The organism is Microbacterium sp. NPDC089987 (genome assembly GCF_044748505.1).
Lineage (GTDB): Bacteria > Actinomycetota > Actinomycetes > Actinomycetales > Microbacteriaceae > Microbacterium.
The window spans coordinates 169,174-224,730 of the sequence record NZ_JBIVGE010000001.1 but is presented as its reverse complement, the minus strand read 5'-3'; the positions used below and the strand labels follow the sequence as shown (position 1 = coordinate 224,730).

The following is a 55,557-nucleotide window of genomic DNA, read 5'->3' as shown; positions in this document are numbered from 1 at the left end:
GACGGGAACGGGCGGCCCCGGCTACTCGTTCGCCGACGAGCTCGACGGGTCGGAGACCTACGAGGCCGGCACGCTCGCGATGGCGAACGCCGGACCCGACACGAACGGCTCGCAGTTCTTCATCGTCTACGCCGACAGCCAGCTTCCGCCGAACTACGCCGTGTTCGGCCACCTCGATGAAGCCTCCACCGCGGTCGTGGCCGACGTCGCCGCGGCCGGCACCGACAACGGCGGCTCCGACGGAGCCCCGAAGACGCCCGTGATGATCGAGAGCGTCACGAAGGGCTGATCCCGGGCGTCTGTCTAGCGCTCCTAGCCCGGCGGTTAGCGGGCGTTGCGAGCGCGGGAGGCCTTGCGCCAGCCGTCGATCGCATCCCAGAGAGTGATGCCGACGATGGCGATGCCGCTGAGCACCGCGAGAACGATCACCGCGTCGTCGCCCACTCCGTTGCTCAAGAACACCTCGTCGACGAAGCGCGGGTTGTACAGAGTCCCTTGAGCGAGGGCCGTGAGCGCGAGCACCATGACGACCGCCGCCAGAGCCGCGTTGAGCCACGCGAAGGTCGGCGTCCAATGACCGCGGCCGAAGATGGCGACCGCCAGCGCCGCCTCGGCGACGAGGACTGCGAGCAGCGCTCCGATGCCCCAGGGCCACAGCTCGGGATTCAGGATCGAGAGTGGGGCCCCGCCGGAGGGCGTCCAGCCCCGCAATTGATCCCAGAGGAGGGCTCCAGCGAACAGTGCGAGCATGATGAGCGAGCCGATGAGGTCGGCGCGACCGGGGCCGTCGTGCGGGTCTTCAGGCAGCTGGTCGAGGCTCCACGTCGTACCGGTATCGGCGCCGGTGCGCTCGAGCACGAAGAAGACCAGCGTGGCCCAGAACGACACGTGCACGATGACCGACAGGGCGACGACGATCGCCTCGCCGATGATCTCGCCGATGCCTGCCCCCGTCAGCGCCTGGGCGATCGCCACGCCGCCGAAGGCGCAGGCGGGAACGATCGCCAGCAGGATCTTGAGCAGCCGCCACCAGGTCAGGTAGTACTTCGGGCCGATGAGGTGCAGTGGCCGGTCGGCGTAGCCGGCTGCGAGCGCCGCCGGGTCGCCCAGTTCGGTGAGCACCGCGCGCTCGGCGTGCTCGATCGGCTCGCCGCTCTCGATGCGCGCGTCGACGGCATCCCCGACCGAGGCGCGCAGCTCGTCGGCCACCTCGGTCTGCAGGTCGGCGGGAAGGCTCCGCACGGTGGCGGCGATGTAGCGGTCGGTCAGCGTGGCGGTCATGTCAGTTCTCCTCGTCGCGGAGGGCGGCGGTCGCGGCGGCTATGGCCGCGACCTCCTGAGTCAGTGTCGTCGCGAGGCGGACACCCGCCTTCGAGGTGCGGTAGAACTTCCGGGGCCTGGCCTCGTCGGTGTTCCACTCGCTGTCGAGATATCCCTGCTTCTCGAGTCGGCGCAGCAGTGGGTAGAGCGTGTTGGCATCGGTGGGGAATCCGGCGGATGCCAGTTGTTCCAGCAACCCGTAGCCGTAGCCGGGCGTCCGCAGCAGCCGGAGGCTGGCGAGCACGATCGTGCCGCGCCGCAGCTCCTGCAGGTGTCCGTCGAATTCACTCTCGCTCACGTCTCACACGTTACTGTGCTTCGCACACCATTGTCAACGACACATATTCGAACGCCAACGCGTCCGTATTCTGAGGCGATGACGTCTCCCCTGCAGATCCGTCGCGTCGATCCTTTCGACACCGCCGAGCACAACCTCTGGTGGCGGACCTACGCTGAGGCGAATCGCGCTGACATGGGCGAGAACGCGCTGATCTGGACTCTCGAGGAAAGCCGCACCGAGATGCAGCAGCGGTCGGCGACCACGGCGCGCCGCACTTATGTCGCCCTCCGCGACGGCGCAGTCCTTGGCGGTGGATCACTCGCATTGAGCCTGAAAGACAATGTGCACTCCGCCACCGTCGGCGTTACGGTGCCGCCCGCCCATCGCCGCCAGGGCATCGGATCGGCACTGCTCGCTCACGTCGAGGCGGAGGCTGCCGCCGCCGGTCGTTCGACTCTGCGCGCGGAGACGGCATGGCCGGCATCCGCTCCCGCTGATGGCAACGGCGAGCCGGGAATCGAATTCGCGCGACGCCACGGCTACGCGCTCGCTCTCGGCGATCTGCAGAACCGCCTCGAGCTGCCCGTCGACGACGCTGTCATCGATGAGCTGCTCGTCGATGCGTCCGGAGATGGATATGAGACCCACAGCTGGATCGGTCCGGTGCCTGCAGAGCACGTCGCCGAGTGGGCGGCGCTCGACGCCCTGCTCGACATCGAGGCGCCCACCGGCGAGCTCGACATCGAGGCTCCTTCGGCCGATGTAGAGGACTATCGCGCCGACGAGGCGATGCAGGCTGCGCAGGGTCGCAGGTCGTTCGGGACGGTGGCCCTGGCACCCGGCGGCCGCATCGCCGCGTACACGCAGCTCGTCGTCTCGGGTGACGACGGCAATGCCTACCAGTGGGGCACTCTCGTGCGGCGCGAGGATCGCGGGCACCGCCTCGGGATGCGCGTGAAGCTCGAGAACCTGCGGATGCTGCAGCGCCACTCCCCGGGTACGCCGCGCATCTACACCTACAACGCCGAGTCGAACGCGCACATGCTGGCGGTCAACACGCGCCTCGGCTTCCAGACCACCGGACGCCTGGGCGAGCTGCAGAAGCGGATCGGCTGACCTCGACGCCCACACCCCCAGTTCCCGTCGACACCCCCACGTGCGGGCGTTCGCAACCAGGGGTGTGGGCGCGAAGCAGGGGTGTCGGCGAAGAAGTGGAATGCAGACGGGGCCGGCCGGGCATGATGGACGCATGACGCCGCCCCTCGCCGAACTGCTCGCGACCGCCCGTGTGGTCGCCCTGCCGATGAACACCCGCTTCCGGGGAGTCGACGCGCGCGAGGCCCTGCTGTTCGAGGGCCCGCAGGGCTGGGCCGAGTTCTCGCCCTTCGTCGAGTACGCGGACGCCGAAGCCGCCACCTGGCTGGACGCCGCGATCGACTTCGCCTGGCACGAGCAGCCTGCTCCGCAACGCGACCGCATCCCCGTCAACGCCACGGTTCCCGCCGTCGACGCAGCGCGCGTGCCGGAGGTGCTCGCCCGATTCGACGGATGCCGCACCGCCAAGGTCAAGGTCGCCGAGCACGGGCAGGTGCTGGCCGACGACATCGCCCGCGTGCGCGCCGTGCGCGAGCAGATGGGCCCCGAGGGCCGCATCCGCATCGATGCGAACGCCGGCTGGAATGTGGACGAGGCCGAGCACGCGATCCACGCCCTCGCGGAGTTCGACCTCGAATACGCCGAACAGCCCTGCGCGTCAGTCGACGAGCTCACTGACCTCCGCCGTCGAGTGAAGCACATGGGCATCCCGATCGCCGCCGACGAGAGCATCCGCAAGGCGGAGGATCCGCTGGCTGTCGCCCGCGCCGGGGCCGCGGACCTCATCGTCATCAAGGCTCAGCCGCTCGGCGGCATCCGGCGAGCGCTCGACATCGTCGCGCAGGCGGGCCTGCCCGCGGTCGTCTCGAGTGCGCTCGACACCGCCATCGGGCTGTCACAGGGCGCGGCGCTCGCGGCATCCCTCCCCCGGCTCGAATTCGACTGCGGGCTCGGCACCGCCTCGCTGTTCGCCGACGACGTCGCCGATGCCCGCCCGGTGGGCGGCTCGGTGTCGGCCGCGCGGGTGATGCCGGATGCCGATGCGCTGGCGCGCCTGGAAGCGCCGATCGACCGACGCGAGTGGTGGCTGGCGCGACTCCAGCGCTGCCACGCGGTGATCAGCCGCTGAGCCAGCGCCCCGGTCACATCAGGTCAGGTCAGGTCGGTCGGCTCAGAGCCTGATCATCAGACCTTCATGAGTTCGACCATGCGGCCGAGCGCCTCGCTGCCCACACGCCGCAGCCGCTCACCGTCGTCGCCGCCCATCGCCTCACGGACGATCATCCCTTCCCACACCACCATGAGCAGTCGCGCGGCCTCCTGAGCATCGACGCGCAGTGCGATCTGCCCGCTGTCGACGATCTGCTGAATGATTCCGGCGATGCTGCGCACGAGTTCACGCTCCTGCTGAAGGAAGGAGGCTCCGAACTCCACGTCTCGCAGCGCCCTCAGGCGGATCTCGCTCATCAGCATCACGTCGAGCCGGTCGTCGTCTCCGGAATCCATGATCTGGCGCACGAGAGTTCCGGGGTCGGTCTCGCGGATGACGTTCTCGTCGAGCATGGCGGTGATCCGCTCGCGCACCGCAGCCAGCCTGGCCTCACCGACCGAGGACGCGAGCGTGAGAAACAGCTCATCCTTGGATGCGAAATTCGAGTAGAACGCTCCCCGTGTGAAGCCGGCACGCTCGCACACCGCCTCGACCGTGGCTCCGTCGAGTCCGGTCTCGGCGAAGACCTGTGCGGCGGCATGGAGCAGCCGAGCACGGGTGTTCTCTCGACTGCGGGTGGCCGGTGTCGTCATGGTGCCCTCCTGCCTTCACTCTGGCACGTCCAGCCGAGCGCTCTCTTCACATCCCACGCACAGCATCGTCGTTCGCCTCTGCCTTACGATACAGGGACGTATTCAATACGGTCATGTATCGGACTGTCGGAGGTCGCGTGTCCACTTTCCTCTCCTCGCTGGGGCGCTGGTCGTTCCGCCACCCCTGGCGCGTTCTCTTCGCCTGGCTGATCGTGCTCGGCGTCGCGGGCGGTGGCGCGCTGGGGCTCGGCGCCGGCACCGACAACGCCTTCTCGATTCCCGGCACCGAGTCGCAGGCGGGGCTGGAGCAGCTGGAGCGCACCTTCCCCCAGGTGAGCGGCACCAATGCGCAGTTCATCGTCGTCGCAGCGGATGGCGATGACGTCACCGACGCGGAGTACAAGGACGAGATCGAGGACTCCGTCGAGAAGCTGTCCGATGTGAAGGGCGTCCTCGCCGCCACATCGCCCTACGACGAGAACGTCGAGGGGATGGTCAACGAGGAGCACACCGCCGCCATCGTGCGGCTGCAGTTCGACGGTCAGGCTTCGACGGTCTCAGACAAGGTGAAGGACGAACTGCATCGCGTCGTCGAGGACCTGACGGCATCCCTGCCCGACGGCTCCCGCACCGCGCTCGGCGGTGACCTCTTCACCGCATCAGTGCCCACGGTCACCATCACCGAGGCGATCGGCCTGCTGATCGCGCTGCTCGTGCTCATCGTCACCTTCCGCTCGTTCGTCGTCGCCGGGCTCCCGCTGCTGACGGCCGTGCTCGGGGTCGGCATCTCGATGGCCGGCATCTTCGCCGCCACGGCGTTCGCCACCGTCTCGTCGACCACTCCCCTCCTCGCGCTCATGCTCGGCCTGGCCGTGGGAATCGACTACTCGCTGTTCATCGTCGCGCGCCATCAGGATCAGGTGCGCGAGGGGATCCAGCCGGAGGAGTCCGCATCGCGCGCGGTCGGCACGGCGGGTTCCGCCGTCGTGTTCGCCGGCGTCACGGTGCTGATCGCGCTGATCGGACTCGGTTTCGCTGGCATCCCGTTCCTGACCACCATGGGTATAGCCGCAGCCGTCGCCGTCGCGATCGCCGTGGCCATCTCGATCACGCTCACCCCCGCACTGCTCGGGTTCCTGAAGGGTCGCGTCGCAGGTCGGCCGCGTCGTGCGCGCCGGAAGGCGGATGCCGCACCTCGGCCCACCTTCTCGCGTCGATGGGTCGACGCCATCACGAAGCGCCCCGTCGTCGTCGCGACCGCGGTGGTCGTCGGGCTCGGCATCGTCGCGATCCCCGCGCTCAGCCTCAACCTCGCCCTGCCCAACGCGGGTGTGCTGGCCAAGGGGTCGGAGGCGCGCGTCAACTACGACCTCACCGCAGAGGAGTTCGGCCCCGGCTTCAACGGCCCGCTGATCCTCACTGGCACGATCGTCACCTCCACCGACCCGCTCAACCTCATGAAGGATCTCGGCGACGAGGTCGAGAAGCTCCCCGGCGTGCGCGAGGTCGCTCTCGCCACGCCGAATGAGACGGCCGATACGGGCATCGTGCAGATCGTCCCCAAGACGGCGCCCGACGACCCGGCGACCAGCGACCTGGTGCGCGAGCTGCGCTCGCACCACGACGAGTGGCTGGACGAATACGGCATCGACCTGAAGGTCACCGGATTCACGGCCGTCGCGATCGACATCTCCGACCAGCTCGGCGCCGCACTGCTGCCGTTCGGCATCTTCGTGATCGGCCTGTCGCTCATCCTGCTCGCGATCGTGTTCCGCTCGATCTGGGTGCCCGTCACCGCCGCAATCGGGTACCTGCTCTCGATCGTCGCCGCCTTCGGTGTCGTCGCCGCCGTCTTCGAGTGGGGCTGGTTCGCGGATGCCCTGCACGTCGCGCGCACAGGCCCGATCATCAGCTTCATGCCGATCGTGCTGATGGGCGTGCTGTTCGGACTGGCGATGGACTACCAGGTGTTCCTCGTCTCGCGGATGCGCGAGGACTTCGTGCACGCTCGGGGCTCGGGCCGCGCCGAAGCCGTCGAAGCCGTGAGATCCGGCTTCGCCGGCACCGCACGCGTGGTCACCGCCGCAGCGCTCATCATGTTCGCCGTCTTCGTCGCGTTCGTGCCCGAGGGCGACTCGTCGCTCAAGCCCATCGCCCTCGGTCTCGCGGCGGGCATCGCGATCGACGCGTTCCTCGTGCGCATGACGCTGATCCCCGCGGTGATGGCGATCCTCGGCGACCGCGCATGGAGCATCCCGCGATGGATGCAGCGCATCCTGCCGCACGTCGACATCGAGGGTGAGGCGGTCGAGCGCGAGCGCGCACTCGACGCGTGGCCGGGTGATGACAGCATCCTCGCCGCCGACGATCTCGTCGTCGACGGCACGGGAATCCACGGCGCGCACCTGCGACTCGCGTCCGGCGGGTCGCTGGCCGTCACCGGCGCGACCCCGCGCGCTCTCCGCACTCTGGCTCTCGTCCTGTCGGGACGGGTGAAACCGGATGCCGGGAAGCTGCGCGTCACCGGTCATCTGCTGCCTGGCCGCTCGGCGTGGGTGCGCGCGCATGTCGGCGTCGCACTGCTCGACGAGCCGGATGCCGCCACCCAGCTGTCCGAGGCGCTGCGCGGTCAGACCACGCTGGTGATCCTCGACGGTGTGGAGCGCGTCTCGGCATCGGCCCGCGACCAGCTCGCCGCGCGACTGCGTGACGCCGGCGACATCGCGGTGCTGTTCACGACGACGGATCCGGATGCCGCGCGGCGGCTGCTCGCCGATGCCGGCCGGCCCCTGGCATCCGTCACCGACCTGCGCGAGAGCGCTGACATCCCGACCTCCGACTCGACCGAGGTGAACGCATGACCCTCCCCATCGAACGCGCACGTTCGCGCCGACCGATCACCTGGCTGACGCTCATCGGGGTGCTGCTGCTGCCCGCCATGATCGGCGGGATCCTCGTCGCAGCGCTTCACAACCCGACCGACCGCCTCGAGGAGATGACGGCCGCGGTCGTCAACCTCGACAAGCCGGTCACCATCGACGGACAGTACACCCCGCTCGGTCGCCAGCTCGCTGCCGGCCTCGTCGAGGGCTCGGACGAGCTCGACTCGAACCTGACGTGGGTCATCTCGAACGAGGACGACGCCTCTGAAGGCATGGCCGACGGCCGCTACCAGGCGATCGTGACGATCCCGAAGTCGTTCTCGAAGGATGCGACCTCGGCGGGCGTCGCTCTGCAGGACGGCGACGGATCTGCCGAGCAGGCCGAGATCAGCGTGACCACGCCGCCCGACGGGCGAGTGGCAGACGGACTGATCAGCCAGCAGATCGCCTCGGTCGCCGCTTCGACCCTCGGCACCATGCTCAGCGAGGCGACGGTCGGCAACGTGCTGATCGGCTTCAAGACCATCGGCGACAAGATCGGGGATGCCGCAGACGGCGCCGACAAGCTCGCCGACGGCGCACGCTCGGCCGCGGATGGAGCAGCCGCGATCCCGGATGGCGCGACACAGCTGGCCGACGGAGCGAACAAGCTCGCCGACGGTGCGGGTGAGCTGGCCGGCGGGCTGAACACGATCGCCGGGAAGGCGCGCGAGGCGGGTTCGGGCGCGACGCAGCTCGGGCAGGGTCTGATCTCGGGTGCGGCGGCGCTGGAGAACGGCGGGCTCGTTCCGGCGCAGCTTCAGCGTGCTGCCAACGGCGCCAAGGACGCGACCGCCGGAGTGAACGCCGGCGTGGTGAAGCTCTCTGGTGGCATCGACCAGCTCGTCGGCGTGTGCGCGACCCGCACGCCCGGCGTCGACCCCGCTGGGGACCAGGTATGCGGTGCTCTGCAGACTCTCAAGACGGATGAGAAAGAGGGTCTTCCGGCGCTGAAGGCCGGCACCGCTGGAGCGGCGCAGGCCGCAGCGGGAACAGTGGACGGGCTCGCGCAGCTGAACACCGAAGCATCCAAGACCATCGCCGGCCAGCTGCGCACCGCCGGTACCGCGGCCTCCCAGCTCGGTGGCGGTCTGGGACAGCTCGCCGACGGCGTGGGGCAGTCGGCGACCGGCGCATCCGGTCTCGCTGACGGCGCCTCGCAGCTGGGAGACGGCATCACAGCCCTCGGTCAAGGCGCCGGCGAGCTCTCGAGCGGTCTTGACGAACTGGCATCCGGCACCGGCGACCTCGCCGAGGGCCTGCATACCGCCTCGACCTCGCTGCCGTCGTTCGACGAAGAGCAGTCGACTTCGCTCGCCTCGGTGATCGCCGACCCGGTCACCTCGAACTCCGATTCGAATGACCTCTTCGGTCCGGCGACGATTCCGCTGCTGTCGGCTGTCGTGCTGTGGTTCGGCGCGCTGGCCTCGTTCGTCGTGCTGCGGGCTGTCCCGGGCAGCACGCTCACCTCGCGGCGCTCGTCGGCCGGCATGGTGCTGCGCGGCTTCTGGCCGGCTGCGGCGATCGGTGCGGCTCAGGGTCTGCTCGTCGCACTGGTCGTGCAGCTCGTCACGCAGTACGACGCGGCTACCTGGTGGGGCTTCGCCGGATTCGCGGTCGCCGCCGGCATCGCGTTCGCAGCGATCAACCAGGCGCTGGTCGCCGTGCTCGGCGGCATCGGTCGCTGGATCAGCGCGCTGGTCGGCGTGCTGGCATTCGCGACGAGCCTGATCTCGACGGTTCCCGACTGGCTCGCCCGCCTCGGAGCCGCGATGCCGACTGCACCGGCGCTGAGCGGTCTGATCGAGCCGAGCGGAGCCGCCTTCGCGGGCCTGGTCGTCTGGGCCGTGCTCTCGCTCGGTGTCGCGACCATCGTCGCGGCAACCCGCCGCACCACGTCGGCGAAGGCTGTGCTGGCCGCGGCCTAGCATCCGGGTTCTGCCGCCTCGCTCTTCGGATGCAGGCGAACAAGCGAGGGTAGGACGGATCCAACGATCCGCGTCCTACCCTCGGTTGTTTGCCTGCGTCCGTGCGGCGCGCGGTCTGAGGGCCGGGCCGCCCGCCCGGCCGACGATGCTTCCCCGGGCATCCGTCAGCCCGCCGAGGTAGGCGAACATGCCAAGGCAGGACGATTCAGCGCATATCTTCCTACCTCCGTGTGTTCGCCTACCTCCACGCGGGCGCAGAGGCAGAGCCGGGCCCACAAGGCACCGGGCCGGGGGACGTGCCGCCCGCCGGGGGCACCCCGGCTCCCCCGCATCCGCTCAACCTCGCTGCCCGACCTGATCACTCACCCGACGTAGGCGAACGCGCCAAGGTCGGGCGAATCAGCGGATATCTTCCTACCTCCGCGTGTTCGCCTACCTCCAAGCGGGCGCAAGAGACACAACTGGGGCACGAAGCACCGGGCCGGGGGACGGTCCGCCCGCCCGGGACAACCCGGCTCCCCAGCATCCGCTCAGCCTCACCGTCGGATCTGATCACTCACCCGACGTAGGCGAACCTGCCAAGGGAGGATGATTCAGTGGGTATTTTCCTACCTCCGCGTGTTCGCCTACCTCCACAAGCGGGCGCAAGAGGCACCGGGGCGCACGAGGCACAGGACCGGGGAAGTGCCGACCGCGGCGACAATCCGCTCCCGAGCATCCGCTCAACCTCACCGCCGGACGTGATCACTCACCCGAGGTAGGCGAACGCGCCAAGGCAGGACGAATCAGCGGGTATCTTCCTACCTCCGCGTGTTCGCCTACCTCCACGGCGGCGCAAGGGCCAGGCGCGCGCAAGGGCCAGAGGGCCCAACGCGGGCTCAGCTCAGACCGGAGTACGCGTGCAGGCCCTTGAAGAACACGTTCACGATCGCGAAGTTGAAGATCACGGCTGTGAAGCCCGTGATCGACAGCCATGCCGACGGGTTGCCGCGCCAGCCGCGCGTCGCGCGAGCGTGGATGTACCCGGCGTAGAGCACCCAGATGATGAAGGTCCAGGTCTCCTTCACGTCGAAGCCCCAGTACCGGCCCCACGCGTCCTGCGCCCAGATCGAGCCGGCGATCAGGGTGAAGGTCCAGAAGATGAAGCCGACGACGGTGAAGTGGTACGCCATGTTCTCGAGACGCGCCGTATTCGGCAGTGTGCGCAGGAACCCGGGTCCGACATTCTCGACACCCTCCGCGATGCGACGCTCGCGCCGCGACTGCATGAGCTGCATGACCGACAGCGCGAAGGCGAGCGCGAACAGCGCGGTCGACAGCGAGGCCACGAACACATGGATCACGAGCCACACCGACTTCAGCGGGTCGACGAGCGGTGTGACCGCGACGTAGAAGTTCGCCGCCGCCGCGCCGAGCAGCACGACGACGAGCCCGGAGATGAACGTGCCCAGGTAGCGCAGGTCGATGCGCGTGAGCACGACCAGGTACACGCCCATGATCAGCAGCGTCCCGATCATCGCGAACTCGTACAGGTTCGCCCACGGCACGCGCCCGGCTGCGAAGCCGCGCGTCAGCGCCGAGGTGAGGTGGAACAGCCAGCCGAGGATCGCCAGCGCCGTGCCGATGCGAGCGAAGATGAAGCGCGGCTTGCCGCTCTTCCCCTTCCCGCCTGCGGCGGTTCCGGATGCCGGTGCGCCGGCGCCACGGGCATCCGCTCCCCCGGCCGCGACCAGGGCCGGCGTCGCGACGTCAGCGGTCGTCGCCGAGGAGCGGCGGGCGAGGTCGAAGGCGTAGGCGATGAACGAGCCGGCGTAGACGGCGATGGCCGTCCACAGCGTGAGGATCGAGATCGAATCGAGGTCGGGCATGTGTCAGTCTCCCTTTGCGGGGGTCGAGCCTTCGGGCGCGGCCGCGTCGAGAAGCCGCTCGTGTCCGCGGACGAGGTCGTCCACGGCGGCGGCGAGGGTCGGATCGTCGCCGCGCGCGAGGGCGGCGTACTCGAGGTGGATGCCGTCGTCGGCGGCGGTGGCCTTCACCCACATGCGCCGACGCGGCACGAAGAGGGCGAGTCCCAGGCCGCCGAGGGCGAGCAGCGCGAACGCCAGCACCCACGGTGCCGAGGCGTCGTGGTGGATCTGCAGCGAGACGTAGCGCTTGACCGACTGCAGGGTGTCCTTCGCGCCCTCCGGCGACACGTTCTCGAACGTGACGGTGCCGAGGCCGTTGGGCAGGTCGGCCGTCTCGCCGGGCTGCAGCTCGATGGACTTCGTATCGGTGGTGCGGCCGTTGAGCTTCTCGAGGCCGTCGGTGTTGAGCTCGAACACCGAGACCGGCTTTCCGCCGTCGACGCCGAGGTCACCCTGGTACACATCGAGCGTCAGCAGTGGGAGGTTCAGCGCACCGTGCACCGAGGTGTACGCGCCGCTCTTCATCTTCAGCGGCGTCGGGTAGAGGAAGCCGATCATCCCGAGCTGCTCCGGCATGCCGTCGGTGACCTTGACCACGCCGAGCGAGGTCATGGCGCTGTCCTGAGGCAGGAACTCGACCGGCCCGCTGAACACCTTGTCTCCGTCGGCGTTGCGCACGGTGATCGTGGGCGCGTAGCCGTTGCCGAGCAGGTAGATGCTGTCGCCGCCGACGTGCAGCGGGTGGTTGACCCGCACGGTGCCCTTGCTCGCCGAGCCGTCGACGTTTCGCACCGAGAGGTTGGCGGCGAAGTTGCCCGCCTGTCCGGCTCCGGGCGTGCCGAAGTCCTCGTAGGTGACATCGAACGAGTCGAGGGTGAGCGCGTAGGGCTGGAACGAGTCGTCGGCGACGAAGCGCCCCCGGTTGATCGAGTTGTAGTCGATCAGGGTGTTGACGTAGCTGGCACCCTCGATGACCACGCGCTGCCCGGTGTAGGCGAAGCCGCCGCCGATGCCGACCGTCACCAGCACGCCGACGAGGGCGATGTGGAAGAGCAGGTTGCCCGTCTCGCGCCAGTAGCCGCGCTCGGCCGAGACAGACCACGTCCGGCCGCGGTCGTAGCGCGCGACGCGATAGCCGAGGGACTTCAGCTGCTTCTCGGCGACGTCGATCGCGGCGGCTGCGTCGATCGCCGTGGATGCATCGCCGCCCCCTTCGGCAGGCTCAGGGGCCCAGACTGTGGAGCGGTGATGCTCGAGCCGACCGAGCCGCGCCGGGGTGCGCGGCGGCAACGCGCGCAGCGCCTTCGCATGGTGCTTGATCCGCGGGATGATGCAGCCGATCAGCGAGATGAACAGCAGCAGGTAGATGGCCGAGAACCACGGCGACGAGTACACGTCGAACATCCGCATCGCGTCGAGCACCGGGAAGGTGTCGGGGTTGTTCTGCTTGTACTGCACGACGCCGTTGGGGTCGGCCGTGCGCTGCGGGAACACCGATCCGGGGATCGCGGCGATGGCGAGGATCAGCAGCAGCACCAGCGCGACACGCATCGAGGTCAGCTGCCGCCAGCCCCACCGCAGCCAGCCGACGACGCCCAGCTGGGGCTGGTTGATCTCGTTCTCGTCGACGGGTGCGGAATCGATGTGGTCGGAGGGGCGCAGCGGGTCGGACGCCGCTGCCGCGCCGTCATCGTGGCCAGACGCGCCAGAGCGGCCAGAGTCGCTGGAGCGGCCGGAGGCGCCAGCGCTGCCGGAGCGATCAGAGGGGGAGGATGACACTGCTCATCACCGCCGTGAGTCGAGACATGATCTGGGCCCACACGCCGGTGATCATCAGCAGGCCGAGCACGATCAGCAGCGCACCGCCGACGATGTTCACTGTGCGGATGTGGCGACGCATGAAGGCGGTTGCGCTGGTAGCCCAGCCGAAGCCGAGCGCGACCAGCAGGAACGGGATGCCGAGGCCGAGCGAGTACGCGACGCCGAGCAGCCCGGCACGCCAGGGGTCGCCCAGCGTCCAGCCGACGCTGATGATCGCGCCGAGCGTGGGGCCGGTGCACGGCGCCCAGCCGATCGCGAGCGTGAAGCCGAGCAGGGGCGCGCCGATGAGCCCCGTAGTGGAGCTCACCTGCATCTTGTACTGGCGCTGCGCGAAGCCGAACAGACCGAGGAAGATCAGGCCCATCAGCACGACGACGCCACCCAGGATGCGAGTGATCAGGTCGCCCCATTCCAGAAAGAAGACGGATGCCGCACCGCCGATCACCGTGTAGGCGACGAACACCACCGTGAATCCGGCGATGAAGAGAAGGACGCCGAGAAGCATCCGACGGCGCTGAGCGGCGGCCTGCGTGACCTGCGGCTGAGGCGAAGACGCCGTGCCGGCCGCTCCCCCGATGAACCCGAGGTACCCCGGCACGAGCGGCAGGATGCACGGCGACAGGAACGACACGAGTCCGGCGAGAAGAGCGAGCGGGATCGCGATCCAGAGCGCGCCGGCTCCGATCACGGCATCCGGAGTCACGCCTTCTCCTCGAGGGCATCCTTGATGAGCGTCGACAGGATCGAGGTGCCGTCGATCGGTCCGATGATGCGGGCGGCGACCCGGCCCTGCCTGTCGAGCACGAGGGTGGTCGGCGGCGCCTGGATCGGCGTCACTCGAGCGAAGGCGAGCTTGGCGTCGCCGGTGGTGGCGTCCATGAGGCTCGGGTAGGTGACGCCATAGGTCTTCGCGAAGGCCTTCGCCGTGTCGGCCTGGTCGTAGATGTTGACACCCATGAACTGCACGCCGTCGTCCTTGTGCTTCTGCCAGGTCGCCTCGAGGTCCTCGGCTTCGATGCGGCAGGGGCCGCACCCGGCGTACCAGAAGTTGACGACGGCGACCTCGCCGCGGATGTCGTCGCTCGAGAACTTCTCGCCGCCTTCGGTGACCCCGCCGAAGTCGACGGGCGCCTTGCGCTTCGCGGCCGGGATCGACTCGACCCGGAAATCAGCGGTCGTGTAGGCCTTCTGATCGCCGTTCTTGTACGCCTCGACCATGGGGTCGGGCGCGCAGGCGCTCAGACCGATGGTGAGCGCCGCGGCGAGCGCGGCGGCGCCGATGCGCCAGGCGCCGCGAGGGGATCGAGCAGGCACGGACACGCTGGGAATCGTACGCGCGGTTCCTATGCGCGCTCTGAAACGCCGGCTCCCGGCTCAGACCGCGCCGAGATCGATGCCCTTGCCCGCAGGCTCTGCGTAGTCGACCTCGCGCCAGACGTCGCCCACGCGCTCGAAGGACGTGATGCTCGACAGCGCGCAGCGCCGGGTGCGGGGATCGTGCTGCAGGGTGATGCCCGCGACCGAGAGGTGCGTGATCCAGATCGGCGCCTGGTGCGAGACGAACACGATGTCGCCCTCATGCACCGCGGGGGCGCGGTCCGCGGCATCCCACGCCTCATCCATCGCCGCGCGCATGCGCGTCGCGATCGACGTGTACGGCTCGCCCCAGCTAGGCACCGAGGGGCGACGCAGGTGACGCCAGTTGAACGGGTTGCGCAGGGCGCGCGACATCCGCTGCCCCTCGAACACGTTGGCGGGCTCGATGATCCGCGCGTCGTCGGTCGGCTCGAGACCGAACAGCTCGGTGAACGGCTCCGCGGATTCCTGCGTGCGCTCGAGCGGCGAGCAGCGCAGTTCGCTCACGCGTCGGTCGAGGGATGCCAAATACTCGGCCGCATCCCGCGCCATCCGGCGCCCGGCCTTGCTGAGGTGATAGTCGGGAAGGCGCCCGTAGAGCACCCGCTTGGGATTGTGCACTTCGCCATGGCGCACCAGGTGGAGTCGTCGTGCCGTCACCCGCCCACCGTATCGCGGCTCGCACCTCAGACGTCGCCGACGATCGCGCGCAGCGCGGCCATGTGTCGTGCGAGCGCGCGGCGGCCGTTCCTCGTCGAGGCGACCCACGTACGGGGGCGAACGCCGGCGTACCCCTTGGTTATGTCGAGGTAGCCGCGGTCCTGGAGATGGGTGATGCCCTTCGACACTGCAGAGTCGTCGGCCTCGAGCAGATCGCGCAGCGCGGCGAAGTCCAGTTCGATCCCCTCGGGCAGCGCGGCGAGCAGCGAGAGGCGCACCGGAGTCAGCAGCGCGGGATCGAGCTCATGCCTCGGATGCGCCATCGGCGCCCTCCCCGTCGTGCCCGTCGTCACCGCGTCCTGGCAGGAAGGCGGTGACGGCAAGCGATGCCGCAATCACGGCCCCCACCGATGCGCTCACGACCGGACTGATCAGTTCGGTGGCGATGGTCAGGGCTGCAAGCAGGAACATCGCCCCGGTCGAGATGCCGAATGCACACCACTGAGGCGTGCCCCAGTACCAGCCCGTCGAGCGCAGACCCCAGGTGGAGGTCGCGCCGGCGGAGATCAGCATCAGCACCATGCTCGCCATCACCGTCCCCCACACGGCGACCGGCAGGAACAGGGTCGCGCAGATCGCCCCGAAGACGAGACCGATGACGACTGTCGTGACTCGGCTTCCGCGCGGAAGCGGCGCAGACAGCGTCGCACGAGCCGCTTCAGCGCCGCCCCTGAGAAGCACACCGACCGGCCGAGCGCCGAAGACGACGAGCGTGGCGAACAGGCTCACGAGCGACAGCCACCACGGGTAGCCCCCGCCGATCACCGACCACAGCAGGAAGATCACGAGCATCACGCCGAACGCCACTGCAGCCATCCAGTACCGTCTGGCCGCGCGCAGCCGACCGCCGAAGCGCTGCGCGGCTCCCTCCACCAGCGCACTCGAGAGAACCAGCGGCGGCAGAAGCAGCGCCATGGTCGTGCCGCCCGACCGATCTGCGTCTCCCTCGGCGGAACCGGTGTAGACGAACACCCCCATGTAGGCCGACACCAGCACCGCATACAGCAGCTGCATCACGGCATGACGGCGGGGCACGCCACTCGCCCGCTCGCGCACGTCCTCCGCGACGCGGAGAGCCATCACGGCTTCGGCATTCGGCATGCCCGGCTTGCTTTCCATCTGGAAAGTATGCGCCAGGCGACAAGCGAAAGGAACCCCCACTCTCGCTCGAATCGGGCGTCACGACCCGCCACGTAGACTGGGCGGGTTCGTATTTCCCCGATCAGAAGGAATCTCCGTGCTTCGCACACACACGGCAGGCTCACTCGATGCCTCGCACATCGGTCAGACCGTCACCCTCTCCGGGTGGGTCGATCGTCGCCGCGATCACGGAGGCGTCGCGTTCATCGATCTTCGCGATGCATCGGGCATCGCCCAGGTCGTCATCCGCGACGAAGAGGTGGCGCACCCGCTGCGCTCTGAGTTCGTGCTGCAGGTGACGGGCGAGGTCTCGCGCCGCCCCGCAGGCAACGAGAACCCCAACCTGCCCACCGGCGAGATCGAGCTGATCGCCGCCGAGGTGGTGGTGCTCAACGAGTCCGCACCCCTGCCCTTTCAGGTCTCGAGCGGCCTGGCCGAGTCCGACCCGATCGGCGAGGAGGTGCGTCTGAAGCACCGCTACCTCGACCTGCGTCGCCCGAACCCCGCCGCCGCGATGCGCCTGCGCTCGGACGTCTACAAGGCGATCCGCGATGAGCTGCACAAGCGCGACTTCGTCGAGGTCGAGACGCCGACGCTGACGCGGTCGACGCCCGAGGGCGCCCGCGACTTCCTCGTGCCCGCCCGCCTGCATCCGGGCAGCTGGTACGCGCTGCCGCAGTCGCCGCAGCTGTTCAAGCAGCTGCTCATGGTCGGCGGTGTCGAGAAGTACTTCCAGATCGCCCGCTGCTACCGCGACGAGGACTTCCGCGCCGACCGTCAGCCCGAGTTCACCCAGCTCGACATCGAGATGTCGTTCGTCGAGCAGGAGGACGTCATCGAGATGATGGAGTCGCTCGTCGTCGCGATGTGGAAGACCATCGACGTCGACGTGCAGACCCCGCTGCCCCGCATCACCTACGCCGACGCGATGGCCAAGTACGGCTCCGACAAGCCCGACCTGCGGTTCGGTCTCGAGCTCGTCGAGGCGACCGAGTACTTCGCGAACACGCCCTTCCGGGTGTTCCAGTCGGAGTACGTCGGCGCGGTGCTGATGCCCGGTGGCGCGTCGCAGCCGCGCAAGACGCTGGATGCCTGGCAGGACTGGGCCAAGCAGCGCGGTGCCCGTGGCCTCGCGTACGTGCTCTTCAACGAGGACGGAACGCTGGGCGGCCCGGTCGCCAAGAACCTGTCCGAGGCCGAGCAGGCGGGCCTCGCCGAGCTCGTCGGCGCCAAGGCCGGGGACTGCGCGTTCTTCGCCGCCGGTGAGACGAAGGCCAGCCGCGCCCTGCTCGGCGCTGCGCGCGTCGAGATCGGCCGCCGCCTCGAGCTCCTCGACCCGAACGTGTTCGCGTTCACCTGGGTCGTCGACGCGCCGATGTTCGAGCCCGCCGGCGACGCCGTGGCATCCGGCGATGTCGCGGTCGGCTCGGGCGCATGGACGGCCGTGCACCACGCGTTCACCGGCCCGAAGCCCGAGTTCGCCGACACGTTCGACACCGACCCGGCGTCCGCTCTCGCCTACGCATACGACATCGTGTGCAACGGGTCGGAGCTGGGCGGCGGCTCCATCCGCATCCACCGGGAAGACGTGCAGAAGCGCGTGTTCAACGTCATGGGCATCACCGAGGAGCAGGCCGACGAGAAGTTCGGCTTCCTGCTCGAGGCGTTCAAGTTCGGCGCTCCCCCGCACGGCGGCATCGCGCTGGGCATGGACCGCGTCATGCAGCACCTGACGAAGACGGAGTCGATCCGCGAGGTCATCGCCTTCCCGAAGTCGGGTGGCGGCTTCGACCCGCTGACCGAGGCGCCCGCCCCGATCACGCCGGAGCAGCGCGCCGAGGCGGGCGTGGACGCCGAGCCGGAGGACGAGTCCGTCCCGGCCTGACCCTCGCCCGGCGGGGTCCACTCTCCCCGCCGACACCCCCACTTCGCGCCGACACCCCCAGCTGTGGACGTCCACACCTGGGGGTGCCGGCGTCTTCCGGGGGTGTCGGCGCTGCCCAGGGCGGCGCTACCCACGGCCGGGGGCGGGGCGGCGCGGTGGGGATGCTGGGAGACTGGCCGGATGCTGGCATCCCTTCCCCTTCCCCACCCGATCGACTCGCGCGCCGGGCGCGCGGTGCTGCGGCGCGCGACCCCGGCGGATGCCGACGGGATCATCGCGCTGCTCGCCGACGACCCGATCAGCGCATCCCGCGGCGATCAGGCCTCGGATGCCGACCGCCCGGCCTACCTGGCCGCACTCGACGAGATCCTCGCCGAGCCGTCGAACGACCTGCTCGTCGCGGAGCTCGACGGAGCGATCGTCGGCACGCTGCAGCTCACGTCGATTCCCGGCATGGCCAGGCAGGGCGCGCGCCGGCTGCTCGTCGAGGCGGTGCGCGTTCGCAGCGACCTGCGCTCGAGCGGCATCGGGTCGGCCCTCATGCGCTGGGTGTCCGAAGACGCTGCTCCCGCGCTCGGCGCTGCGATGGTCCAGCTCACCTCCGATGCCGCACGCACCGACGCGCACCGGTTCTACGAGCGCCTCGGGTATGTCGGCTCGCACGTCGGCTTCAAATACCACCTGCCGCGGTGACGAGGTTGCCCGTGAGACAGCTCACTTCAACGACCCGGCGATCATCCCCTTGATGAAGCTGCGCTGCAGGAACAGGTAGGCCACCAGCACCGGCACCACCGAGAGCACTGATGCCGCGGCCGCGGCGCCCGGGTTGCTTCCCTGCGCGGCGAAGAACCCGGCCACGGCGGGAGCGATCGTGCGGGTCTCGTCGGTGCGCAGGAAGTACGTGCTCAGCGCGAACTCGTTCCAGATCCCGACTCCCGCGAGGATCGCGACAGTGGCGGTGACGGGCCTGAGCATGGGGAAGACGATCCGGAACAGCACCTGCAGGGGACCCGCGCCGTCGACGGTCGCGGCCTCCTCGATCGACAACGGCAGGCTGCGCATGAACGCCGTGTACAGGAACACGGCCAGCGGCAGGTTGCCGGTGACCATCAGCACGATGATGCCCCAGTGGGTGTTCAGTCCGCCGAGGTCCTTCATGAGGGTGTACAGCGGCACGAGCACCGACAGCGGCGGGATCATGATCAGGGCGATGATGCAGGCGTAGATCAGCTGATTGCCGCGGGTGACCCGCCGCGCGAGCGGGTAGGCGGTGAGCGCGCCGAGCACGCACACGAGCACGGTGGACACGACCGTCACGAGCGCGCTGTTGCCGATCGCCTGCAGGATGTTCCCCTGCTGCATCGCGGTCTGGAAGTTGGTCCAGTGGATCTCACCGGGAAAGGCCCAGGGCGACGAGAGGTCGGTCTTGGGCTTGGATGCCGTGGTGAGGCCGAAATAGAACGGCAGCAGCTGCAGCAGGGCAATGAAGCCGAGACCGGCGTAGATGAGCGCCTTCGACGGCGTGGAGGCGTTCTTCACAGCTCGACCCGCTTCCGGTTCAGCAGCGAGTTCAGCACGAACGTGACAGCGACGATGAGGACGAACAGCACCACGCCGATCGCGGCGGAGTATCCGGCTGCCTGATTCGAGAAGTACGTCTCGCCGATCAGCGTCGACACCGAGTGGGTGGAATCGCCGGGGCCACCGCCGGTGAGCACCTGCACGACGTCGAACAGCTTCAGTCCCCCGATCAGGTTCAGCACGATGCTCGTCGCGAACGCCGGCTGCAGCAGCGGCAGCGTGATGCTGCGGAAGCTCTGCCACCAGGTCGCGCCATCGAGCTGCGCAGCCTCGTGGTATTCCGTCGGCACGCCCTGCAGACCCGCGAGGTAGATGACCATCGAGATGCCGACGAACTGCAGCGAGTTGACGGCGACGATCGCGGTGATGGCGAACCCGGCATCCGACAGCCACGCGACCTGCTCGGCGCCGAACAGCGCCCGCAGATCGTTCAGAGCGCCGTTGTTGTACCGGAAGATCAGGTAGTACATCGTGCCCAGCACCACCGGCGACACCAGCACCGGCAGGTAGATGACCGCGCGCAGCAGCGCGGCTCCTCGCACGATGCGATCCAACACGACGGCGAGACCCAGACCGAGCACCTGCTGGATGATCGTGCTGCCCACTCCGTAGATGAGCGTGTTGACCAGCGCCGTGCGGAACACCTCGTCGTCGAGCAGGCGCAGGTAGTTGTCCACCCCGACGAACGCCTTGCTACGGCTGTACCCGTTCCAGTTGGTCAGCGAGAGGCTGACGCCGCTGATCAGGGGATAGATCGAGAACACGGCGAACAGCACGAGCGCCGGCACGTAGAACCAGTTGAGTCGGCGCGGGAAGATCCCCGTCGAACGTGAAGTCACCTCTCGCGTGACCTACTGCTGACCGTACAGCGTGCCGAACTCGGCCTCGACCTGCTTCACCGCAGAATCGACCGTGGTCTGCCCGGTGACGATGCCCGACGTGGTCGAGATCAGAGTGTTCCACATGCCGTTGGGCAGGTACGCGCGGTCGAAGTAGGGCACCATGCGCACCTCCCCGGGTGTGAAGAACTGCTCGTAGCTGTCGGAGAGGTCGCCGAGGTCGACGTCGATGTCGGTGAGGCCCGCGGGGTTGCCGTCTTCGCTCGCGAACTGCCCGATGTTCTCGGGCTCGGCGAGGAATTCGAGGAAGTCGAGTGCCTCCTCCTTGTGCTCGCCGTCGCGCCACGCCCCCAGGGCGACACCCTCGCCGCCGATGAGGTACTCGTCGTCGCCGTTGATGGCGGGCACCGGGATGAAGCCGATCTGCGCGTCTGGCACGAAGTCCTTGGCACCGAGCGCGAGCGTGTTCTGGATCATCACGAACGCGGTCGAGCCCTGTCCGAGCGCCGTGGTGACGTCATCGCTGGTGGCAGAGGAGAAGTCGGGGTTGAAGTACCCGGCCTTCGACCACTCATCGAGCTTGGTGAACATGGCCTCGAAGCCGCTGTCGACGAACTCCCCGTCGGCGAGCTTCTCGGATTCCGCCTCGTCGTACGATCCCGATCCGAGCCAGTCCGCGACGTTGCCGGCGAACCAGTCGTCCTTGCCTGAGCTCGAGATCGGCACGATCCCTGCGCCCTTGACCGTGGCCAGCGCCTCGTCGAATGCGTCGATGGTGTCGAGCGAAGCCGGGTCGATCCCCGCGTCCTCGAGCACCGTCTTGTTGTACAGGATGCCGGCGACATCGGTCGTCAGTGGAAGGGCGAAGAACTCCCCGTCGTCGTTCTTCATCGTCGAGTCGAGCACGGGGTTGAGCTGGTCGGCCCATGACTGGTCATCGAGCGGCTCGAGGAACTCGCTGTAGCGCAGCAGCGACCACCCGTGCGTGGCCCAGATGTCGGGCAGGTCGCCCGACCCCATCCGCACCTTCATGTCGCCTTCGTAGTCGCTGCCCATCGCGACGACGTCGACCTTCACGTCGGGGTTGTCCTTCTCGTATGCCTCGGCGAGCGCGCTGAGCGCCTTGTAACGAGGCGTCCCCTCCGCCATCGCCGACTGCACCTCGAGGGTGACCTTGTCGCCGTCACCCGGATCCCCCGATCCCGAGCATCCGCTCAACGCGACCACTGCCGCCATGAGACCGGCGAATCCGACCAGGATCCGCACCCTGCCTAGTGACCTCATCGTCCCTCCTCCGTGGGAGCACTGGCGCGCCCGACCGGACGCAATTCGGAGTCTACGCGGGAAGACACCCGTCATGGCAAGGGTCGCGTAAGGGCGACATTTCCGATATGCCGGTTCGGATGCTCCGATTCAGCGGGCCGCGAGCATAGGCGCGACGTTCTCATTCCACACATCGAGGCCGAGCTTCGCGATCAGCACGATCACCACGCCGAGGAACACGACGCGGATGAAGCCGGACCCCCGCGAGATCGCCATGCGCGAGCCGAGGTAGCTGCCGGCCGTGTTCGCGACGCCGAGGATCAGGCCCAGCAGCCACAGCACCGCGCCGTGCGGGATGAACAGGATGAGGGCGCCGGCATTGGTGGCGAAGTTCACGATCTTCGCCTTCGCGCTGGACTGCAGGAAGTCGTAGCCCAGCAGCGCGACGAGCGTGATCACGAGGAATGTCCCCGTGCCCGGCCCGATCAGGCCATCGTAGAAGCCGATCACCAGGCCCGCGGCGCCCGCGGTCACGTGATGGCGATGCCCCGAGAACCGCAGCGCCGTCGCGGCGCCCAGCTGCGGCTTGAACGCGGTGAACAGCGCGACGGCCAGCAGCGCGACGACGATGATCGGCTTGAAGGCGGATGCCGGAAGCACGGTGGCCACGGCGGCTCCGCCGAACGAGCCCGCCAACGCGATCGCCGCCATCGGCAGCGCAGTTCGGATATCGGGTTTCGCCCGGCGATAGTAGGTGACGCTGCTCGTCGCCGTGCCGAAGATCGAGCCGAGCTTGTTGGTCGCCAGCGCCTGCACCGGCGTGATGCCGGGAATCAGCAGCACGGCGGGCAGCTGCAGCAGTCCGCCGCCCCCGACGACCGCGTCGATCCACCCGGCACCGAACGCGGCGATGACGACGAGGACGAGCATGCCCCACGTGAGCTGCTCGAGGCCGAGGAACGCGCCGATCTCCATCACAGTTCAGGATGCCAGATCGGCGCGCCCTCGATGGACACGACGGGGTCTGCGACGGAGCTCAGAGCACGCGCGAGAGGAAGTCCTGCGTGCGCGGATGCTGCGGGTTCGCGAGCACCTCGCGCGGGTCGCCCTGCTCGACGATCTGCCCGTCGTCCATGAAGATCAGCCGAGATCCGACTTCGCGCGCGAAGCCCATCTCGTGGGTGACGACGAGCATCGTCATCCCCTCCTCCGCCAGCTGGCGCATCACCTGCAGCACCTCACCCACGAGTTCCGGATCGAGCGCCGAGGTGGGCTCATCGAAGAGCATCATGTCGGGGTTCATGCACAGCGCGCGAGCGATGGCCACGCGCTGCTGCTGCCCGCCGGAGAGGTGACTGGGATACTCGTCGGCCTTCTCCGCCAGCCCGACTCGGTCGAGCATCTCCCGCGCGACCTGCTCCGCCTCGGTCTTGGAGCGCTTCTTCACCCGACGCTGCGCGATCGTCAGGTTGCCGAGCGCGGTCATATGCGGGAAGAGGTTGAAGCTCTGGAAGACCATGCCGATGCGCTGACGAACCCGATCGATGTCGGTCTCCTCGTCGGTGACGTCGATCCCCTCGATGAGGATGTTTCCGCGGGTCGGGTCCTCGAGCAGGTTCACCGAGCGCAGCAGCGTCGACTTTCCCGACCCGGATGGACCGATGATGCAGACCACCTCGCCGCGGAGCACCGTCAAGTCGATGCCCTTGAGCACCTCGTTCTCGCCGAAGCTCTTCCCCAGCCTCTGGATGTCGATCGCAGGTGCGTGTACGTCGATCAGATCCGTACTCATCGTTCCCTCGCCATCCGTCGTTCCAGCCACGCGGTGAACCGCGTGAGCGGAATCGTCACGATCAGATACAGAATCGCCGCCATGATCAGCGGTGTCGCGTTCGCGTACATGGTGTTCGCGTCCCTCGCGAAGCTGGTGAGCTCCTTGGACCAGATGAATGTGCCGGCGATGAACAGCAGCGACGTGTCTTTCAGCAGCAGCACGAACTCGTTGGTCAGCGGCGGGATGATGATCCGGAATCCCTGCGGCAGCACGATCCAGAACATCGTCTTCATCGGCGACATGCCGAGCGAGCGGGACGCCTCGCTCTGCCCCTTCGGCACGGCCTGGATGCCGGCGCGGATCACCTCGGCCATGTACGCGGACGCGACGAGGATGAGCCCGATGAGGCCTGCTCCGACCGGACCGCCGGGCGGCTTGATGCCGAACGCGATCGGCAGGATGAACGCCATCGCGAAGATCGTCAGCAGCGCGGGCAGACCGCGGAACAGTTCGATCCACGCCGTCGCGAACCAGCGGAACGGAGCGATGATCGACAGCTTCATCAGCGCGAACAGGATGCCGAGCAGCAGACCTCCGGTGAAGGCGATCAGCGTGAACAGCACCGTGTTGCGCAGCGCGACCAGGATGATGTCGGGGAACAGCTTCGCCGCGACCTCGAGGTTGAAGAACTGCTTGCCGATCCGGGTCCAGTCGGTGAGCAGCACGACCGCCAGGACCAGGGCCAGGAACAGTCCATACATCGAGTACCGGTACAGCCTGCTCCTGGTCCTCCGCTTCAATGCCATCGGTACGCAGCTCCTGTCTGTCCGCCGGGCTTACTTCGCTGCGAAATACGTGTCGTAGATGGTGTCGTAGTCGCCGCTGTCGCGAAGGTCCTTCAGAGCCTTGTTCACAGCCTCGCGCAGCTCGTCCTTCTCGCCCTTGGCGAAGGCGAACCCGTACGACTCCTCGGTGTCGTACTCCTCGACGATCTTGTACTCCGGATCCGTCTTCTCGTGCTCGATGTTGACCGGCTGGTCCTGCAGGATCGCGTCGATCTGACCGGCCTGCAGGGCAGGCCACAGCTCGGCATCCCCGGGGTACTGCACGAGGGTCGCACCCTTGGCGTTCTCCTTGGCGTAGCTTTCGCCGGTGGTGCCCTGCTGCACACCGACGTTCTTGCCGTCGAGGTCCTTGATGCTCTTGATGCCCGAGTCGACGCTGGTCAGCAGCGACTGCAGCGAGTCGTAGTACGGGTCGGAGAAGTCGATGTTGGCCTTGCGCTCATCCGTGATGGTCATGGCCGAGGCGCCCATGTCGCACGTGCCTGCGATCAAGGTGGTACCGGACTGCAGTCCATCGAAGCTGACGTCCTGCACGTTGAGCTCGAGGCCGAGCTCCTGCGCGATGGCGTAGGCCAGGTCGATGTCGAAGCCGGTGTAGCCGCTGCCGTTGTCGCCGCCCTCCATCTCGAAGGGAACGTAGGGGACCTCGGAGCACACGGTCAGGGTCCCCTCCGACACCAGGCCGTAGTCGGCGCCGGACGACGCCTTCCCGCCGTCGTCGGCGGGCTTGGAGTCTCCGCCGGCGCAGCCGGTGAGGGCGAGGGCCGCGACCGCGAGGACAGCAGCACCGAGAACGAGGGGACGGCGGCTCATAGCCACTCCTTTGTGACGGGGGCATACGCCCGATTCGGGTGAACTCATCTTGTCATGCTCACGGGTACTTCTCACAGCGGCGCGAGAGGGGCGCCGATCACATTTGCATTGCAAGGCGGCGCGTCAGATCTCGAAGTCGACGGCGACCCGGGATGCGACGACCGACTTGATGTACGCGCCGGCCTCCTTGTGAGCCGGGTGCACCTGGTAGGCCTCGAGAGCCTCGAGCGAATCGACGTCGGCGACCAGCGTGACATCCCAGTTGACATCGGGATGAGCGACGTTCGCCCCTGCCGACACCGCGCGCAGCTCAGGGACCACGCCCATGAGCGCGTTCAGACGGCGAGCGACCTCGGCGGCCTGCTCGGCGCGTGCAGCGGGATCCTCCGTGGCGAGCTTCCAGCTGACGACATGACGGATCACTTCGTGGCCTCCTCGAGTGCCTGACGGAGCCGATCCGGCGAGACGCGCCAGTGCGCGTGCAGCTCACCGTCGATCAGCACGACGGGGATCTTCTCCCACCAGCGCTCGTAGAGCGCGGGGTCATCTGCGATGGACTGCTCGACGATCTCGAGGCGCTCAGCAGCGGCATCCGGCATCTCGGCGACGACGGCGTCGACCACCTCGCTCGCGACCTCGCACAGATGGCAGTCGGGCTTGCCGATGATCGTGAGCGTGGTCACTGCGCGACCGGACGCCCCTGGGCCACCCAGGCCGCCGTGCCGCCCTCGACGTTCGTCGCGTCGTGTCCGCGATCCGAGAGCGCGTCGACCACGCGCGCCGAGCGTCCACCCAGCTCGCAGATCACGTCGAAGGCCTCGCCGGGCAGCTCATCCAGCCGACCGCCCAGCTCGGACATCGGCAGGTTGATCGCACCGGGCACGTGACCCGCCTCGAACTCATGGCGCTCGCGCACGTCGATCAGGGGCACGCCCTCTCGCTGAGCGAGCTCGTCGACAGTGATCGTCTTCATGGTTCTCCTCCTGTCGGCGCAGACACGAAGCGCCCCTTCGACAGGCTCAGAAGCCATGAGGGGCGCTCGGTGTCGTGCCGCTTACTTCTTGTTGCGGCGCTGGTGGCGAGTCTTGCGAAGCAGCTTGCGGTGCTTCTTCTTCGCCATGCGCTTGCGGCGCTTCTTGATGACTGAACCCACGGAAACCTCACTAAGTCAGGGGTTGGATGCCATGGAAACGGCACCCGGGTACGGGCACGAAAAAAATGCCTCGGACGATTCTAGCAAACGGTCGGGCGCGGCCCGAATCGGGGGTCAGCCGACATCGGCGTTCGGGGTGCGCATGGCGGCCGCGACCGCGGACTCGGGTACGCGATAGCTGCGCCCGAAGCGGATCGCCGGCAGCTCACCCGCGTGGACGAGGCGGTACACGGTCATCTTGGACACGCGCATGATCTCGGCGACTTCGGCCACCGTCAGGAATCGAACATCGTGAACGTCGGGCATCCCCAGCACCCCTTTCTGCTGACCACAGCATATGAGGTTGCTGCGATGGCTGTAAACAGATGAGACGGATGTGACTCGCGGCTACGTGCCGAGCTTCTTCAGGGCGGATGCGACGACGTGCTTGGCGGAGGCGGCTGCACGGCCGACGGCCTCGGCCGCGTGGGCTGTCGCCGGCGGCAGCGGGGCGAACGGGATGTCGATCAGCGGCGCCTGATCGCCGTAGGCATCCACGAGGAAGGGCACGAGCCAGTCGTCGACCTCTTCGAGCGGCCCGACGGAGAGACTGTAGAAGCGGCGCTGGCCTTCTTCACGCACGGTCACCAGGCTCGCCTGCCGCAGCACCTTGAGGTGCTTCGACACGGTGGGCTGGCTGATGCCCAGGCGGCTCACGATCTGCGTCACGCTCGTGCCGCCGTCGCCCTCGGCCGACTCGCTCAGCAGCAGCTGGAGGATGTCTCGCCTCGTGCCGTCCGCGATCACGTCGAAGATGTCGGTCATCCCCTCAGGGTAGTAGGCGCCGCACGGGAGTACCATGACGAAGGCTCGGCGAACGGCGCCGGCGGAGAGGGGAGCGATGTCGGGCATCGCGTCGGCATCGTCCCCGCAGGACTCGCTGCGCGGTTTCGGCAGGCGGGTCAAGCATCTGGTCACCTCGTCGCCCTCGCGCTTCGCGATCATCATCTTCGCCGCGCTGATCCTGCTGTTCACCGGCCTGCTGTCGCTGCCGATCTCATCGGCCGACGGCACCATCACGGAGCTGAGCGACGCGCTGTTCACGGCGATGTCCACGATCTGCGTCACGGGACTCTCGACCGTCGACATGGCGAGCCACTGGTCGCCGTTCGGCAACGTGCTGCTGTTCATCGGCGTGAACATCGGCGGCATGGGGGTGCTGACGCTCGCGTCGGTGATGGGCATGGTGATCTCGAAGCGCCTCGGCCTGCGCGCCAAGCTGCTCGCCGCCGGGGACACCAACCCGATGCGCGCGCACGGTGGGCCGGTGAACGAGAGCCAGACCGTGCGCCTCGGCGAGGTCGGCCAGCTGCTCACGACGGTGGCGCTGTCGACGCTCGTGATCGAGCTGAGTGTCGCGGTGCTGCTCTATCCGGCGCTGTTGTGGGCGGGCATCGACCCGTTCGCCGCCCTGTGGGAGGCGCCGTACTACGCGGCCATGTCGTTCACGAACACGGGTTTCACGCCCAACGCCGGGGGCGTCACCGTCTTCGCCGATGACTACCTCGTGCTGAGCATCCTCATGGTGAGCATGTTCCTGGGCAGCATCGGCTTCCCGGTGATCTACACCCTCGCCAAGCACGTCTGGCATGTGAAGCGCTGGTCGCTGCATTCCAAGCTGACGCTCATCACGACCGGTCTGCTCTTCCTGCTCGGGGCGGCGGTGTTCCTGCTGCTCGAATTCGACAACCCGACCACGTTCGGATCGATGGACGCCGGCGAGACGACCATGAACGCGCTGTTCCTGTCGGCGATGACGCGCTCGGGCGGGTTCAACGTCATCGACATGTCCGACCTGAACGGGTCGTCGATGCTCGTGGCGTGCATGCTGATGTTCGTCGGCGGCGGCTCCGCATCCACCGCAGGCGGCATCAAGGTGACCACTCTCGCCGTCCTCGCCATCGCGGTCTGGTCCGAGGCGAAGGGACGACAGTCGGTCGAGGTGTTCGGCCGCCGCATCCCGTCGGACGTGCAGCGCGTCGCACTGTCGGTCGTCGCCTGGGGCGCGACCATCGTCGCGGTCTCGACGGTGATCATCGCCCAGATCACCAAGGCCGACATCATCGACGTGCTCTTCGACGTGATCTCCGCGTTCGGCACCGTCGGTCTCAGCTCCGGCCTCACCGCAGAGCTTCCGGACTCCGCCAGCTATGTGCTCGCCGCGACGATCTTCATGGGACGCGTTGGTACAGTGACACTCGCCGCGGCGGTCGCCGCGACGTCCCGCTCGCAGCTCTACTCGCTGCCCGTCGAAAGGCCGATCGTTGGTTGAGATGGTGCGGGGCGACGCCCCGGTGCTCGTGATCGGACTCGGCCGCTTCGGCGCCGCCTGCGCGGGTGAGCTCGACCGCCTCGATCGCGAGGTGCTCGCGATCGACGGCGATCTCGGCCTCGTGCAGAAGTGGTCGGAGCGGGTGACTCACACCGTGCAGGCGGATGCCCGGAACATCGACGCCCTGCGCCAGATCGGCGCGCAGGACTTCCAGGTGGCGGTCGTCGCCGTCGGCTCGCTCATCGAGGCATCGGTGCTGATCACCGCGAACCTCGTCGACCTGAAGGTGCCGCAGATCTGGGCGAAGGCCGTGTCGCAGTCGCACGGCAAGATCCTCGCGCGCGTCGGCGCCAACCACGTCATCTACCCGGAGCGCGAAGCAGGCGAGCGCGTCGCGCACCTGGTCAGCGGACGGATGCTCGACTTCATCCGCTTCGACGACGACTTCGTGCTCGCGAAGATGTACCCACCGAAGTTCATCCGCGGCGTGCGCCTGAACGAATCCGGCGTCCGCACGAAGTACAAGGTCACGGTCGTCGGTGTGAAGAGCCCGGGCAAGCCGTTCCGCTACGCGGAGGCGAACACCGTGGTCACCAACCACGACCTGATCATCGTCTCGGGCACCAACGTCGACATCGAGCGGTTCGCGGGCCTCGACCGGTAGCCGGTCCCCTCGTCGGAGGTAGGCCAACACGCGGAGGTAGGACGGATCGCCCGTCTTTCCCCCTGCGCTGGGTTGTTCGCCTACCTCGGATGAGCCCCGACGGGACGCAGAAGCGTCGGCAGCGCTCAGGCGCCCGCGGCGAGCTCCTTCGCACGCGTGAGCGCGGCGGCGGTCGCCTCCGCGAAGACGTCGTCGAGACGAGCATCCTGCAGCACGGCCACGGCGCGCTCGGTGGTGCCCTTGGGGCTCGTGACGCGCCGGCGCAGCTCGGCCGGGTCCTCGCCGGATGCCGCGAGCAGGGCCGCCGCGCCGATGAACGTCTGCTCCGACATGAGGCGGGCGTCGGCATCGGAGAATCCCATCCCCTGCGCCGCCACGGCGAGCTTCTCGATCAGCAGGAAGACGTAGGCGGGGCCGGAACCGGAGACCGTCGACAGCGCGTCGATCTGCGACTCAGGCACCTCGATGACCGCACCGACCTTCTCGAACAGCGCGCGCACGAGTGCCATGTCGTCGTCCGTCGCGGCCGGGCCCGCGGCGATGCCGGTGACGGCACGACCGACGGTCGCCGGGGTGTTCGGCATCGAGCGCACGGTGCGCACCTTCGCTCCGAGCGCTTCGGTGAAGGTCGCGAGGGTGACGCCAGCGGCGAGGCTCACGACGATCGCGTCGTCGCGCAGCGACGGGGCGATCTCGCGCAGCAGGTCGGGAACCATGGCGGGCTTCACGCCGACCAGGATGATCCGGGCTGCGGCTGCCGCCTCGGTGTTGCCGGCGGGGTTCTCCTCGAGCGAGATGCTGGTGACACCGGGGAGGGATGCCAGGGCATCCGCCTTCTCACGGGTGCGGTTGGTGGCGACGATGCCGCCATCGAGCTCGACGCCCGACGCGACGACGCCCTGCAGGATCGCACCTCCCATCGAACCTGCTCCGAGGAACGCGAGTGCGGGGAGGGTATCGGCCATGCCGCCCATCCTACGAGCGCGCCCTCCGGTGGGTCGTGCCCTCGTGATCCGCGCGTGCCGCCGTCGTAGACTCTGGCCATGAGCGCATCCGGCGGCACCAAGGCGATCATCGCGGCTTTCCTGGCGAACATGGGCATCGCCCTGGCGAAGTTCATCGCGTGGGCGCTGTCGGGGTCGGCGTCGATGCTCGCCGAGGCGATCCACTCCGTCGCCGACTCGGGCAACCAGCTGCTGCTGATGCTCGGCAACCGCAAGGCCACTCGCGAAGCCGACCGTGCGCACCCGTTCGGCTACGGGCGCGAGCGGTACGTGTCGGCCTTCGTCGTGTCGATCATCCTGTTCTCGCTCGGTGGCCTGTTCGCGGTGTACGAGGGCGTGCAGAAGATCATCGATCCGCACGAGATCGACCACACCTGGTGGTGGCTGCCGCTCGCGGTGCTGCTGATCGCGATCGTCTTGGAGGGCACCTCGCTGCGCACGGCGGTGCGGGAGAGCAATGCGCTGCGCGAGCCCGGCCAGTCGTGGATCTCGTTCATCCGCCGTTCGAAGGCTCCGGAGCTGCCCGTGGTGCTGCTCGAAGACACCGGGGCGCTGATCGGTCTGAGCTTCGCTCTGCTCGGCGTCGGTCTGACCCTCATCACGGGCAACCCTCTGTTCGACGCCCTGGGCACGCTGATGATCGGGCTGCTGCTGATCGTGATCGCGATCGTCCTGGCCATCGAGACGAAGAGCCTTCTCATCGGCGAGGGCGCGAATCGTGCCGACTACGACCGCATCGTCGACGCCATCGTCGGCGGTCCCGACGTCGAGAAGCTCATCCACATCAAGACCCTCTACCTCGGCCCCGAGGAGCTGATGGTCGCGGCGAAGATTGCCCTCACGTCCGACAAGACCGTGCGCGAGGCGGCCGCCGACATCGACGAGATCGAGAGGCGGATCCGGGATGCCGTCCCCGCCGCGCGCGTGATCTACCTCGAGCCCGACGTGTACCGACCATCGCTCGACCCCGAGCCCTCGACCGACGCGTTCGTCTTCCCGTCGTCGGACTGACGGGATCGGCCCCGGATCGGATCGCTCCGGGGCCCCATATGGCCGCCTTCCCTGGAGCGAAGCGACCATATGGGACCACCGAAGGCCCGGAGGCTAGGCTCGCATCCATGACCGCCACGGACCACGATGCGATGCGCCGCGCCCTCGTGCTGGCCGCTGAGGCCGGAGCGGCCGGCGACGTTCCGGTCGGGGCGGTGGTGCTGGATGCCCGGGGCGCCGTCGTCGGCGAGGGACGCAACCTCCGCGAGCAGACGCACGACCCGACCGCGCACGCCGAGATCATCGCGTTGCGCGCGGCCGCCGAAGCGCACGGCGGCTGGAACCTCGAGGATCACACCCTCGTCGTCACCCTGGAGCCCTGCGTGATGTGCGCGGGCGCCATTCTGCAGGCGCGCATCGGCCGCGTGGTCTTCGGCGCCTGGGACGACAAGGCGGGCGCTGCCGGTTCGATGTACGACGTGCTGCGCGACCGGCGCCTGCCGTATCGCGCCGAGGTGGTCGGCGGCATCCGGGCCGATGAGGCGACCGCGCAGCTGCGAGCGTTCTTCGAGACCCGGCGCTGAGTCGAATCCCTGGCATCCGTCCGCCGGACGACGGAGGCGACGATCTCCCCCGCGCGACGGATGACTTCTGTGCTCGCGTGCGCATAGCGTGGGGGCATGGACAACGCTCCCGCACTCATCATCATCCTGATCACGCTTCCCGCCCTGATCGGATCGGTCGTCGTCGCAGCGAACGCCAAGCGCATCAACGCCGCCGCGCGCGAACGACGTGCGGCCCGTGCTGGCGGGCACACGGTCGCCAAGTAATCTGTACCCATGCGCGTTCATGTGGCCGATCACCCGCTCATCACTCACAAGCTCACGGTGCTGCGGGATGAGAGGACCTCGTCGCCGGTCTTCCGTCAGCTGACCGAGGAGCTGGTGACGCTGCTCGCCTACGAGGCCACCCGCGACGTCAAGGTCGAGCCGATCGAGGTGAAGACGCCGGTGACCACGACGACCGGCGTGAAGATCGCCGAGCCGCGTCCGATCGTCGTACCGATCCTGCGGGCCGGTCTCGGGATGCTCGAGGGCCTGGTCAAGCTGATCCCCACCGCCGAGGTCGGGTTCCTCGGCATGGTGCGCGACGAGGAGACCTTCGAGCCCACCACCTACGCCGAGCGGCTGCCTGACGATCTCAGCGACCGCCAGTGCTTCGCCATCGACCCGATGCTCGCCACCGGCGGCTCGCTGGCGGCGGCGATCCAGTTCCTCTTCGACCGCGGTGCGAAGAACGTCACGGCGATCTGCCTGCTCGGCACCCCCGAGGGCGTCGCGGCGATCGAGAGGATGGTCGGTGACGCGGACGTGACCCTCGTGCTCGGTGCTCTGGACGAGCGTCTGAACGAGAAGGGCTACATCGTGCCCGGACTCGGCGACGCGGGCGACCGCCTCTACGGCACGGTCTGAGCCCGTCCGGGCCCTCGCGGGCCTCGAACGCCCTCGGCCGCGCTCGGCCGCGCTCGGCCGCGCACGGCCGCCCCGCCGAGAAACCACATTCAGCGTGAGAAACCAGCCGAGCGCGCGTTTCTCATGCGGAACGTGGTTTCTCGTGTGGAACGTGGTTTCTCGGGCCGAACGTGGTTTCTCGTGCTCAGACCGTGAGCGCGCAGCCGGCGTCCGACACGTCGGCGACGGCGGGCGTCAAGGGGGTTGGCGCCGGCGAGCGTCGCATCCGATCATCACGACATGACACGGGATGATGAGCACAACATGGCAGCCACGGACGACGACACCGAGGCTGTGGAGCAGGTCGTCGAGGAGGTTCGCGACGAGATCCGGCATGGTCAGGTCGATGACGATGTCAGCAACGTCCTGGAAGAGCGCTTCGACGAGGCCGGCGTGCGGCTGCGGCCCGAGGCGATCGACGACCTCGCAGAGGACATCGAGAACGACGTCTCGATGTGATCACGTCACTCCGTGAGACCGCGCCCCGGGCATCCGCTCCCGGGCCACACGGGTGACACGCCGCCTGCCGCCCCTCGCGATCTGAGCGAGGGGCGACCTCGGGTCACTCGCGGTCCGCACCCACCAGGTGCGCGAAGGCGCTCAGCCGCGCCACGCCCTCGGGAGTCCAGGGCAGGTCGTCCAGCAGAGCAGGCGAATGCACGAGGTAGGCGACGCTCTTCGCCCGGGAGATCGCGACATTGAGACGGTTCTGCAGCAGAAGGAACTCCGGTCCGCGCGGAGCGTCGCGTCCGCTGGAGGCGGCGAGCGACGTGATCGAGACGACCGCCTCCTTCCCCTGGAAGTTGTCGACCGTGCCGACCGCGACGCCGTCATACCCGGCCGACGACAGCTCGTCGTGGATGAGCTGCTTCTGCGCGTTGTAGGGGGCGACGACGATGAGGTCGCGCTGCTCTAGCGGGCGGGGCGGGTCGTCGCACATGCCGTCGACGTAGGTGCGGCCGACGAGATCGCGCACGATGCGCACCACCTCGGCAGCCTCCTCCACCGACTGCGTGGCGTTGCCGCGATGGCGCACGGGCACGATGTGCAGCCCAGGCTCGACGCCTTCGACGACGCGGCCTTCGGCTCCGGCGGCGGATGCCAGCCTGCTCGCGTACGAGAGGCGCGAGACGGGCGCGGCAACCGCCGGATGCATGCGCCAGGACTCGGCGAGGAAGTAGCCGTATCGCGGGTCGATGACCGAGGACCCGTCCATCACCCAGCCCAGCGCGGAGGTGTCGACCGGCTCGGGGTGCGTGCCCTGGCTGACCTGCGGCAGCTGCTGTGGGTCGCCGAGCAGCAGCAGCCGCTTGGCGCCCGCGGCGACGGCGATGGTGGATGCGAGTGAGAACTGGCCTGCCTCGTCGATCACCAGCAGATCAAGACCCTTCCGGTCGACCCGCCTCGTGTTGCTGAAGTCCCACGCCGTCCCGCCGACGACCGCGCCGTGGTGCGCGTGCTCGGCAAGGAAGCCCGCCATGCCGTCCTTGCGCATCACCGTGAACGCCGGCTCCGCGGCATCCGGGTCCTTCGGCGCCTTCGCGACCTGCGCCGCCGGAACCCCGTCGGCGACGACGCGCTCGAGGAGGTTCTCGACGATCGCGTGCGACTGCGCGACCACGCCGATGCGGTAGCCGTGATCGCGCACGAGGCGCGCGATGACCTGCGAGCCGGTGTAGGTCTTGCCGGTTCCCGGAGGACCCTGCACGGCCAGGTAGCTGTCGTCGAGGTCGAGCACTCCGTGAACGATCGCGTCGACCGTGTCGTCGCCGGCCCCGGTCGGCGGCAGCGGAGCGCCGGAGACGGTGCGCGGCGGGATGCGGCGCAGGATGTCCGTGGCGGCGTCGCTGGGGAACTTCGGCGCCGCGTGATGCAGCGATGCCGCCCACTCCTCGATGGCACCCTGCTGCGATTGGACGTTCGGCGGCGCCGCAGGCGCGAGGGCGACAGGCACTTCGTCCCACACCTGGCCCTGCACTGTGCGCTCGCGCACCACATAGCCATCGTCGAGCACCTCGACGATCTCGACCTCGTGGGGCACATGGATGACGCGCGAGGGAGCGGGAGCGTCGAACGGCGTCGGCACCGCGTAGAGCGCGAACGGGCGTCCGCCAACGTTCAGGGTGCTGCCCGGCGCGACCTCGCCACGCAGTCGCACGAGGCGCGTCTGGGCACGGCGGCCCTCGTCGACTGCCCAGTCCGCGTCGACGCGGCTCGCGGTCGGGTCGACGCGCAGCACGTCTCTGGTCGACTCCCAGATCGACACCGGTTCGCGCAGCCGCTGGAAGTGCCCCTGCCAGAAGCTCTTCGCCTCACGCGGGTGGTAGTCGATCGCCGCGGCGGCGACCCGGTACGACGACGCGCTCGTCTCGTCGCCGGCACGACTCGCCTCGGCCTGCAGCGCGAGCGACAGCGGCGACGGCTCGTAGGCACGGGTCTCGGGGTCGTCCGGCGGAGCGGGAACCACTCCAGCTCCTCTCGCCAGCCCGATAAGCCAGTCCCGCAGCCGCCTGGTGGACACGCAGTCGTAGCGGTTGTAGTCGGCGAGGTCATCGAGGATCGCCTGCGCCTCGGCATCCCGACCAGATGCGCGCAGCTCGCGCGCCTGCACGTACTGGACGATCGAGTCGTCGCCCTTCTGCACGTCGCTCGTGCGCACCTCGTCGCCCATGTAGAGCGGCTCGAGCTTCTTGATCGAGTACGAGCGCGATCCTATGCGCACCGAGCGCAGCACGATCGGGTACAGGTCGACGAAGACGCCCTCGCGCAGCAGGCGGTCGACGTCGGCCTCCTCCGCTCCGTGCCGTGCCGCCATCGCCGAGAGGTGCGAGGTCTCGTACGGGGCGTAGTGGTAGATGTGCATGTCGGGATGCGTCTGCCGACGCAGCTTCACGAACTCGAGGAAGTCGAGCAGCGCCGTCTTCTCGTCGGCGAAGGTGTGCGCCCAGAGAGCCGAGTACTGCTCGGCGTTATCGGTCCACCCGAACAGGTAGTCGATGCCCCACCGCGGGCTCTCCCCGGGCGCCACGGGCTCGGTGTAGAGCGGATCGCCCTCGAAGTCGAAGAACAGATCCCCCCTGCTGGGACGTGGCATGAGGCCGATCGCGTTCGGTGAGACGAGCTCGAACGGCGGCACGGCGCCTGGCTCCGACGCCACTCCTGCCTGCAGCCGGGCCTGCGCGCGCAGCGCGGTGAAGGTATCGGGGTTCATGCCGTCAGGCGCATCGGCGGCGGCGACGAGATCGTCGAGCGAGTGGATGCCCGCGGAGCGCAGTCGCTGTCGCTGCACCGGGCGCATGCGGGCGACCATCAGCAGGTCGCGGTGCGCGGTCACCTGCTCGTCGCACGTCGCGCAGCGCCCGCATGCGGTGATCTGCAGGTCGCCGCGGTCGTCGCCCCATGCCAGCGGCTCGCCCGCCGAGCCGTCGGCCACCCGCCGGTCGGTGATCAGCCTGCGCAGGCGAGCACGACGCACGTGGAACAGGGGAAGCAGGTCGTCGACGCGATGCGTGCTCGTCGTTCCGTCGCCGAGGATCAGGTCGACCTCGTCCGAGCGCGGGATGCCGAGCCGGTCGAGCTGATCGACGTATGCGCCGAGCTGCATGAGCGCGGTCGCGCGTGCCGTGCGAGCGAGCTTCGAGTCCTGCACCCGCCAGCGCCCGACACTTTCCCCGGGCAGCGGCTCGTCGCGAGCGATGAAGTCCGCGAAGCCGACGAACTCCGGAGTCGAGAAGGCAGCCTGGAAGACCAGCGAGGCGCCAGAGCGCAGCGCGCGCTCGGTCGCGTCGACCGTGGCGGCCAGCTCGCCGGCATCCGCAGACGACACCTTCGGCAGCACCACCACGCCCGGGCCGCCGTCGACCGACTCCCCCAGCTCGCTGAGGTACCGCTCGAGCACCTTCTCCTCGTGGCGATCACCGAGCCGGGCGGCACGCTCGAGCGTGGCATCCTCCGGCTCCTCCACCGCGGGAACACGACCGAGCTTCGCGTCGAGGGCGCGCGCCCAGGCGAACTCGCACTCCGCTGCCAGCTTCAGGTCGCTGGCGCTCCAGACGACCCGGTTCTCCGCTGCGATGACCCGCACGATGCCCCTCTCCCTTGCCTGCCTTCGACACTATCCGCAGGCTCGGACATCACCGGGGCGCCGGTGCTCGGGGCGGGTTCTCAGCGCCACCATCCGTCGGAGGGGGCGACGGGAAGGTGCCGCTTGTGCCGGGATGCCCGGTACTTCTGCTCGATGATCGCGGCGGCGGCCGGCTCGACCTCCCTGCCCTCGAGGTAGTCGTCGATCTGCTCATAGGTGAGGCCGAGCTCGTCCTCGTCGGAGCGGCCCGGCATGCCGTCGAGCAGGTCGGCGGTGGGCACCTTCGTGTAGAGGTGCTCGGGAGCGCCGAGCTGCTTGAGCATCGCCCGCCCCTGACGCTTGTTGAGCCCTTCGAGCGGGACGACATCGGCGGCTCCATCGCCGAACTTCGTGTAGAAGCCGGTCACCGCCTCGGCGGCATGGTCGGTGCCGAGGACGAGCAGCCCGTCGTGGCCTCCGAGCGCGTACTGCACCACCATGCGCAGCCGCGCCTTGATGTTCCCGCGGTTGAAGTCGCTGATGCTGTCGCCGAGCCCCTCCTCGAGGTCGCGTTCGAGGCCGTCGACTCCGTTCTGGATGTTGACGGTCACCGAGCGATCGGCCCCGACGAAGTCGATCGCGGCCTCCGCGTCGGCGGCATCCGCCTGCACGCCGAACGGCAGACGCACTGCGAGGAACGTCGCCTCTCCCCCGTCTGCTCGCACGCGCTCGACCGCGAGCTGCGCGAGGCGACCGGCGAGGGTCGAGTCCTGACCGCCGGAGATGCCGAGCACGTACCCCTTCGCTCCGGTGGTGCGCAGGTAGTCGACGAGGAATCCGATCCTCGTCTCGTTCTCGGCCGCGGGGTCGATCTCGGGCTTCACACCCAGGTCTTCGATGATCTGCTGCTGCATGGTCATGGGGCCTCCTTCGTCGGTACCAGTCTCCCCCAGCTGAGAGGATGGGGGCGTGAGACTTCTCGTCGCCGCCCTGGCATCCGAACTTCAGGCCTTCCCCGCCGAGCTTCCCGGCTTCGACCGGCTGGTGACGGGTCCGGGAAAGCTCATGGCGGCGTACGGGCTGACCCGCGCGCTCGACGCCAAGCGATATGACGAGATCGTCGTGGTCGGCACCGCCGGCGCCGTGGACGACTCGGTCGAGTCGGGGATCTACGACGTGAGCGCGGCGATCCAGCACGACGTGCAGGATCTCGACGGCATCATCGGGCAGCACGTGTCGCTGCCTGCGCGCGTGGAGACCGGCCGCGACGGAGTGACCATCGCGACGGGCGACATCTTCGTCGACGACGCGGACGCGGTCGCGCGGATCCGCGGTCTCGGCGGCGTGCTGGTCGACATGGAGACGTTCTCGTTCATCTGGGTGGCGCAGAAGTTCGACGTGCCGATCCGGGTGATGCGCGTGGTCTCGGATCGCGCTCAGGACGGCGCGACGCAGGTGTGGGATGACGTCGTCGCCGCGTGCAGCGCGCAGCTCTGGGAGCACATGCGCAGCGAATACCCGCTCTGATCAGCCCGCGCGCCTCGGCGCGCCGCAGCCGGCGCGCCTCAGCTCGCGCGCCGCGGTGCGTCGATGACGCTGTGCCCGTCGGGAACCGTGCGGACGCTCAGCTGAGCCGGGATCTGCTCCTGCATCGCCTCGACGTGGCTGATCACGCCGACCGTGCGCCCGCCCTGGCGCAGCTCGTCGAGGGTGCGCATCGCCGTCTCGAGCGTGTCGGCGTCGAGTGACCCGAACCCCTCGTCGATGAAGAGCGTGTCGAGCCGGATGCCCCCGGCGCGCGCCGTGACGACCTCGGCCAGTCCCAGCGCCAGCGCCAGCGACGACAGGAACGTCTCGCCGCCGGAGAGCGATTTGGCGGGTCTCGTCTGTCCGGTGAAGGCGTCGAACACAACGATGCCAAGGCCGGATGCCGCGCCGCGCGCTGCGAGCGCGTCGGAGTGGCGCAGCTGATAGCGGCCGTCGGACATGTCGTGCAGCCGCAGGTTGGCGGCGGAAACGATCTCTTCGAGTTCAGCGGCGAGCACGAACGTCTCGAGGTTCATCTTGTGCGTGTTCCCCGATCGGCCGGCGAGCGCGTCGGCGAGACCCCGCAGCACCTCGAACTCGGCGGCCTGTTCCGCCGATGCCTCATGGGCACGCGCGGCCGAGTCGACGGTCGCCGTGAGCCCCTTCTGCACGCTGCGCGCATGGCTGTCCGCGTCGACCGCGCCCTGCCAGGCATCCCGAGCGTGCTGCGCGGCCTGCTCGGCGGGCGCGAGGTCGATCGGCTCCTCCGGCAGCATCCGCATCTCGAGGTCGAGCAGCAGCGCGCGCTCTTTCTTCACGTCGACCGCGTAGGCCGTGATGCGTTCGTCGAGAGCCGCCAGCTCTGCCGCGCTGAGCATGGCGTGCTCGGCCTCCGTGACCTCGTCGAAGACGGAGGCGTCGAGAGCCTCGTGGAGCTCGGCGCTCGCGCCACGCTCTCGCCCGGCGGCGTCGGCGTGCGTCTCGATCGCCTCGGCCGCAGCGGTGGCGAGCGCGATCTGCTCACGTGCCTCGACGAGCCGGGCGGCGACCGTGTCGTGCTCGCCTCGTGCCTGTGCGATGGCGGCATCTGCGTCGGTGATGCGCTGCTCGATGAGGGACAGCTCTGTGCGGGAGGCGGCGAGGGCATCCGATGCCGCTGCGCGGCGCTGCTCGAGGTCGACGAGGCCGCGCTGGAGCTCCTCGACGCTGACGCTCAGCTGCCGTGCGCGAGAGACGGCGGCTTCGGCCGCCTCGCGGGCGGCGATGGCCTGCGTGAGCTGGCCGCTCGCGTCGGCGACGCTGAGTCCGCCGGAGCGCTCGACAGCGGCGGCGAGCTCGGCGGTGCGCTCAGCGAGGGTCCGCGAAGCCGCGCGTTCGACCGCTGCCGCGGCATCGCGTGCGATCTCGGCGGCCTCGATGTCGTCGGCCGACACCGGATCGGCGTGCGCGGCGGGGGCCGGATGCGCGGTGGAACCGCACACGGCGCAGGGCTCACCGTCGACGAGCGCCGTCGCGAGTTCGCCGGCGTATCCGTCGAGGCGGCGCCGTCGCAGGAGCGCGAGCTCGGCCTGGGCACGCGTGTGCGCATCGGAGGCGTCGGACTCGGCGGACGCCGCCGCCGCGACCGCGGAACTCAGGCGCTCGGCATCCAGGGCGCCCGCGTGCTGCTTCTCGGCAAGCGCGACACTCTGCGTGACGTTGTCGAGGCGATCGCCATCGCGACGGGCCAGGTCACGCTCGGCGGTCAGTTCGGCGATCTGGGCGGGGAGCGTCGCGCGCTCGGCGTCGAGAGCGCTGAGAGCGTCCGAGGCGGTGCTCACCGCGACCTGCGCCGCTTTCAGTTCGGCCGCGCGGCGCGCTGCGCCGGCTTCGAGCTGGGCTGCCTGATCCCACGCGCCGCACTCGCGTGTGCGCTCAGTCGCGAGCTCGCGATACGCGGCCGCTCGCGTGCGGTCGGGCCCCGTGCCCGGCCGGGGCGCATCCGCATGAATGAGGCCGGCAGCAGCGGTGACCGCGCTCTCCTCGGCCTGCGCTGCGGCGGTTCGAGCGGCGGATGCCCGTGCCGCGGCGGTGATGAGGGTGCGCAGCGCGTCGGCCGCGCGGGCGCGATCACGCCGCGTGGTGGCATCCGCGATCTGATCCGTCTGGGCCTCCAGTGCCGCCAGCGCCGAGCGCGCGCGGTCGCGGTCGGACTGCGCCCGGCGCTGCTCGGTGAGCGCGGTGAGCGCTGCGTCGGTCGATGCAAGCGCCTTCTCCGCGGCCGCGCGCTCGGTGCCGAGCTGCTCGACCCGGTAGTCGGCGCGGGCGATCGCACGACGAAGACGCTCGATCCTGGCATCCGTCGTATCCGGAAGGGCGTCCGCGTCGTCGCCCCACAGCTCGGCGTCGCCGACGATCCGCTCGGCCTCGTCGAGTCGCGCGTCGACTGTCGCCCTGCTGCCGCCCAGTGCGTTCTCGGCCTCGCGGCGGCGCTCGTCGAACCGGGCCTGATAGTCGGCGAACCGCTCGGTGCCGAACAGGCGGCGCAGCAGCGCCTGACGCTCGCGGCTGTCGGCGAGGAGGAAGTCGGCGAACCGGTTCTGCGCGAGCAGGATGACCTGCAGGAACTGCTCCTGGGTGAGCTGCAGGATCTCGTTCAGCTCGTTCGCGACGTCGACGGCGCGAGCCGCGATCCCCACCCAGCCGGCGTCGGTGAGCTCTTCCAGCGAGACGGCGGCCGCCTGCTTGGTGAGCCCGCCGCCGCGCTTGGCCGGACGCTGGTACTCCGGTGAGCGTGTCACTCGATACCGGCCCGCGACCGTGCTGAACTCCACCACGACCTCGGTGATGTCGTCGGGTTCGCAGTGATCGCTGCGCAGCCGCTTCTCGCCGCCCTTCTCGTAGCGGGGCACTCCGCCGTACAGACCGAAGCACACGGCGTCGAGGATGCTCGATTTGCCCGCGCCCGTGCGTCCGGCGATGAGGAAGATGCCGTCGTCGGCGAAGGCGTCGAAGTCGATGCTCTGGCGCTCGCGGAACGGCCCGAACCCCTCGATCTCGAGGCGGTGCAGCTGCATCAGACGAGCGCCTCGGTGCGCACCCGGTCGTCGAGCACCTCGCGGATCAGCTCGGCCTCGCGCTCGGTCGCGCCCTGGCCGGCCCGCACGTGCTCGAGGAACGCCTCGATCCGGTCGACGTCGCTGACCGCGGCGCGCAGGCGCTGCGTGTACGAGCGCTCGTCAGCGGCATCCGCCCCCTCGGGCTGGTGCTGCACCAGCGCGCAGAACGGGAACCGCTCGCGCAGCCGCCGCATCGGCTCGTGCTGCGGCACGGCGTCGGTGTAGACGGCGCACACCCAGTCGTCGGCGTGGCGGGCGTTCTCGTCGCTGAGGATGTCGTCGAGCGAGCCGGTGAGCGTCACGAGAGCGCGCGGGATCGGAAGGTCGAGCCATTCGATCGATGCCAGACCTTCGGCGTCGAGGTCGACCAGCCACGAGCCGCGCTGCTTGTGCTGCTCGCCGAAGCTGTAGTGCAGCGGCGCACCGGAGTATCGCACCCGGTCGCTCAGCTGCTGGCGGCCGTGGATGTGCCCGAGCGCGACGTAGTCGGGCCCGTCGAAGCCGGCCAGCGGCACCATGTCGAGGCCGCCCTGGCGCACCTCGCGCTCGAGCCCGACGGTCGCGTCGACCCCGGCGGCGAAGCAGTGCGCGACGGCGACCGATCGACCCGCGTTGGCCGCCATGCCCTCGCGCACGAGGTCCATGGCGTGCTGCATCACCTGCGCCTGCGTGCGCAGCGAGCGCTCGTCGTCGATCCAGTGCCGGCGGACGATCGCGGGCTCGAGGTAGGGGATGCCGAAGAAGTGCACCGGGCCGTGCTCGTCGTGCACGGTCACCGGTGTGGCGATGGCGAGCGGATCGGTGAGCACGTGGATGCCGTCGCGCAGCAGCCGGGAGTGGAACCCCAGGCGAGCGGCGGAGTCGTGGTTGCCGCTGGTCATGACCACGGTGGCGCCGGTCTCGTGCAGCGCGAGCAGAGCGTCGTCGAGCAGCGTGTAGGCGGATGCCCCGGGCGTGGCGGAATCGAACACATCACCGGCGACGATCACCACGTCGACCGCGTGCTCACGCACCTGCACGACCAGCGCGTCGAGCACCTCAGCCAGCGCCGCGAGCGTGGAGTGCCCGTGGAACGTGCGGCCGATGTGCCAGTCAGAGGTGTGCAGGATGCGCATACTCACACGGTACGTACTGCCTCCGACATCGCGTCCGAGGCGTGCCGCGATCAGCGGCGGCGCAGCAGATGCTGCTTGTCGGGATGCGCGTCGAACCAGTCGGCGACGTACCAGCACACCGCGTCGATGCGGCGGTCTCCTCGGGCCTCGATGTCGGCCACGGCTCCCGCCACCACACGGGCGGCGTACCCGTGCCCGCGGTGCGTCGGGATCGTGTACGCGCGCGTCATCGCGACGGTCGCGCCGTCGTCGCGGTAGTCGAGAACGCTCAGCAGCTCGCCGTCGCGCGTGAGGGTGCAGCGCGATGCATCCTTCTCATCCAGGAACACGAAATCAGCGGCATCGGCGGTTGAACTCACCCCACAACGTTACGTCGTGTTTCATTGCCGGGATTGTCACGTTTTGACATGGGAGGTCTCCGTGGGAAATAATCACCCCCATGACCACCAACGCAAGCCCTCTGTCCGCCCAGGAGGCGAACGGGACTGCCGGGATGATGATGCCCGGTCGCGTTGGCATGTGTTGCCGAATGTGTTGCTAAGGCGCAACCACCCAGCCTGACTCGCTGAATTCTCCTCGATCTGAGGACGAGTCTCTGAGCGCCCACCCTTCGCGCTCATCTCCCACCGGCTCCGCCCGGTCATTCGTGCAACGCATCCCGAGTTCCTCGGCTCACGCAAGGATCCATCATCATGTCGAACACCGCCCTCCTCGAGCGTCCCGTCACCGCCCCTGTCCGGGTGGTCTCGCCCGCAGACGCCGCCGCAGACCTCCCCTCCGTCCGCTCACCTCGCGGGTTCGCCCTCTACGTCGGCATCGACGAGATCAAGGCGGCATCCGCCGGCATCAGCCTCCCGGTGCTCGTCGACGCGCTGCGCCGCACGCTCGCCGAGCTCGCCCCGACCGCCGAGACGCACGCCACCGTCGCCCTCGCCCCGCAGTCCGCCGGCGGCCGCGACCTGGACGTCGTGCGCCTCGCCCTGCACGAGCCCGGCGCCATCGCCCGCGCCAACGCCGCTGTCGAGGAGGAGAAGGACGAGGAGTCGGGTGTCGTCGTCGACATCTCCCGCAAGCGCGTGCTGCTCGACGGCGAGTCCGCTTCGTTCACCTACAAGGAGTTCGAGCTGCTGCAGTACCTGGTGCTGCGCGAGGGCCGCACGATCGAGCGCAGCGAGCTGGTCTCGGCGCTGTGGCAGGCATCCGCCGATGACGAGGCTCCCGGCGAGCGCACCATCGACGTGCACGTGCGTCGCCTGCGCGCCAAGCTCGGCCGCCACGAGGACATCGTGCGCACCGTGCGCGGCGTCGGCTACCGCTTCGATCGTCACGCCGACGTGTCGATCCGCTACGGCCACGGCACCCCCTCCCCCGACCGCTTCTGAGCCCGCCCCGCTCGCTCTCTCGCCGCTCGCTCTCTCGCCGAGACCCCCACTTCCTGCCGACACCCCCAGGTGTGGACGTCCGCAGACAGGGGTGTCGACGACAGATAGGGGTGTCGGCGGTCAGAGTGCCCCGGCCGGGAGGCAATGTCAGGGACGGCGCGTAGGGTGCTGGCATGACCCTGATGACGGATGCCGTCGCGCCCGCCCCGGCGCGCGAATCCGTCTATCGTCCGCCGCACCCGCTGCATCTCGGTCGCACGGTCGGGATGCTGCGCCGCGGCGGAACAGATCCCACGATGGTCATCGACGGACCCCGCATCTGGATGACCTTCCGGACGGATGCCGGGATCGCGACGCTGTGCCTTCGGCAGGGCTCCGACGGGGTCCATGCCTCGGCCTGGGGGCCCGGCGCCGGCGAGGCACTCGACGTCGTTCCCCGGCTGTGCGGCGCTGACGACGATGACGCCGGGTTCGTCATCGACCACCCGCTGCTCGAAGAGGTGTCACGCCGGCATCCCGGCATCCGGATGGCGCGCACCGACCGCGTCTTCGATGCCCTCGCGTGCGCGATCATCGAGCAGAAGGTCACCGGAATGCAGGCGTTCGGCGCCTGGCGGTACCTGGTGAGCCGCTTCGGCGAACGCGCGCCCGGCCCGACGCCGCGACCGATGTTCGCCTCCCCCTCGCACGAGGTGTGGCGGAGCATCCCGTCGTGGCAGTGGCATCGCGCGGCCGTCGAGCCGCCGCAGTCACGCACCATCGTCGCCGCAGCGCGACGAGGGGCGAGCATCGAACGCGCGGCCCTCGCCGCGGTCGACGGGGCCGACCGAGAACGGGTGCTGACGAGCCTGCACGGCGTGGGCGTGTGGACCTCCGCGGAGACGCGCATCCGGGCGCTCGGCGATCCCGATGCCGTGAGCGTGGGTGATTATCACCTCGCGCACGAGGTCGGGTTCGCCCTCACCGGTCACCGCACCGACGATGACGGGATGCTCGAGCTGCTCGCCCCGTGGGCAGGCCATCGCCAGCGCGTGATCCGGCTGATCTGGGCATCCGGCTCCCGCGAGCCGCGCCGTGGCGCCCGCCTCGCCCCCGAAGACCACCGCGACCGCTGACCGCGCGGCGCCCCGCCTTCGCGCCCGTCCCGGCGCGTCCGCGCGCCTTCGCCCGTCCGCGCCCGTCCCGTCCGCCTTCGCGCCCGCCCCTCGCCGCTGAGAAACCACATCGCGCATGAGAAACACCCGCAGGCCTTGTTTCTCACGCGGAACATGGTTTCTCACGCGGAACGTGGGTTCTCGCGCACAACCTGGTTTCTCACGCAGAACATGATTCCTCGGCGAGGCGGGTCGGCGAGGCGGGACGATCCGCTCAGTAGTACACGGCGAGGGGTCCGTGCGGGCCGTCGATCACCTGCACGGGGGTCTCGAACACGCGCGTGAGCACCTCGTCGGTCATGATCTCGGCGGGGGTGCCGAACTCAACGACCTGCCCGTCCTTCATGGCGCAGATGCGGTCGGCGTAGTGGCCGGCGAAGTTGATGTCGTGCAGCACGATCACGATCGTGCGTCCGAGCTCGTCGGCGGCGCGCCGCAGCTGCGCCATCATCGTCACGGCGTGCTTCATGTCGAGGTTGTTCAGCGGCTCGTCGAGCAGCACCACATCCGTGTCCTGCGCGAGCACCATCGCGACGTACGCGCGCTGGCGCTGACCGCCCGACAGCTCGTCGAGGTAGCGGTGCTCGAGCATCCCGAGATCGAGGAAGTCGATCGAGCGGCTGATGACGTCTTCGTCCGCCCTGGTGAGCCGGCCCTTCGAGTGCGGGAAGCGTCCGAACCCCACCAGCTGCCGCACCGTCAGGCGGGTCACGAAGTGGTTCTCCTGGCGCAGGATCGACACGACCTTCGCGAGGTCCGCCGACTTCGTCGAGGCGACATCCAGTCCTGCGATCGCGATGGAACCGGCATCCATCCCCATCAGCCGGCCGACCATCGTGAGCAGCGTCGACTTGCCGGCCCCATTCGGACCGATCAGCGCCGTGATGCCGCCCTCGGGGATGACGAGGTCGAGCGGCCCGATCGCCACGTCGGTCGCGTACTCCCGGCGAACCTTCTCGATGGTGATCACAGGCGGCCCTTCTTGAGGATGACGATGAGGAACACGACGCCGCCGACCAGCTCGATGATGATCGAGACGACGCCCTGCGCGTAGAAGATGTTGCGCATGACGAAGTACGCGCCCGACAGGATCGTGAAGGCCGTCAGCACCGCCACCGGGAACACCAGGCGGTGATCGTCGGAGCCCGCGAACTGGTACGCCAGCGTCGCGACGAGGAACCCGAGGAACGTCATCGGCCCGACCAGCGCCGTCGAGGTCGCCATCAGCACGGCGACGAGGAACAGCGTGATCATCAGCTCCCGCCGGTGATTCACGCCGAGCGCGTTCGCGGTGTCGGCGCCCAGCGCCATCACGTTGAGGCGGCGGGCGCGCATCCACAGCAGAGCGGATGCCACCACGCACAGCGGCACGGCGACCGGAAGGTACGAGGCATCGGCGTTCGAGATGTTGCCGAAGAGCCTCGCGGCGAGCACGTCGAACTCGCTGGGCGTCAGCAGCCGCTGCATGAACGTCGAGATGGCGCCGAGGCCGCCGCCGATCACGATGCCGATCAGCAGCATGACCTGCAGATTCGCATAGCGTCCGGTGAGCAGCCAGCCGTAGAGCAGCATGGCGAGGGCCACCATGACCGCGATCTGGATGCTGAACTGCAGCAGCCCCTGTATCGCGACGAGTCCCGCGATCCCGAACAGGTACACCGACGAGGTCTGCACGGCACGGTACAGCGATTCGAATCCGAGGATCGACGGCGTGACGATGCGGTTGGTCGCCACGGTCTGGAAGCTCACCGTCGCCACGGCCTGGCAGACCGCGACGATGATCATCACCAGCACGTTGGTGAAGCGCAGCTCCGCGATGCGCCAGAACCCGACCGTTCCGAACGGCATCGGGTTGTCCCAGGCGAGCAGCCCGATGCCGAACCCGGCCGAGAGCACGATCAGGATGCTGAGCACGATGAGGTATCGACGCCTGGCACGGGCATCCGCGAACCAGCCCAACGCTGCTCGCGCCGGCGTCGACGGCGCTGCCTGCATCCGGCCGGGCGCGTCCACCCGCCTAAGCACGGCGCCGCTGCCTGAGCAGGAGGAGCACGAACACGACAGCGCCGACGATGCCGAGGATGAGCGAGACCGGCACCTCGAAGGGCATCACGATGGTGCGGCCGATCAGGTCGCAAACCGTGACGATCCCGATGCCCAGCAGGCACACCCACGGCAGGTTGCTGCGCAGGTCGTCGCCGCGCATCATCGAGACGATGTTGGGCACGATCAGTCCGAGGAACGGCAGGTTGCCGACGACCACGGTGACGACGCCGGTGACGACGGCGATGAGCGCGGTGCCGAGCAGCATGATCCGGTCGTAGTCCAGACCGACGTTGGTGGCGATCTCCTCGCCGAGGCCGGCGACGGTCAGCCGATCGGCGACGATGAAGACGATGACGCCGACCGCTGCCACGATCCAGAGCATCTCGTACTGGCCGCGCAGCACCGAGGTGAAGCTGCCGGCGAACCAGACGCCCAGGCTCTGCAGGGTGTTGGTGGCGAGCGCGAGATAGGTCGAGACGGCGCCGACGACCGCCCCGAGCATGATGCCGACGATCGGCACGATGAGCGATGAGCGCAGCGACACGCGCTTGAGGAAGAGGAAGAAGATCATCGTGCCGATGAACGCGGCGATGACGGCGCCCGCCATCCGCAGGGGAAGGGACGGCTGCGGAACGATGAGCATGACGGTGAGCAGGCCGAGCCCCGCCCACTCCGTCGTGCCGGTGGTGGTCGGCTCGACGAAGCGGTTCTGCGTCAGCAGCTGCATGACGAGACCGGCCATGGCCATCGAGGCGCCCGCGAGCACGAGCGCGATGGTGCGCGGGATGCGGGTGATCTGGAACATCTCGGCGCCGTCGGCGGCTCCTGCGATGTCGTAGACGCCGGTGAACAGCGACGCGACGAGAAGGGCCGCGACGACGAGGATGCCGATCAGCAGCTTGCCGTCGAAGAGCCTGCCGCGGGTCGCCGCGTTCCCGCGTCCCGCGACGGCGCGGGCGGGAGCGGGTTCAGAGAGAGGAAGAGTGCGTGTCATGGTGCGAATGCGCGGTGGCATCCGGGATCGATCGGATGCCACCGCGCGGGTGTCACTTCGCGGACTTCGCGAGCGCGTCGGCGAAGTCGTTGAGGAAGGTCGTGTACGTCTGGATGCTCTCGTTGAGGTACGTGTCGGTGGGCATGTAGACGATCTGGTCGTCCTTGACAGCGGTGACGGATGCCAGCGCCTCGGAGCTCTCGAGGATCTCGGCGGCCTGCACGTAGGTCGGCTCCTGGTCGGCGAAGACGGCGTCACGGTCCATGACGAGGATCCAGTCGGGGTTCGACTTGGCGATGGCCTCGACCGAGATGTCGTCGCCCTGGTGGTCGTCGGTGGCACCCTCGACCTCGAGTGCCGGCGTGAGGCCGAGGATGTCGAAGATCGGGCCGAGCGTGCGGCCGGCCGTGGGCGCGATGTAGCCGATCTCGCCGCCGGACGTGGTGACGGCCATGACCGACTCGGCGTCGTCGTACGCGTCCTTCGCGCGGGCGACGGCGGCGTCGAAGTCGTCGACGAGCTTCTTGGCCTCCTTCTGCTTGCCGAAGATCTCGCCGAGCACGGTGACCTGGCGCTTGAGCTCGTCGTCGAAGGGCTCCCCCTCGCGCGGGTCGAGCTCGATGATGGTCGCGTCGGGAACGAGGTTCGCGATCTTGTCGTGGTGCTGGGTGAAGCGCTGGCCGTTGATGATCAGGTCGGGCTCGACGGCGACGATCGACTCCAGGTCGGGCTCGTTGTGGTTGCCGAGGTCGATGATGCTCTCGTCGGTCTTGTATCCGACGGTGGTGGGCATGAGGGCGACAGCGCCGGCGCTGAGCTCGATGCCCCAGTCGCTGAGCGTCTGGAAGGTGCGGTTGTCCGTGGCGACGACCGACTTCGGCGGGGTGGAGATCTTGTGCGTGCCGTTGTTGTCCTCGACGGTGACGGTGGCGCTGGTAGGCGCGGCGCCTTCGGCTTCGGCAGCGGGGCCCGCGGCGCAGCCGGCGAGCGCGAGGACGCTGACGAGACCGAGGGCGGTTCCGCCGAGGATTCGGGGCATGGACATGGAGAGTCTCCTGTTCTGCGGTGTGGTGCGCGAGCTGCGCGAGGGCGAATTCGATCTCGCCGGGACTTAGGTTAGCCTTACTTTATGAGCGATGTGAAATCAGGTTTCTCGATCGAACGACAGGGACTCGATCTGCACTTCCGTGCCGCGACCCTCGCCGAGCGGGAGTGGCTCGCACCGAACTACGTGCGCGTGCGCCTGACCGGCGCGGATCTCGCCGGCTTCGAATCGCTCGGCGCAGATGACCACATGCGGCTGTTCTTCGCCGCGTCTGCGACCGACTCGGTCGATGAGCTGCGTGCCTCGCCGAGCCGGGAGTACACGCCCCTCGCGTGGGGCGAGAACTGGCTCGACGTCGAGTTCGCCGTGCACGGCGATGAGGGCGTCGGCGCCCGATGGGCGGCATCCGCTCCGCTCGGCTCTTTCGTCGGCGTCGGCGGCCCGCGAGGGTCGGCGGTGCTGACCGGTGAGCCGGGATCGTGGCTGCTCGTCGGCGACGAGACCGCCATCCCCGCAATCCGTCGATTCGCGGGGATGATCCCTGCCGGTGCGCCAGCGCGCATCGTGATCGAGGTCGTCTCCGAGGCTGACCAGGTCGAGATCGATGCGCCGGTCGCTGTCGAGTGGCTGCATCGCGGGGAGGCTTCGGCCGGATCGGCGCTCATGTCGTTCCTCGACGGCCTGGGCGAGACGGATGCCGTGGGCTTTGACCCCTTCGTCTTCATCGCCGCCGAGCAGTCGATCGTCAAGCCCGGCCGCGCGCTGCTCGCCCGCTGGGACGTCGACGTGGCGAAGGCCGTCGTGAAGGGCTACTGGAAGCGCGACGAGACCGAGTACCACGCCCCGCACTGAGCGCGGCGCGAAGCGCAGGATCTCGCGAAACGCAGGAGATCTCCCGAAATGCAGGAGGGATGCCGGGCATCCCTCCTGCATTTCATGCGAAGTCCTGCGATCCGCGCGCGGTACGACGCCGGGTTCGTGGAGCACAACCCGCCGGCCTGAGCGCCGCCGCGCACCGCTGCCTGAAAGAATGGTGCGGTGAGTCTGTTCGCCTTCGGCCCCTCCCGCGGCCCGCGCTGGCAGCTCGGACTGCAGGCGGCTCTCGGCATCGCGGTGCCGATCGCCGCCATGACACTGCTCGGGCAGCCGATGCTGGGCTACATCGCCGCATCCGGAGCGTTCACCGTGCTGTTCGCCGGATCCCTGCCGGTCGTCGAGCGGGCCCGGATGCTGCCGTTCGTGGCTGCAGCTCTCATCGTCTGCGCGGCACTCGGTGTCGCCGCCGCACATGCTCCCCTGCTGGTGAGCATCGGCATCGTGCTGGTCGCGATCGTGAGTGCGGCCCTCGCCTTCGGGTTCCGGCTGGGTCCGCCCGGCCCGCTGTTCTTCGTCCTGGTGTTCGGGCTGTCGGCCACGGTGATGCGATCCGCTCCGATCACACCGGCCGGCTATATCGCCGCGATCAGCGCCGGCTGCGCGTTCTCGTACCTGGTCGCCATGTCGCCCTTGGTGATCGCGCGGGTGCGCGCCCATCACGCCCGCCCGCTGCGGGAGCTGTTCCCCGGCCCGTCGTGGGATGCGGATGCCCGCATGCTGGTGCTGCGCGTCGTGCTGGTCAGCGTGCTCGGCACGCTCACGAGCCTGTTCCTCGACCCCGCGCGCGCCTATTGGATCGTCGGCGCCGCGGTCGCCGTGATCGGCGTCGCGTCAAGCAGACGTGCGGCGCTGCAGCGCGCCACGCATCGGATGCTGGGCACGATCGCCGGCGCCGGGGTGTACGCGCTGCTCGCGCTGCTGCATCCGAGCGGCCTGTGGCTGGCAGTCCTGCTGGGCGTCCTCCAGTTCTCGATCGAACTGGTCGTGGTCCGCAACTACGCTCTCGCGCTGACGCTCATCACCCCGCTGGTGCTGCTGCTGCTCGGCGCCGCGACGGGAGGAATCGGTGACATGTCGGTCGCCGTCGAGCGCGTGATCGACACCCTGGCCGGGGCGGCGCTGGGCGCCCTCTCCGGCCTGGTGCATCCGCGCGAGCATTCACGCAGCTGAGCGCACTCGACGCCGAGCTGACCTCTGGTCAGCGAAGCGCGTGCTCGGCGACGAAGGCGCGCAGCGCCTGCTCGTCATCGGCCATCTCGGTCACGCGCTGCGGGGCATCCATCATCTCTCGCAGCTCGGGCGAGAACTCCAGCTCGACGCCGATCGCCTCGGTGATCGTCTCGGCGAACTTCTCGGGTCTGGCCGTCTCGAGCACGAGCATCGGCACCTCGGCCTCGACGTGCTCGCGGGCGACCTTCACGCCGTCGGCGGTGTGGGGGTCGATGATCTCACCGGTCTCTTCGTACACCGAGCGGATCGTGGCGAGCCGGTCGGCGTGGGTCGACGTGCCGCTGACGATGCCGAACTCGCTCTCGAAGCGAGGCTGCTCCGCCGAGAAGTCGATGGTGCCGACGGCGTCGAGCGCGTCCCACGCCTGCACGACCCGAGCGGCGTCGCGCCCGACGAGATCGAAGATGAACCGCTCGAGGTTTGATGCCTTCGAGATGTCCATCGAGGGGCTCGAGGTGGCGTGCGTGTCGGCGGCCGAGCGCGGGCGGTAGATGCCGGTGCGGAAGAACTCGTCGAGCACGTTGTTCTCGTTGGCGGCGAGAACGAGGCGGCGGATGGGCACGCCCATGCCCTTGGCGAAGAAGCCCGACAGGATGTTGCCGAAGTTGCCGGACGGCACCGTGAACGAGACCTCGAACCCGGGGCGGAACTCGGGCTCGACGGCATCCGTCACTCGCAGCCAGGCCCAGAAGTAGTAGACGACCTGCGCGGCGATGCGGCCCAGGTTGATCGAGTTGACGGCGCCGAGGTTCTGCGCGCGCTTGAACTCCAGGTCGCCGGCGAGCTTCTTGACGAGGTTCTGGCAGTCGTCGAAGACCCCGTCGACGGCGATGTTGTGCACGTTCTCGTCGTGCAGCGAGTACATCTGCGCCCGCTGGAACGAGCTCATCCGGCCCTGCGGGGAGAGCATGAACACCGAGACGCGCTCCTTGCCGCGCAGCGCGTGCTCGGCTGCCGAGCCGGTGTCGCCCGAGGTCGCGCCGACGATGTTCAGCACGCGGTCCTTCTTCTCGAGCACGTACTCGAGCACCTGCCCGAGGAACTGCATCGCCATGTCCTTGAACGCCAGGGTCGGGCCCTCCGACAGGCCGACCAGCGTGAGGCCCCCGCCGATCGAGCGCAGCGGCACGACGGCATCCGGGAAATCGGTGTAGGCGGCCGCCGTCATCCGCGCGAGGTCTTCGCGGGGGATGTCGGTGGCGAACAGCGACAGCACCTCGGTGGCCAGCTGCGGGTAGGTGAGCGCACGCCAGCGCTCGAGCGTCTGGGCATCGACCTGCGGCAGCTGCTCGGGCACCGCCAGCCCGCCGTCTGGCGCGAGCCCCTCGAGCAGCGTCTCACTGAACGGCTGCGGCTGCATGCCGCCGCGGGTGGAGATGTACAGCACGAGGGCTCCTCGGGTCGTCGGGGTCTCCATTGTCGCAGGATCGCCGACCCGACGAAGCCGGATGACGGCTGTCACACACCGCCCTCCGCTCCCGACACAGAGGTGAAGGCGTCGATCGGATGCCGGGAGAGAGGACCACCATGACCAGGATCGACATGATGCGCACGAACAAGCTCGGCTACGCCGCCGTGATCGGGATGGAGGCATATTCGAGCCGCTCGGTGGAGAAGCGGCTGTACGAGCTCATCAAGCTGCGCGCGTCGATCCTGAACGGCTGCGGCTTCTGCGTCGACATGCACGCGACCGCCGGCGCGAAGCACGGCATCCCGCAGCGCACGATGCACGCCGTCGGCGCATGGCAGCACGCCCGCAACCTCTTCGAGCCGAAGGAGCTCGCAGCTCTCGCGCTGACCGACGCGATCACGAAGCTCGGCCCCGACACGGTCACCGACGAGATCTGGGATGCCGCGGCCGAGCACTTCGACGACGCGCAGCTGGGCGCGATCGTGATGGCGATCTGCACGATCAACGTGTGGAACCGCATCGCGATCGCCACCGAGATGGCGCCGCCGCTCGATGACAAGCACCCGATCGTGTGAGCCCGACCGCAGTCGGCGAGCGCAGCGGGGTAGCGTGAGCGACATGACCGCCGCCACGTCCGCCGCGCTGGCCTGGGAGGCCGAGCGGGGCCGGCTGATCGGCATCGCGTACCGGATGCTGGGCGACTTCGGCCACGCCGAGGACGTCGTCTCGGAGGTCGCGATCGAGGCGCTGAAGGCGGAGCGGGCGGATGCCGCAGCGGTGCGCTCCTGGCCCGCCTGGCTCACGACCACGTGCGTGCGCCGGTCGATCGACCGCGTGCGTTCGCTGGCCGCCGTGCGCGAGGAGTACACCGGGCACTGGCTGCCGGAACCGGTCGCGACAGATCGGCTGCCGGAGGACGCGGTGGCCGACCGCGAGCTGCTGTCGCTCGCTCTGCTGCACCTGGCCGAGCAGCTGTCCCCCGACGCCCGCGCCGCGGTCGTGCTGCACCGCGCATACGCGATGACCGCGGCCGAGATCGGCGAGATCCTCGAGAAGTCGCCGGCGGCGGTGCGGCAGCTGATCTCCCGGGCCGAGCGGCGGTTGCAGATCCATGAGCACTCCCCCGCCCCGCGCGCGGCCGACCCTGCGGCGCTCAGCGCCCTGATGACCGCCGTGCAGCAGGGCGACCTCGACACCCTGCGCGATCTGCTCACCGACGAGGCCATCCTGTGGACGGACGGCGGAGGCGTCGTCGCCGCCACCCGCAATCCGATCTTCGGAGCGGAGAAGGTGCACCGCTTCTACGTCGGCGTGCGGGAGAAGACAGCGAAGCTCGCTCCGGACCTCCCGTTCTCGGTCAGCCCGATCGAGGTCAACGGCGAGTTCGCCCTGGCGCTCACGCACAGCGGCCGCACCGACGTGCTCACGCTGGAATTCGATCAGGTGGGCCGGATCCGCGGCATCCGGCAGGTCTCCAACCCGCACAAGCTCACTCGAGCCTTCTCCCAGCCACCCGCCTGAGCGTTCAGTCCAGCAGGTGCCGCAGGTAACGATCCGGGTCGCCGAGGAACGACCGCCAGTGCCGCACCAGCTCCAGCTCTTCCCAGGTCGTCTCGCGGAGCCCCCACTCGCCGACCTCGAGGATCCTCGCACCGGGCAGGGAGGCGAGCACGGGTGAGTGCGTGGCGCAGAGCACCTGCCCGCCGTCGTCGGCGATGCGCCGCAGCACCGAGATCAGCGTGAGGGTCGAGGCGAACGACAGCGCAGCCTCCGGCTCGTCGAGGCAGTAGAAGCCGGGCGAATCGAAACGAGTGTCGAGAAGGGCGAGGAACGACTCGCCATGACTCATCTCGTGGAACGGGGCGTCTCCCTGGGACGATGGGTTCTGCTCGAGGTAGGTGTAGAACGAGTGCATCGTCTCGGCGCGCAGGAAGAAGCCCCACTGGCTCGCGCCGATGCCCCGCTGGATGCGCAGCCAGTCCGACAGCGGCGACTCGGTCGGCCGGGTGCTGTGACGGGCGTTGCGCGACCCGCCCTCCGGCGACAGCCCGTACGCCAGCGCGATCCCCTCCACGACCGTCGACTTGCCGCTGCCGTTCTCGCCGACGAGGAACGTCACGCCCGGTGAGAGGCGCATCCCGTCGCGCAGCAGCTGCGCAACCGCGGGGATGTTCGTGGGCCAGCGCTCACTCGGCTCGGGGGCATCCTCATTCGCGCTCACGGCGACGACCGGATGCCTGCGCCGCAGCCACGCCGTCTCGCCGTCTGCGCTCATGCGCCCGACCCTATCCCGGGTCGCCGACGGAGAGGATCGGGATCCGCGGGCGCACGGACATCCTGCGTCAGCTGGGTACTCTCATGTGATGGGAAGACTCGAGTACAACAGCTCTCGCCCTCCGATCGAGGTCGATGACGAGACGCTGGCATATCTGAAGATCGTGATCGGCACGAAGCTGCGCCGGCAGGAGAGCTTCATGATGACCTGGCTGCCGGACGAGAAGAGCGCCGCTGGTCGTCTCACGATATGGATGCACGCGAGCATTCCGCTCATCCTCGCTTTCGACAACCCGGTGATGCCTCGAATCGACCCGAAGCGGATCGAGAGGATGATGGAGCACTTAAGCAGACGCGGCGAACTCGTCCTCGATCAGCTTCCCTGATCGGTGTCCGGGTGAATGTCATAGCCGGCTCC

Annotated in this window: 57 protein-coding genes (1 of these 57 only partly in view); 22 read left to right on the top strand and 35 right to left on the bottom strand. The window is 68.9% G+C overall.

All coding sequences use genetic code 11. The annotated features are described in order from the left end of the window. Nucleotides 1–289: the end of a peptidylprolyl isomerase gene (locus tag ACIPV2_RS01130; protein ID WP_400837323.1), read on the top strand. 410 nt of this gene lie to the left of the window's left edge; 289 of the gene's 699 nt are visible here — the last part of the coding sequence; the start codon falls outside the window, past its left edge; the stop codon is at nt 287–289. A 35-nt stretch (nt 290–324) separates the two neighbouring features. Here the strand turns inward: ACIPV2_RS01130 and ACIPV2_RS01125 are convergent, their stop codons facing one another. Beyond that, nucleotides 325–1,281: a permease prefix domain 1-containing protein gene (locus ACIPV2_RS01125; RefSeq protein ID WP_400837320.1), complete on the bottom strand. Its 957-nt coding sequence runs from the start codon at nt 1,279–1,281 to the stop codon at nt 325–327. Between the two features lies 1 nt (nt 1,282). Further along, a complete protein-coding gene (locus ACIPV2_RS01120; RefSeq protein WP_400837317.1) occupies nt 1,283–1,618 on the bottom strand; it encodes a PadR family transcriptional regulator in 336 nt (111 codons plus the stop codon). Between the two features lie 78 nt (nt 1,619–1,696). Here ACIPV2_RS01120 and ACIPV2_RS01115 point away from each other — a divergent pair, with 78 nt between their 5' ends. Both ACIPV2_RS01115 and ACIPV2_RS01110 read left to right on the top strand, forming a co-directional pair. Beyond that, nucleotides 1,697–2,716, top strand: a complete 1,020-nt coding sequence (locus ACIPV2_RS01115; protein WP_400837314.1) for a GNAT family N-acetyltransferase — start codon at nt 1,697–1,699, stop codon at nt 2,714–2,716. 133 nt (nt 2,717–2,849) lie between these two features. Next, entirely contained in the window at nt 2,850–3,824 is a 975-nt protein-coding gene (locus tag ACIPV2_RS01110; RefSeq protein ID WP_400837311.1) for an o-succinylbenzoate synthase, read from the top strand. Nucleotides 3,825–3,880: 56 nt separating this feature from the next. Here ACIPV2_RS01110 and ACIPV2_RS01105 read toward each other — a convergent pair whose 3' ends face one another. Further along, on the bottom strand, nt 3,881–4,498 hold the full coding sequence (locus ACIPV2_RS01105; RefSeq protein WP_400837308.1) for a TetR/AcrR family transcriptional regulator: 618 nt from the start codon (nt 4,496–4,498) through the stop codon (nt 3,881–3,883). A gap of 137 nt (nt 4,499–4,635) precedes the next feature. Here ACIPV2_RS01105 and ACIPV2_RS01100 point away from each other — a divergent pair, with 137 nt between their 5' ends. Both ACIPV2_RS01100 and ACIPV2_RS01095 read left to right on the top strand, forming a co-directional pair. Beyond that, nucleotides 4,636–7,359 carry an MMPL family transporter gene (locus ACIPV2_RS01100; RefSeq protein ID WP_400837305.1) on the top strand — a complete coding sequence of 908 codons (2,724 nt, stop codon included), beginning with the start codon at nt 4,636–4,638 and terminating at the stop codon, nt 7,357–7,359. Continuing rightward, nucleotides 7,356–9,347, top strand: coding sequence for a YhgE/Pip domain-containing protein (locus tag ACIPV2_RS01095; RefSeq protein WP_400837302.1), 1,992 nt, complete (start codon nt 7,356–7,358; stop codon nt 9,345–9,347). The genes ACIPV2_RS01100 and ACIPV2_RS01095 overlap by 4 nt, the downstream gene beginning before the upstream one ends. Before the next feature lie 878 nt (nt 9,348–10,225). On the opposite strand, the gene ccsB is transcribed toward ACIPV2_RS01095, so the two are convergent. From ccsB to ACIPV2_RS01060, 7 genes are read right to left on the bottom strand one after another with little or no spacing between them, the layout of a single operon-like run. Beyond that, on the bottom strand, nt 10,226–11,215 hold the full coding sequence (gene ccsB / locus ACIPV2_RS01090; protein WP_400837299.1) for a c-type cytochrome biogenesis protein CcsB: 990 nt from the start codon (nt 11,213–11,215) through the stop codon (nt 10,226–10,228). Nucleotides 11,216–11,218: 3 nt separating this feature from the next. Then, nucleotides 11,219–13,033 carry a cytochrome c biogenesis protein ResB gene (locus tag ACIPV2_RS01085; RefSeq protein ID WP_400837296.1) on the bottom strand — a complete coding sequence of 605 codons (1,815 nt, stop codon included), beginning with the start codon at nt 13,031–13,033 and terminating at the stop codon, nt 11,219–11,221. Continuing rightward, nucleotides 13,014–13,778 (bottom strand): cytochrome c biogenesis CcdA family protein, encoded by a 765-nt coding sequence (locus ACIPV2_RS01080; protein WP_400837293.1) that lies wholly within the window; start codon nt 13,776–13,778, stop codon nt 13,014–13,016. The genes ACIPV2_RS01085 and ACIPV2_RS01080 overlap by 20 nt, the downstream gene beginning before the upstream one ends. After that, nucleotides 13,775–14,395 (bottom strand): TlpA family protein disulfide reductase, encoded by a 621-nt coding sequence (locus ACIPV2_RS01075; RefSeq protein ID WP_400837290.1) that lies wholly within the window; start codon nt 14,393–14,395, stop codon nt 13,775–13,777. The genes ACIPV2_RS01080 and ACIPV2_RS01075 overlap by 4 nt, the downstream gene beginning before the upstream one ends. 54 nt (nt 14,396–14,449) lie before the next feature. Continuing rightward, nucleotides 14,450–15,091 carry a histidine phosphatase family protein gene (locus ACIPV2_RS01070; protein WP_400837287.1) on the bottom strand — a complete coding sequence of 214 codons (642 nt, stop codon included), beginning with the start codon at nt 15,089–15,091 and terminating at the stop codon, nt 14,450–14,452. 26 nt (nt 15,092–15,117) lie between these two features. Beyond that, nucleotides 15,118–15,414 carry a transcriptional regulator gene (locus tag ACIPV2_RS01065; protein ID WP_400837284.1) on the bottom strand — a complete coding sequence of 99 codons (297 nt, stop codon included), beginning with the start codon at nt 15,412–15,414 and terminating at the stop codon, nt 15,118–15,120. Continuing rightward, nucleotides 15,395–16,270: a hypothetical protein gene (locus ACIPV2_RS01060; protein WP_400837281.1), complete on the bottom strand. Its 876-nt coding sequence runs from the start codon at nt 16,268–16,270 to the stop codon at nt 15,395–15,397. Before ACIPV2_RS01060 ends, ACIPV2_RS01065 begins: the two co-directional genes overlap by 20 nt. A 118-nt stretch (nt 16,271–16,388) precedes the next feature. Here ACIPV2_RS01060 and aspS point away from each other — a divergent pair, with 118 nt between their 5' ends. Both aspS and ACIPV2_RS01050 read left to right on the top strand, forming a co-directional pair. Beyond that, on the top strand, nt 16,389–18,176 hold the full coding sequence (gene aspS / locus ACIPV2_RS01055; RefSeq protein WP_400837279.1) for an aspartate--tRNA ligase: 1,788 nt from the start codon (nt 16,389–16,391) through the stop codon (nt 18,174–18,176). Nucleotides 18,177–18,356: 180 nt separating this feature from the next. After that, on the top strand, nt 18,357–18,869 hold the full coding sequence (locus tag ACIPV2_RS01050) for a GNAT family N-acetyltransferase (protein WP_400837276.1): 513 nt from the start codon (nt 18,357–18,359) through the stop codon (nt 18,867–18,869). A 21-nt stretch (nt 18,870–18,890) separates the two neighbouring features. Here the strand turns inward: ACIPV2_RS01050 and ACIPV2_RS01045 are convergent, their stop codons facing one another. The 13 genes from ACIPV2_RS01045 to ACIPV2_RS00985 form a co-directional block, all read right to left on the bottom strand. Beyond that, nucleotides 18,891–19,715: a carbohydrate ABC transporter permease gene (locus ACIPV2_RS01045; RefSeq protein WP_400837273.1), complete on the bottom strand. Its 825-nt coding sequence runs from the start codon at nt 19,713–19,715 to the stop codon at nt 18,891–18,893. Beyond that, nucleotides 19,712–20,596, bottom strand: coding sequence for a carbohydrate ABC transporter permease (locus ACIPV2_RS01040; RefSeq protein ID WP_400837270.1), 885 nt, complete (start codon nt 20,594–20,596; stop codon nt 19,712–19,714). Before ACIPV2_RS01040 ends, ACIPV2_RS01045 begins: the two co-directional genes overlap by 4 nt. Before the next feature lie 12 nt (nt 20,597–20,608). Continuing rightward, on the bottom strand, nt 20,609–21,880 hold the full coding sequence (locus ACIPV2_RS01035) for an ABC transporter substrate-binding protein (RefSeq protein ID WP_400837267.1): 1,272 nt from the start codon (nt 21,878–21,880) through the stop codon (nt 20,609–20,611). A gap of 129 nt (nt 21,881–22,009) precedes the next feature. Beyond that, nucleotides 22,010–22,834 (bottom strand): sulfite exporter TauE/SafE family protein, encoded by an 825-nt coding sequence (locus ACIPV2_RS01030; RefSeq protein ID WP_400837265.1) that lies wholly within the window; start codon nt 22,832–22,834, stop codon nt 22,010–22,012. Nucleotides 22,835–22,895: 61 nt separating this feature from the next. Then, the gene (locus tag ACIPV2_RS01025) at nt 22,896–23,651 is read right to left on the bottom strand and encodes an amino acid ABC transporter ATP-binding protein (RefSeq protein WP_101188107.1); all 756 of its coding nucleotides are present in this window, start codon (nt 23,649–23,651) and stop codon (nt 22,896–22,898) included. After that, nucleotides 23,648–24,394, bottom strand: a complete 747-nt coding sequence (locus tag ACIPV2_RS01020) for an amino acid ABC transporter permease (RefSeq protein WP_400837261.1) — start codon at nt 24,392–24,394, stop codon at nt 23,648–23,650. The genes ACIPV2_RS01025 and ACIPV2_RS01020 overlap by 4 nt, the downstream gene beginning before the upstream one ends. Nucleotides 24,395–24,469: 75 nt before the next feature. Continuing rightward, a complete protein-coding gene (locus ACIPV2_RS01015) occupies nt 24,470–25,291 on the bottom strand; it encodes an ABC transporter substrate-binding protein (protein WP_101188105.1) in 822 nt (273 codons plus the stop codon). Between the two features lie 123 nt (nt 25,292–25,414). Further along, complete coding sequence (locus ACIPV2_RS01010) at nt 25,415–25,714, bottom strand: Dabb family protein (protein ID WP_400837258.1); 300 nt, start codon at nt 25,712–25,714, stop codon at nt 25,415–25,417. Next, nucleotides 25,711–25,974, bottom strand: a complete 264-nt coding sequence (locus ACIPV2_RS01005) for a glutaredoxin family protein (protein WP_101188103.1) — start codon at nt 25,972–25,974, stop codon at nt 25,711–25,713. Before ACIPV2_RS01005 ends, ACIPV2_RS01010 begins: the two co-directional genes overlap by 4 nt. Continuing rightward, a complete protein-coding gene (locus ACIPV2_RS01000) occupies nt 25,971–26,264 on the bottom strand; it encodes a rhodanese-like domain-containing protein (RefSeq protein ID WP_101188102.1) in 294 nt (97 codons plus the stop codon). The genes ACIPV2_RS01005 and ACIPV2_RS01000 overlap by 4 nt, the downstream gene beginning before the upstream one ends. Before the next feature lie 81 nt (nt 26,265–26,345). Continuing rightward, complete coding sequence (locus ACIPV2_RS00995; protein WP_003792170.1) at nt 26,346–26,444, bottom strand: 30S ribosomal protein bS22; 99 nt, start codon at nt 26,442–26,444, stop codon at nt 26,346–26,348. Nucleotides 26,445–26,558: 114 nt separating this feature from the next. Further along, nucleotides 26,559–26,750, bottom strand: a complete 192-nt coding sequence (locus ACIPV2_RS00990) for a helix-turn-helix domain-containing protein (protein WP_101188101.1) — start codon at nt 26,748–26,750, stop codon at nt 26,559–26,561. A gap of 81 nt (nt 26,751–26,831) precedes the next feature. Further along, a complete protein-coding gene (locus tag ACIPV2_RS00985) occupies nt 26,832–27,248 on the bottom strand; it encodes a helix-turn-helix transcriptional regulator (protein WP_101188100.1) in 417 nt (138 codons plus the stop codon). A gap of 76 nt (nt 27,249–27,324) precedes the next feature. On the opposite strand from ACIPV2_RS00985, the gene ACIPV2_RS00980 reads away from it, so the two are divergent. Further along, the gene (locus ACIPV2_RS00980) at nt 27,325–28,755 is read left to right on the top strand and encodes a TrkH family potassium uptake protein (RefSeq protein ID WP_400837253.1); all 1,431 of its coding nucleotides are present in this window, start codon (nt 27,325–27,327) and stop codon (nt 28,753–28,755) included. 1 nt (nt 28,756) lies between these two features. Beyond that, nucleotides 28,757–29,419: a potassium channel family protein gene (locus ACIPV2_RS00975; protein ID WP_400837250.1), complete on the top strand. Its 663-nt coding sequence runs from the start codon at nt 28,757–28,759 to the stop codon at nt 29,417–29,419. 125 nt (nt 29,420–29,544) lie between these two features. On the opposite strand, the gene proC is transcribed toward ACIPV2_RS00975, so the two are convergent. Continuing rightward, nucleotides 29,545–30,384 (bottom strand): pyrroline-5-carboxylate reductase, encoded by an 840-nt coding sequence (proC, locus tag ACIPV2_RS00970; protein WP_400837247.1) that lies wholly within the window; start codon nt 30,382–30,384, stop codon nt 29,545–29,547. 78 nt (nt 30,385–30,462) lie between these two features. Between proC and ACIPV2_RS00965 the strand changes: the two genes are divergently transcribed. The 5 genes from ACIPV2_RS00965 (at nt 30,463) to ACIPV2_RS00945 (ending at nt 33,383) form a co-directional block, all read left to right on the top strand. Beyond that, on the top strand, nt 30,463–31,434 hold the full coding sequence (locus tag ACIPV2_RS00965; protein WP_400837245.1) for a cation diffusion facilitator family transporter: 972 nt from the start codon (nt 30,463–30,465) through the stop codon (nt 31,432–31,434). 107 nt (nt 31,435–31,541) lie between these two features. After that, nucleotides 31,542–31,997 carry a tRNA adenosine(34) deaminase TadA gene (gene tadA / locus ACIPV2_RS00960; RefSeq protein ID WP_400837242.1) on the top strand — a complete coding sequence of 152 codons (456 nt, stop codon included), beginning with the start codon at nt 31,542–31,544 and terminating at the stop codon, nt 31,995–31,997. A gap of 96 nt (nt 31,998–32,093) precedes the next feature. Then, on the top strand, nt 32,094–32,243 hold the full coding sequence (locus ACIPV2_RS00955; RefSeq protein WP_400837239.1) for a hypothetical protein: 150 nt from the start codon (nt 32,094–32,096) through the stop codon (nt 32,241–32,243). 9 nt (nt 32,244–32,252) lie between these two features. After that, on the top strand, nt 32,253–32,885 hold the full coding sequence (upp, locus tag ACIPV2_RS00950; RefSeq protein WP_101188094.1) for a uracil phosphoribosyltransferase: 633 nt from the start codon (nt 32,253–32,255) through the stop codon (nt 32,883–32,885). 279 nt (nt 32,886–33,164) lie between these two features. Further along, complete coding sequence (locus ACIPV2_RS00945) at nt 33,165–33,383, top strand: hypothetical protein (RefSeq protein ID WP_400837236.1); 219 nt, start codon at nt 33,165–33,167, stop codon at nt 33,381–33,383. A 103-nt stretch (nt 33,384–33,486) separates the two neighbouring features. Here the strand turns inward: ACIPV2_RS00945 and ACIPV2_RS00940 are convergent, their stop codons facing one another. Then, entirely contained in the window at nt 33,487–37,008 is a 3,522-nt protein-coding gene (locus tag ACIPV2_RS00940) for a TM0106 family RecB-like putative nuclease (protein ID WP_400837233.1), read from the bottom strand. An 80-nt stretch (nt 37,009–37,088) separates the two neighbouring features. Beyond that, nucleotides 37,089–37,907 (bottom strand): ammonia-dependent NAD(+) synthetase, encoded by an 819-nt coding sequence (gene nadE, locus ACIPV2_RS00935; RefSeq protein ID WP_400837230.1) that lies wholly within the window; start codon nt 37,905–37,907, stop codon nt 37,089–37,091. Between the two features lie 49 nt (nt 37,908–37,956). On the opposite strand from nadE, the gene ACIPV2_RS00930 reads away from it, so the two are divergent. Beyond that, nucleotides 37,957–38,514, top strand: coding sequence for a nucleoside phosphorylase (locus tag ACIPV2_RS00930; RefSeq protein ID WP_101188090.1), 558 nt, complete (start codon nt 37,957–37,959; stop codon nt 38,512–38,514). 38 nt (nt 38,515–38,552) lie between these two features. Here ACIPV2_RS00930 and ACIPV2_RS00925 read toward each other — a convergent pair whose 3' ends face one another. Genes ACIPV2_RS00925 through ACIPV2_RS00915 form a run of 3 tightly spaced genes read right to left on the bottom strand, consistent with a single transcriptional unit; the run spans nt 38,553 to nt 43,086 of the window. Beyond that, nucleotides 38,553–41,570 carry an AAA family ATPase gene (locus ACIPV2_RS00925; RefSeq protein WP_400837227.1) on the bottom strand — a complete coding sequence of 1,006 codons (3,018 nt, stop codon included), beginning with the start codon at nt 41,568–41,570 and terminating at the stop codon, nt 38,553–38,555. Then, a complete protein-coding gene (locus ACIPV2_RS00920) occupies nt 41,570–42,727 on the bottom strand; it encodes an exonuclease SbcCD subunit D (protein ID WP_400837224.1) in 1,158 nt (385 codons plus the stop codon). The genes ACIPV2_RS00925 and ACIPV2_RS00920 overlap by 1 nt, the downstream gene beginning before the upstream one ends. 50 nt (nt 42,728–42,777) lie before the next feature. Further along, complete coding sequence (locus ACIPV2_RS00915; protein WP_101188087.1) at nt 42,778–43,086, bottom strand: GNAT family N-acetyltransferase; 309 nt, start codon at nt 43,084–43,086, stop codon at nt 42,778–42,780. A 333-nt stretch (nt 43,087–43,419) separates the two neighbouring features. Here ACIPV2_RS00915 and ACIPV2_RS00910 point away from each other — a divergent pair, with 333 nt between their 5' ends. Continuing rightward, a complete protein-coding gene (locus tag ACIPV2_RS00910) occupies nt 43,420–44,109 on the top strand; it encodes a winged helix-turn-helix domain-containing protein (protein WP_101188086.1) in 690 nt (229 codons plus the stop codon). A 173-nt stretch (nt 44,110–44,282) separates the two neighbouring features. After that, nucleotides 44,283–45,224 carry a DNA-3-methyladenine glycosylase family protein gene (locus tag ACIPV2_RS00905; RefSeq protein ID WP_400837219.1) on the top strand — a complete coding sequence of 314 codons (942 nt, stop codon included), beginning with the start codon at nt 44,283–44,285 and terminating at the stop codon, nt 45,222–45,224. A gap of 253 nt (nt 45,225–45,477) precedes the next feature. On the opposite strand, the gene ACIPV2_RS00900 is transcribed toward ACIPV2_RS00905, so the two are convergent. From ACIPV2_RS00900 to ACIPV2_RS00885, 4 genes are read right to left on the bottom strand one after another with little or no spacing between them, the layout of a single operon-like run. Further along, nucleotides 45,478–46,233: an ABC transporter ATP-binding protein gene (locus ACIPV2_RS00900; protein ID WP_400837217.1), complete on the bottom strand. Its 756-nt coding sequence runs from the start codon at nt 46,231–46,233 to the stop codon at nt 45,478–45,480. After that, entirely contained in the window at nt 46,230–47,258 is a 1,029-nt protein-coding gene (locus ACIPV2_RS00895) for an iron chelate uptake ABC transporter family permease subunit (RefSeq protein WP_400839874.1), read from the bottom strand. Before ACIPV2_RS00895 ends, ACIPV2_RS00900 begins: the two co-directional genes overlap by 4 nt. A 22-nt stretch (nt 47,259–47,280) precedes the next feature. After that, nucleotides 47,281–48,303, bottom strand: coding sequence for an ABC transporter permease (locus ACIPV2_RS00890; protein ID WP_400837214.1), 1,023 nt, complete (start codon nt 48,301–48,303; stop codon nt 47,281–47,283). 52 nt (nt 48,304–48,355) lie between these two features. After that, on the bottom strand, nt 48,356–49,348 hold the full coding sequence (locus ACIPV2_RS00885) for a siderophore ABC transporter substrate-binding protein (RefSeq protein WP_400837211.1): 993 nt from the start codon (nt 49,346–49,348) through the stop codon (nt 48,356–48,358). 84 nt (nt 49,349–49,432) lie between these two features. Here ACIPV2_RS00885 and ACIPV2_RS00880 point away from each other — a divergent pair, with 84 nt between their 5' ends. Together ACIPV2_RS00880 and ACIPV2_RS00875 are read left to right on the top strand one after the other, a co-directional pair. Next, nucleotides 49,433–50,200, top strand: coding sequence for a siderophore-interacting protein (locus ACIPV2_RS00880; protein WP_400837209.1), 768 nt, complete (start codon nt 49,433–49,435; stop codon nt 50,198–50,200). A gap of 186 nt (nt 50,201–50,386) precedes the next feature. Next, nucleotides 50,387–51,394 carry an FUSC family protein gene (locus tag ACIPV2_RS00875; protein ID WP_400837208.1) on the top strand — a complete coding sequence of 336 codons (1,008 nt, stop codon included), beginning with the start codon at nt 50,387–50,389 and terminating at the stop codon, nt 51,392–51,394. A gap of 28 nt (nt 51,395–51,422) precedes the next feature. Here the strand turns inward: ACIPV2_RS00875 and thrC are convergent, their stop codons facing one another. After that, nucleotides 51,423–52,841, bottom strand: coding sequence for a threonine synthase (thrC, locus tag ACIPV2_RS00870; protein WP_400839872.1), 1,419 nt, complete (start codon nt 52,839–52,841; stop codon nt 51,423–51,425). A gap of 140 nt (nt 52,842–52,981) precedes the next feature. Here thrC and ACIPV2_RS00865 point away from each other — a divergent pair, with 140 nt between their 5' ends. Together ACIPV2_RS00865 and ACIPV2_RS00860 are read left to right on the top strand one after the other, a co-directional pair. Continuing rightward, nucleotides 52,982–53,440 (top strand): carboxymuconolactone decarboxylase family protein, encoded by a 459-nt coding sequence (locus ACIPV2_RS00865; protein WP_400837205.1) that lies wholly within the window; start codon nt 52,982–52,984, stop codon nt 53,438–53,440. Between the two features lie 43 nt (nt 53,441–53,483). Then, complete coding sequence (locus ACIPV2_RS00860) at nt 53,484–54,386, top strand: sigma-70 family RNA polymerase sigma factor (RefSeq protein WP_400837203.1); 903 nt, start codon at nt 53,484–53,486, stop codon at nt 54,384–54,386. A gap of 4 nt (nt 54,387–54,390) precedes the next feature. Here ACIPV2_RS00860 and ACIPV2_RS00855 read toward each other — a convergent pair whose 3' ends face one another. Next, a complete protein-coding gene (locus ACIPV2_RS00855) occupies nt 54,391–55,140 on the bottom strand; it encodes an AAA family ATPase (protein WP_400837200.1) in 750 nt (249 codons plus the stop codon). Between the two features lie 88 nt (nt 55,141–55,228). Here ACIPV2_RS00855 and ACIPV2_RS00850 point away from each other — a divergent pair, with 88 nt between their 5' ends. Further along, nucleotides 55,229–55,525: a hypothetical protein gene (locus tag ACIPV2_RS00850; protein WP_400837197.1), complete on the top strand. Its 297-nt coding sequence runs from the start codon at nt 55,229–55,231 to the stop codon at nt 55,523–55,525. Nucleotides 55,526–55,557 lie beyond the last annotated feature (32 nt).

What these genes read in the sequence shown, in the direction of transcription:
- ACIPV2_RS00945 (WP_400837236.1), top strand. Translation starts at nt 33,165, where the DNA reads ATGACACGGGATGATGAGCACAACATGGCAGCCACGGACGACGACACC.
- ACIPV2_RS01020 (WP_400837261.1), bottom strand. Translation starts at nt 24,394, where the DNA reads ATGTATGGACTGTTCCTGGCCCTGGTCCTGGCGGTCGTGCTGCTCACC.
- ACIPV2_RS00985 (WP_101188100.1), bottom strand. Translation starts at nt 27,248, where the DNA reads ATGACCGACATCTTCGACGTGATCGCGGACGGCACGAGGCGAGACATC.
- ACIPV2_RS01110 (WP_400837311.1), top strand. Translation starts at nt 2,850, where the DNA reads ATGACGCCGCCCCTCGCCGAACTGCTCGCGACCGCCCGTGTGGTCGCC.
- ACIPV2_RS00990 (WP_101188101.1), bottom strand. Translation starts at nt 26,750, where the DNA reads ATGCCCGACGTTCACGATGTTCGATTCCTGACGGTGGCCGAAGTCGCC.
- ACIPV2_RS00855 (WP_400837200.1), bottom strand. Translation starts at nt 55,140, where the DNA reads ATGAGCGCAGACGGCGAGACGGCGTGGCTGCGGCGCAGGCATCCGGTC.
- nadE (WP_400837230.1), bottom strand. Translation starts at nt 37,907, where the DNA reads ATGACCATGCAGCAGCAGATCATCGAAGACCTGGGTGTGAAGCCCGAG.
- ACIPV2_RS01030 (WP_400837265.1), bottom strand. Translation starts at nt 22,834, where the DNA reads ATGGAGATCGGCGCGTTCCTCGGCCTCGAGCAGCTCACGTGGGGCATG.
- proC (WP_400837247.1), bottom strand. Translation starts at nt 30,384, where the DNA reads ATGGCCGATACCCTCCCCGCACTCGCGTTCCTCGGAGCAGGTTCGATG.
- ACIPV2_RS00955 (WP_400837239.1), top strand. Translation starts at nt 32,094, where the DNA reads ATGGACAACGCTCCCGCACTCATCATCATCCTGATCACGCTTCCCGCC.
- ACIPV2_RS01060 (WP_400837281.1), bottom strand. Translation starts at nt 16,270, where the DNA reads ATGGAAAGCAAGCCGGGCATGCCGAATGCCGAAGCCGTGATGGCTCTC.
- ACIPV2_RS00910 (WP_101188086.1), top strand. Translation starts at nt 43,420, where the DNA reads ATGTCGAACACCGCCCTCCTCGAGCGTCCCGTCACCGCCCCTGTCCGG.
- ACIPV2_RS00850 (WP_400837197.1), top strand. Translation starts at nt 55,229, where the DNA reads ATGGGAAGACTCGAGTACAACAGCTCTCGCCCTCCGATCGAGGTCGAT.
- ACIPV2_RS01115 (WP_400837314.1), top strand. Translation starts at nt 1,697, where the DNA reads ATGACGTCTCCCCTGCAGATCCGTCGCGTCGATCCTTTCGACACCGCC.
- ACIPV2_RS00895 (WP_400839874.1), bottom strand. Translation starts at nt 47,258, where the DNA reads ATGCAGGCAGCGCCGTCGACGCCGGCGCGAGCAGCGTTGGGCTGGTTC.
- ccsB (WP_400837299.1), bottom strand. Translation starts at nt 11,215, where the DNA reads ATGCCCGACCTCGATTCGATCTCGATCCTCACGCTGTGGACGGCCATC.
- upp (WP_101188094.1), top strand. Translation starts at nt 32,253, where the DNA reads ATGCGCGTTCATGTGGCCGATCACCCGCTCATCACTCACAAGCTCACG.
- ACIPV2_RS01050 (WP_400837276.1), top strand. Translation starts at nt 18,357, where the DNA reads ATGCTGGCATCCCTTCCCCTTCCCCACCCGATCGACTCGCGCGCCGGG.
- ACIPV2_RS00905 (WP_400837219.1), top strand. Translation starts at nt 44,283, where the DNA reads ATGACCCTGATGACGGATGCCGTCGCGCCCGCCCCGGCGCGCGAATCC.
- tadA (WP_400837242.1), top strand. Translation starts at nt 31,542, where the DNA reads ATGACCGCCACGGACCACGATGCGATGCGCCGCGCCCTCGTGCTGGCC.
- ACIPV2_RS01125 (WP_400837320.1), bottom strand. Translation starts at nt 1,281, where the DNA reads ATGACCGCCACGCTGACCGACCGCTACATCGCCGCCACCGTGCGGAGC.
- ACIPV2_RS00890 (WP_400837214.1), bottom strand. Translation starts at nt 48,303, where the DNA reads ATGACACGCACTCTTCCTCTCTCTGAACCCGCTCCCGCCCGCGCCGTC.
- ACIPV2_RS01065 (WP_400837284.1), bottom strand. Translation starts at nt 15,414, where the DNA reads ATGGCGCATCCGAGGCATGAGCTCGATCCCGCGCTGCTGACTCCGGTG.
- ACIPV2_RS00925 (WP_400837227.1), bottom strand. Translation starts at nt 41,570, where the DNA reads ATGCAGCTGCACCGCCTCGAGATCGAGGGGTTCGGGCCGTTCCGCGAG.
- ACIPV2_RS01105 (WP_400837308.1), bottom strand. Translation starts at nt 4,498, where the DNA reads ATGACGACACCGGCCACCCGCAGTCGAGAGAACACCCGTGCTCGGCTG.
- ACIPV2_RS00975 (WP_400837250.1), top strand. Translation starts at nt 28,757, where the DNA reads ATGGTGCGGGGCGACGCCCCGGTGCTCGTGATCGGACTCGGCCGCTTC.
- ACIPV2_RS00980 (WP_400837253.1), top strand. Translation starts at nt 27,325, where the DNA reads ATGTCGGGCATCGCGTCGGCATCGTCCCCGCAGGACTCGCTGCGCGGT.
- ACIPV2_RS01035 (WP_400837267.1), bottom strand. Translation starts at nt 21,880, where the DNA reads ATGAGGTCACTAGGCAGGGTGCGGATCCTGGTCGGATTCGCCGGTCTC.
- ACIPV2_RS00880 (WP_400837209.1), top strand. Translation starts at nt 49,433, where the DNA reads ATGAGCGATGTGAAATCAGGTTTCTCGATCGAACGACAGGGACTCGAT.
- ACIPV2_RS00965 (WP_400837245.1), top strand. Translation starts at nt 30,463, where the DNA reads ATGAGCGCATCCGGCGGCACCAAGGCGATCATCGCGGCTTTCCTGGCG.
- ACIPV2_RS00860 (WP_400837203.1), top strand. Translation starts at nt 53,484, where the DNA reads ATGACCGCCGCCACGTCCGCCGCGCTGGCCTGGGAGGCCGAGCGGGGC.
- ACIPV2_RS00920 (WP_400837224.1), bottom strand. Translation starts at nt 42,727, where the DNA reads ATGCGCATCCTGCACACCTCTGACTGGCACATCGGCCGCACGTTCCAC.
- ACIPV2_RS00865 (WP_400837205.1), top strand. Translation starts at nt 52,982, where the DNA reads ATGACCAGGATCGACATGATGCGCACGAACAAGCTCGGCTACGCCGCC.
- ACIPV2_RS01025 (WP_101188107.1), bottom strand. Translation starts at nt 23,651, where the DNA reads ATGAGTACGGATCTGATCGACGTACACGCACCTGCGATCGACATCCAG.
- ACIPV2_RS01095 (WP_400837302.1), top strand. Translation starts at nt 7,356, where the DNA reads ATGACCCTCCCCATCGAACGCGCACGTTCGCGCCGACCGATCACCTGG.
- ACIPV2_RS01000 (WP_101188102.1), bottom strand. Translation starts at nt 26,264, where the DNA reads ATGAAGACGATCACTGTCGACGAGCTCGCTCAGCGAGAGGGCGTGCCC.
- ACIPV2_RS01015 (WP_101188105.1), bottom strand. Translation starts at nt 25,291, where the DNA reads ATGAGCCGCCGTCCCCTCGTTCTCGGTGCTGCTGTCCTCGCGGTCGCG.
- ACIPV2_RS00885 (WP_400837211.1), bottom strand. Translation starts at nt 49,348, where the DNA reads ATGTCCATGCCCCGAATCCTCGGCGGAACCGCCCTCGGTCTCGTCAGC.